This is a genomic window from Pseudomonas sp. W4I3, assembly GCF_030816195.1.
In the GTDB taxonomy this organism is placed as follows: Bacteria; Pseudomonadota; Gammaproteobacteria; order Pseudomonadales; family Pseudomonadaceae; genus Aquipseudomonas.
Genome location: NZ_JAUSXS010000001.1, coordinates 5,117,525 through 5,173,123 on the forward strand (window position 1 = coordinate 5,117,525; position 55,599 = coordinate 5,173,123).

General features: G+C 59.8%; 57 protein-coding genes, 1 tRNA gene and 3 pseudogenes (2 of these 61 only partly in view). 19 read left to right on the top strand and 42 right to left on the bottom strand.

The features are described 5' to 3' along the window. The 3 genes in view from gpM to QF045_RS23200 are tightly spaced (at most 1 nt apart) and all read right to left on the bottom strand, a layout consistent with a single transcriptional unit that may run on beyond the window. Positions 1–637: the 5' portion of a phage terminase small subunit gene (gpM, locus tag QF045_RS23190; RefSeq protein WP_306494206.1), read on the bottom strand. The gene continues 92 nt to the left of window position 1, outside the view; 637 of the gene's 729 nt are visible here — the first part of the coding sequence; its start codon is at positions 635–637; the stop codon falls past the left edge of the window. After that, positions 634–1,656 carry a phage major capsid protein, P2 family gene (locus QF045_RS23195; RefSeq protein ID WP_306494207.1) on the bottom strand — a complete coding sequence of 341 codons (1,023 nt, stop codon included), beginning with the start codon at positions 1,654–1,656 and terminating at the stop codon, positions 634–636. Before QF045_RS23195 ends, gpM begins: the two co-directional genes overlap by 4 nt. 1 nt (position 1,657) lies before the next feature. Further along, complete coding sequence (locus QF045_RS23200; protein WP_306494208.1) at positions 1,658–2,572, bottom strand: GPO family capsid scaffolding protein; 915 nt, start codon at positions 2,570–2,572, stop codon at positions 1,658–1,660. 163 nt (positions 2,573–2,735) lie between these two features. On the opposite strand from QF045_RS23200, the gene QF045_RS23205 reads away from it, so the two are divergent. The 3 genes from QF045_RS23205 (at position 2,736) to QF045_RS23215 (ending at position 5,906) form a co-directional block, all read left to right on the top strand. After that, positions 2,736–4,808, top strand: a complete 2,073-nt coding sequence (locus QF045_RS23205) for a terminase large subunit domain-containing protein (protein WP_306494209.1) — start codon at positions 2,736–2,738, stop codon at positions 4,806–4,808. Then, on the top strand, positions 4,705–5,574 hold the full coding sequence (locus QF045_RS23210; RefSeq protein WP_306494949.1) for a phage portal protein: 870 nt from the start codon (positions 4,705–4,707) through the stop codon (positions 5,572–5,574). Before QF045_RS23205 ends, QF045_RS23210 begins: the two co-directional genes overlap by 104 nt. Positions 5,575–5,648: 74 nt before the next feature. After that, on the top strand, positions 5,649–5,906 hold the full coding sequence (locus QF045_RS23215) for an ogr/Delta-like zinc finger family protein (protein ID WP_306494210.1): 258 nt from the start codon (positions 5,649–5,651) through the stop codon (positions 5,904–5,906). Between the two features lie 38 nt (positions 5,907–5,944). Here the strand turns inward: QF045_RS23215 and QF045_RS23220 are convergent, their stop codons facing one another. Together QF045_RS23220 and QF045_RS23225 are read right to left on the bottom strand one after the other, a co-directional pair. Next, entirely contained in the window at positions 5,945–6,130 is a 186-nt protein-coding gene (locus QF045_RS23220) for a hypothetical protein (protein ID WP_306494211.1), read from the bottom strand. A 75-nt stretch (positions 6,131–6,205) separates the two neighbouring features. Further along, positions 6,206–6,598: a helix-turn-helix domain-containing protein gene (locus tag QF045_RS23225; protein WP_306494212.1), complete on the bottom strand. Its 393-nt coding sequence runs from the start codon at positions 6,596–6,598 to the stop codon at positions 6,206–6,208. Between the two features lie 42 nt (positions 6,599–6,640). On the opposite strand from QF045_RS23225, the gene QF045_RS23230 reads away from it, so the two are divergent. From QF045_RS23230 to QF045_RS23265, 8 genes and pseudogenes are all read left to right on the top strand, one after another. Next, entirely contained in the window at positions 6,641–6,853 is a 213-nt protein-coding gene (locus QF045_RS23230) for a DNA-binding protein (RefSeq protein WP_306494213.1), read from the top strand. A gap of 29 nt (positions 6,854–6,882) precedes the next feature. After that, positions 6,883–7,362: a YmfL family putative regulatory protein gene (locus QF045_RS23235; protein WP_306494950.1), complete on the top strand. Its 480-nt coding sequence runs from the start codon at positions 6,883–6,885 to the stop codon at positions 7,360–7,362. Continuing rightward, positions 7,359–7,721, top strand: a complete 363-nt coding sequence (locus QF045_RS23240) for a hypothetical protein (protein ID WP_306494214.1) — start codon at positions 7,359–7,361, stop codon at positions 7,719–7,721. Before QF045_RS23235 ends, QF045_RS23240 begins: the two co-directional genes overlap by 4 nt. A gap of 72 nt (positions 7,722–7,793) precedes the next feature. Continuing rightward, positions 7,794–8,027: a hypothetical protein gene (locus tag QF045_RS23245; RefSeq protein WP_306494215.1), complete on the top strand. Its 234-nt coding sequence runs from the start codon at positions 7,794–7,796 to the stop codon at positions 8,025–8,027. Between the two features lie 4 nt (positions 8,028–8,031). Further along, a pseudogene (locus QF045_RS23250) lies at positions 8,032–10,829 on the top strand (toprim domain-containing protein). 15 nt (positions 10,830–10,844) lie between these two features. Beyond that, positions 10,845–11,138, top strand: a complete 294-nt coding sequence (locus QF045_RS23255) for a hypothetical protein (protein ID WP_306494216.1) — start codon at positions 10,845–10,847, stop codon at positions 11,136–11,138. Positions 11,139–11,204: 66 nt separating this feature from the next. Next, positions 11,205–11,453 carry a hypothetical protein gene (locus tag QF045_RS23260; protein ID WP_306494217.1) on the top strand — a complete coding sequence of 83 codons (249 nt, stop codon included), beginning with the start codon at positions 11,205–11,207 and terminating at the stop codon, positions 11,451–11,453. A gap of 269 nt (positions 11,454–11,722) precedes the next feature. Next, positions 11,723–12,907 carry an Arm DNA-binding domain-containing protein gene (locus QF045_RS23265; protein WP_306494218.1) on the top strand — a complete coding sequence of 395 codons (1,185 nt, stop codon included), beginning with the start codon at positions 11,723–11,725 and terminating at the stop codon, positions 12,905–12,907. Here QF045_RS23265 and QF045_RS23270 read toward each other — a convergent pair. The 3 genes from QF045_RS23270 to QF045_RS23280 all read right to left on the bottom strand — a co-directional run bounded on the left by QF045_RS23270 (position 12,891) and on the right by QF045_RS23280 (position 14,467). Next, positions 12,891–13,130: a hypothetical protein gene (locus tag QF045_RS23270; protein ID WP_306494219.1), complete on the bottom strand. Its 240-nt coding sequence runs from the start codon at positions 13,128–13,130 to the stop codon at positions 12,891–12,893. The genes QF045_RS23265 and QF045_RS23270 overlap by 17 nt on opposite strands. Positions 13,131–13,132: 2 nt before the next feature. After that, on the bottom strand, positions 13,133–13,423 hold the full coding sequence (locus tag QF045_RS23275) for a hypothetical protein (protein ID WP_306494220.1): 291 nt from the start codon (positions 13,421–13,423) through the stop codon (positions 13,133–13,135). Positions 13,424–14,377: 954 nt separating this feature from the next. Then, positions 14,378–14,467: transfer RNA gene (locus QF045_RS23280), tRNA-Ser, on the bottom strand. 319 nt (positions 14,468–14,786) lie between these two features. Between QF045_RS23280 and QF045_RS23285 the strand changes: the two genes are divergently transcribed. From QF045_RS23285 to QF045_RS23295, 3 genes are all read left to right on the top strand, one after another. Further along, positions 14,787–15,479: a crotonase/enoyl-CoA hydratase family protein gene (locus QF045_RS23285; protein ID WP_306494221.1), complete on the top strand. Its 693-nt coding sequence runs from the start codon at positions 14,787–14,789 to the stop codon at positions 15,477–15,479. A 212-nt stretch (positions 15,480–15,691) separates the two neighbouring features. Next, the gene (locus tag QF045_RS23290) at positions 15,692–16,414 is read left to right on the top strand and encodes a 1-acyl-sn-glycerol-3-phosphate acyltransferase (RefSeq protein ID WP_306494222.1); all 723 of its coding nucleotides are present in this window, start codon (positions 15,692–15,694) and stop codon (positions 16,412–16,414) included. Between the two features lie 197 nt (positions 16,415–16,611). Then, entirely contained in the window at positions 16,612–17,583 is a 972-nt protein-coding gene (locus QF045_RS23295) for a magnesium and cobalt transport protein CorA (RefSeq protein WP_306494223.1), read from the top strand. Here the strand turns inward: QF045_RS23295 and QF045_RS23300 are convergent. The 3 genes from QF045_RS23300 to QF045_RS23310 form a co-directional block, all read right to left on the bottom strand. Further along, entirely contained in the window at positions 17,561–18,292 is a 732-nt protein-coding gene (locus QF045_RS23300) for an amidotransferase (RefSeq protein ID WP_306494224.1), read from the bottom strand. The genes QF045_RS23295 and QF045_RS23300 overlap by 23 nt on opposite strands. 90 nt (positions 18,293–18,382) lie before the next feature. Then, a complete protein-coding gene (locus QF045_RS23305; protein WP_306494225.1) occupies positions 18,383–20,530 on the bottom strand; it encodes a 3-hydroxyacyl-CoA dehydrogenase NAD-binding domain-containing protein in 2,148 nt (715 codons plus the stop codon). Between the two features lie 16 nt (positions 20,531–20,546). Beyond that, on the bottom strand, positions 20,547–21,752 hold the full coding sequence (locus tag QF045_RS23310; RefSeq protein ID WP_306494226.1) for an acetyl-CoA C-acetyltransferase: 1,206 nt from the start codon (positions 21,750–21,752) through the stop codon (positions 20,547–20,549). A gap of 644 nt (positions 21,753–22,396) precedes the next feature. Between QF045_RS23310 and QF045_RS23315 the strand changes: the two genes are divergently transcribed. Beyond that, positions 22,397–23,206 (top strand): cytochrome c, encoded by an 810-nt coding sequence (locus tag QF045_RS23315; RefSeq protein ID WP_306494227.1) that lies wholly within the window; start codon positions 22,397–22,399, stop codon positions 23,204–23,206. A gap of 13 nt (positions 23,207–23,219) precedes the next feature. Here QF045_RS23315 and QF045_RS23320 read toward each other — a convergent pair whose 3' ends face one another. From QF045_RS23320 to QF045_RS23385, 14 genes are all read right to left on the bottom strand, one after another. Beyond that, positions 23,220–24,023, bottom strand: coding sequence for a transglutaminase family protein (locus QF045_RS23320; RefSeq protein ID WP_306494228.1), 804 nt, complete (start codon positions 24,021–24,023; stop codon positions 23,220–23,222). After that, positions 24,020–24,970, bottom strand: coding sequence for an alpha-E domain-containing protein (locus QF045_RS23325; protein WP_306494229.1), 951 nt, complete (start codon positions 24,968–24,970; stop codon positions 24,020–24,022). Before QF045_RS23325 ends, QF045_RS23320 begins: the two co-directional genes overlap by 4 nt. Positions 24,971–24,973: 3 nt before the next feature. Then, the gene (locus tag QF045_RS23330; protein ID WP_306494230.1) at positions 24,974–26,383 is read right to left on the bottom strand and encodes a circularly permuted type 2 ATP-grasp protein; all 1,410 of its coding nucleotides are present in this window, start codon (positions 26,381–26,383) and stop codon (positions 24,974–24,976) included. Between the two features lie 453 nt (positions 26,384–26,836). Continuing rightward, complete coding sequence (locus QF045_RS23335) at positions 26,837–27,178, bottom strand: ribonuclease E inhibitor RraB (protein ID WP_057721151.1); 342 nt, start codon at positions 27,176–27,178, stop codon at positions 26,837–26,839. Positions 27,179–27,391: 213 nt separating this feature from the next. Further along, positions 27,392–27,628 carry a hypothetical protein gene (locus QF045_RS23340; RefSeq protein ID WP_306494231.1) on the bottom strand — a complete coding sequence of 79 codons (237 nt, stop codon included), beginning with the start codon at positions 27,626–27,628 and terminating at the stop codon, positions 27,392–27,394. Positions 27,629–27,731: 103 nt separating this feature from the next. Further along, positions 27,732–28,337 (bottom strand): START domain-containing protein, encoded by a 606-nt coding sequence (locus QF045_RS23345; protein ID WP_306494232.1) that lies wholly within the window; start codon positions 28,335–28,337, stop codon positions 27,732–27,734. Positions 28,338–28,378: 41 nt separating this feature from the next. Then, positions 28,379–28,633: a YkgJ family cysteine cluster protein gene (locus tag QF045_RS23350; RefSeq protein WP_306494233.1), complete on the bottom strand. Its 255-nt coding sequence runs from the start codon at positions 28,631–28,633 to the stop codon at positions 28,379–28,381. A gap of 161 nt (positions 28,634–28,794) precedes the next feature. After that, positions 28,795–29,286 carry a translation initiation factor 2 gene (locus tag QF045_RS23355; protein WP_306494234.1) on the bottom strand — a complete coding sequence of 164 codons (492 nt, stop codon included), beginning with the start codon at positions 29,284–29,286 and terminating at the stop codon, positions 28,795–28,797. A 94-nt stretch (positions 29,287–29,380) separates the two neighbouring features. Then, on the bottom strand, positions 29,381–30,820 hold the full coding sequence (locus QF045_RS23360; protein WP_005790467.1) for a PLP-dependent aminotransferase family protein: 1,440 nt from the start codon (positions 30,818–30,820) through the stop codon (positions 29,381–29,383). Positions 30,821–31,096: 276 nt separating this feature from the next. Then, entirely contained in the window at positions 31,097–31,909 is an 813-nt protein-coding gene (locus tag QF045_RS23365) for an OmpA family protein (protein ID WP_306494235.1), read from the bottom strand. After that, a complete protein-coding gene (locus QF045_RS23370; protein WP_124387782.1) occupies positions 31,906–32,268 on the bottom strand; it encodes a DUF4398 domain-containing protein in 363 nt (120 codons plus the stop codon). The genes QF045_RS23365 and QF045_RS23370 overlap by 4 nt, the downstream gene beginning before the upstream one ends. Before the next feature lie 9 nt (positions 32,269–32,277). After that, complete coding sequence (locus QF045_RS23375; protein ID WP_306494951.1) at positions 32,278–33,093, bottom strand: ABC transporter substrate-binding protein; 816 nt, start codon at positions 33,091–33,093, stop codon at positions 32,278–32,280. 72 nt (positions 33,094–33,165) lie between these two features. Continuing rightward, positions 33,166–34,095 (bottom strand): electron transfer flavoprotein subunit alpha/FixB family protein, encoded by a 930-nt coding sequence (locus QF045_RS23380; protein ID WP_306494237.1) that lies wholly within the window; start codon positions 34,093–34,095, stop codon positions 33,166–33,168. Positions 34,096–34,097: 2 nt separating this feature from the next. Next, positions 34,098–34,847: an electron transfer flavoprotein subunit beta/FixA family protein gene (locus QF045_RS23385; RefSeq protein WP_124387784.1), complete on the bottom strand. Its 750-nt coding sequence runs from the start codon at positions 34,845–34,847 to the stop codon at positions 34,098–34,100. Between the two features lie 505 nt (positions 34,848–35,352). On the opposite strand from QF045_RS23385, the pseudogene QF045_RS23390 reads away from it, so the two are divergent. Next, a pseudogene (locus QF045_RS23390) lies at positions 35,353–37,018 on the top strand (electron transfer flavoprotein-ubiquinone oxidoreductase). 169 nt (positions 37,019–37,187) lie between these two features. Here the strand turns inward: QF045_RS23390 and QF045_RS23395 are convergent. After that, positions 37,188–38,081 carry an AraC family transcriptional regulator gene (locus QF045_RS23395; RefSeq protein WP_306494238.1) on the bottom strand — a complete coding sequence of 298 codons (894 nt, stop codon included), beginning with the start codon at positions 38,079–38,081 and terminating at the stop codon, positions 37,188–37,190. A 181-nt stretch (positions 38,082–38,262) separates the two neighbouring features. Here QF045_RS23395 and QF045_RS23400 point away from each other — a divergent pair, with 181 nt between their 5' ends. Then, entirely contained in the window at positions 38,263–39,315 is a 1,053-nt protein-coding gene (locus tag QF045_RS23400; RefSeq protein WP_124387787.1) for an NAD(P)-dependent alcohol dehydrogenase, read from the top strand. On the opposite strand, the gene QF045_RS23405 is transcribed toward QF045_RS23400, so the two are convergent. The 6 genes and pseudogenes from QF045_RS23405 to QF045_RS23430 all read right to left on the bottom strand — a co-directional run bounded on the left by QF045_RS23405 (position 39,316) and on the right by QF045_RS23430 (position 45,247). After that, the gene (locus tag QF045_RS23405) at positions 39,316–40,119 is read right to left on the bottom strand and encodes an IclR family transcriptional regulator (protein WP_306494240.1); all 804 of its coding nucleotides are present in this window, start codon (positions 40,117–40,119) and stop codon (positions 39,316–39,318) included. 182 nt (positions 40,120–40,301) lie between these two features. After that, positions 40,302–41,267, bottom strand: a complete 966-nt coding sequence (gene araH, locus QF045_RS23410; RefSeq protein WP_306494241.1) for an L-arabinose ABC transporter permease AraH — start codon at positions 41,265–41,267, stop codon at positions 40,302–40,304. A gap of 19 nt (positions 41,268–41,286) precedes the next feature. Continuing rightward, positions 41,287–42,786: an L-arabinose ABC transporter ATP-binding protein AraG gene (araG, locus tag QF045_RS23415; RefSeq protein WP_306494243.1), complete on the bottom strand. Its 1,500-nt coding sequence runs from the start codon at positions 42,784–42,786 to the stop codon at positions 41,287–41,289. Next, positions 42,783–43,763, bottom strand: a complete 981-nt coding sequence (locus tag QF045_RS23420; RefSeq protein ID WP_306494245.1) for a substrate-binding domain-containing protein — start codon at positions 43,761–43,763, stop codon at positions 42,783–42,785. Before QF045_RS23420 ends, araG begins: the two co-directional genes overlap by 4 nt. Before the next feature lie 32 nt (positions 43,764–43,795). Further along, positions 43,796–44,617 carry an SDR family oxidoreductase gene (locus QF045_RS23425; protein WP_306494246.1) on the bottom strand — a complete coding sequence of 274 codons (822 nt, stop codon included), beginning with the start codon at positions 44,615–44,617 and terminating at the stop codon, positions 43,796–43,798. Between the two features lie 149 nt (positions 44,618–44,766). After that, positions 44,767–45,247 (bottom strand): annotated as a pseudogene (locus QF045_RS23430) (N-acetyltransferase family protein). 192 nt (positions 45,248–45,439) lie between these two features. On the opposite strand from QF045_RS23430, the gene QF045_RS23435 reads away from it, so the two are divergent. After that, on the top strand, positions 45,440–45,790 hold the full coding sequence (locus QF045_RS23435) for a hypothetical protein (RefSeq protein ID WP_306494247.1): 351 nt from the start codon (positions 45,440–45,442) through the stop codon (positions 45,788–45,790). A gap of 29 nt (positions 45,791–45,819) precedes the next feature. After that, positions 45,820–46,200 (top strand): Rho termination factor N-terminal domain-containing protein, encoded by a 381-nt coding sequence (locus QF045_RS23440; protein ID WP_306494248.1) that lies wholly within the window; start codon positions 45,820–45,822, stop codon positions 46,198–46,200. Between the two features lie 54 nt (positions 46,201–46,254). Here the strand turns inward: QF045_RS23440 and QF045_RS23445 are convergent, their stop codons facing one another. From QF045_RS23445 to QF045_RS23490, 10 genes are all read right to left on the bottom strand, one after another. Further along, positions 46,255–47,172, bottom strand: a complete 918-nt coding sequence (locus tag QF045_RS23445; protein ID WP_306494249.1) for a PfkB family carbohydrate kinase — start codon at positions 47,170–47,172, stop codon at positions 46,255–46,257. Beyond that, positions 47,165–48,631, bottom strand: a complete 1,467-nt coding sequence (locus QF045_RS23450; protein ID WP_306494250.1) for a cytosine permease — start codon at positions 48,629–48,631, stop codon at positions 47,165–47,167. The genes QF045_RS23445 and QF045_RS23450 overlap by 8 nt, the downstream gene beginning before the upstream one ends. Positions 48,632–48,683: 52 nt before the next feature. Beyond that, on the bottom strand, positions 48,684–49,685 hold the full coding sequence (locus QF045_RS23455; RefSeq protein ID WP_306494251.1) for an ADP-ribosylglycohydrolase family protein: 1,002 nt from the start codon (positions 49,683–49,685) through the stop codon (positions 48,684–48,686). Then, positions 49,682–50,395: a GntR family transcriptional regulator gene (locus tag QF045_RS23460; RefSeq protein ID WP_306494252.1), complete on the bottom strand. Its 714-nt coding sequence runs from the start codon at positions 50,393–50,395 to the stop codon at positions 49,682–49,684. The genes QF045_RS23455 and QF045_RS23460 overlap by 4 nt, the downstream gene beginning before the upstream one ends. Positions 50,396–50,465: 70 nt before the next feature. Beyond that, positions 50,466–51,026, bottom strand: a complete 561-nt coding sequence (locus QF045_RS23465) for a DUF1285 domain-containing protein (RefSeq protein WP_306494253.1) — start codon at positions 51,024–51,026, stop codon at positions 50,466–50,468. Between the two features lie 19 nt (positions 51,027–51,045). After that, entirely contained in the window at positions 51,046–51,651 is a 606-nt protein-coding gene (locus tag QF045_RS23470) for a DUF4823 domain-containing protein (protein WP_306494254.1), read from the bottom strand. Between the two features lie 213 nt (positions 51,652–51,864). Beyond that, the gene (locus QF045_RS23475) at positions 51,865–52,833 is read right to left on the bottom strand and encodes a GTP 3',8-cyclase MoaA (RefSeq protein WP_306494255.1); all 969 of its coding nucleotides are present in this window, start codon (positions 52,831–52,833) and stop codon (positions 51,865–51,867) included. A 141-nt stretch (positions 52,834–52,974) separates the two neighbouring features. Further along, a complete protein-coding gene (locus tag QF045_RS23480; protein ID WP_306494256.1) occupies positions 52,975–53,640 on the bottom strand; it encodes a TetR/AcrR family transcriptional regulator in 666 nt (221 codons plus the stop codon). A 445-nt stretch (positions 53,641–54,085) separates the two neighbouring features. Continuing rightward, a complete protein-coding gene (locus tag QF045_RS23485) occupies positions 54,086–54,871 on the bottom strand; it encodes a TatD family hydrolase (protein ID WP_306494257.1) in 786 nt (261 codons plus the stop codon). Positions 54,872–54,934: 63 nt separating this feature from the next. After that, positions 54,935–55,599, bottom strand: the 3' portion of a protein-coding gene (locus tag QF045_RS23490) for a DNA polymerase III subunit delta' (RefSeq protein WP_306494258.1). Its footprint extends 325 nt past the window's final position; only the last 665 of its 990 coding nucleotides appear in the window; its start codon lies beyond the right edge, outside the window — the gene reads right to left on this strand; the stop codon is at positions 54,935–54,937.

Below are 55,599 nucleotides of genomic sequence, written 5' to 3' on the forward strand. Positions count from 1 at the left end.
CGGTGGAGCGTTCCAAATGCTTGAGCGCGGTCTCCCACTGCTCAGCCTCCATAGCGCGCATGCCGATCAACTTGTGGTAGTGGCTCGGGATCTGCTCAGGTAGGTCCCATTCGCCGTCAACGCGGGGCAACAGATCGGATAAGTAGGGCTCAGGGCTGCGACCCGCGTTGTATTCGTCATAGGCCCAGTCGGCGATCGCGTCAGCAACAAAGGTCTGGATGTCGCGGCGCTTGAATCGCTCCGGCATCTTTTGACCCTGCTCCATCAGGAAGTCGGCCAGCTCCAGTGCGTCTTCGAACTGGGCGGTGTCGAACAGCCACACCATCACTTGCACCGCAACGCGATTGGGGAAGTTCAGCCCCGACTCGCAGTAGCGCTGGACGTATTCCTGGTACTTGGGCAGCAGCTCGTCGCGCTTGAGCAACTGCCGTCCTGCCAAAGCTCCTTTCATCGCGCTCAGGCGCTCCAAATCCTGATCCAACGCGGCTTCCTGCAGTAGCAAGTGTTTGCGCGCATTGGCGGGACTGCTCAGGGCATCGCCTGGGGTGTAGGCCAAGCCTGCAGAAGCGGCGAGCGCCGCCACTGCAGAGCTACCAATGGCCAGGGTGCGGCGCTTGTGCGCCAGGGCCAGACTCACGCGACCACCAGCTCTACGTTTTCAGTGAACGCGATCTTTTCCAGCTGCTCGATCACGTAGCCTTCGTTGCGGCTGTTGTAGTCCTCAACGCGGGAGCGTTTCGGGTTCTCGATCGTCTGCTTACGCCAGCTGGTGTCCTGGAAGTAGATCGAGAGGTTGTCCCAACTGGTGACCAAGACGGCGTTGACCGGGAAGTTCGGCACGCTGTACGCCGGCAGACCGCCATAGGTCGCAATGACCTGCGCATTTTCAATGCGCTCTTTTTCCGTAGGTGTGTCGCCCTGCTTGGTGTACAGCTTGGCCTTGTCAGCGGCGAGCAGGTCGGTGCCGATGATCGCGACCAGGTCGCCGTCTTCGCGCAAGATCTCGTCCACCATCTGCTTGGTGTCATGCACCAGGGCATCAAGGTTGGCGTAGTCGCCACCGGCGCCCAGCGTGACCTTACCGGCAGCCTTGCCCTCTTTGAGCACCTGCTGCGGGGCCTGCTCGCGAAGTTGCTGCAGCCAGCCTTTGTTCACATCCTGCAGCTTGGGAAACTTTTCCAGGTCGGTTTGCGGTGCAGCGTGGGTGCCGTGAAAACCGATCACGATCCGGTCCTGGGCAATACGCTTTTGCACTGCTGCCGAATAGCGCTCTTTGAAGTCGGGAAACTTCGCCCAGGCGTCGATCTTGGCGTATGGAAGGCCCACGTCCGACTGGGTATCAGCCAGCTCGTATTGGGTGTTATCCAGTGCCGAAGCATCTTTGGCTTCACGATCGGTGGTCTTGGTGTTGGTGCGGCCAGTGACCGGACCGTTAACGCCAATGAAGACCTTCTCACCCTTGATCTCGCTGACCGGGGTGACGTTGATGCGTTCCAGGAAGTCGGCTTTTGCGGTGATCGCGTCGTTCAGTTCCTGGGCAATCGTCGGGTCCACGCTGAACATCCGGGCCGAACTTTCGACACCGTACGCTTCGGCGAGCGCTTCCTGCAGCTCGGCATATTGTTTGGCGCCACGGGCGCTTAATGGCTGGGCCATGTCAGAGCACCCGCTTTTTGGTGGTGGTCACTGGGCCGGGATTGCGTGGCAACTGGCGACCGGTTGAGGTGTTCTGCAGAGCGGAAAACTGCTTTTGGAGTTTCTCCAGCTGCACTAGGACGGCCTTGTTCGACCCACCGCTACGGCGGAACTCACGTTCTTCTTCGGCTGTAGTAACGATCTCGTCTACGGCCGTACTCACGTCGTCGATGGGTGCCTGGTCGGGTTCTGGTGCATCTGCGGCGGCGGGTTCGATCACAGCCTGAATGCCGGCGGCGACGACAAGCAGCTGCTCCAGCAGGGCTTTAAGGGCCGTTGCGGTAGCTTCATCCATTGGGGGTTTGCTCTCAGTTGGGGTGGTGGGTTCGGCGGGCTCGGCGTCCGTGGCAAAGCGCTTAAACAGGCCAGTGAGCAAGCCGATCAGCTTGCCGACCTCGCTTTGCGGTTCGGCTTCAAAGGAGCCCAGTTCGACGGAGGCGGCGTAGAAGGAATTTTTGTGGGTCTGCTTCGAAAAATAGAGTTCCTGGGTACCCAGGCTGGCCGGTTCATCGGTGACGCCCAGACCGGTCAGGTAGGCTTTTCCGCTGCCGGCGAAGTTCGGGGTGATCTCGATGCTGGAAAAGAGTTTTTGGCCCTTATCATTCAGCTGCAGTAAGCGATCGTTCGGCTTGAGCTGTGCCTCCAACGCGATTTGCCCTGGCTCCAAGTCTTCGCCCTCTTCCACCAGACGCACCGCGAAGACGGTGCCGTGGGAACCGCTCCAGCGTTCGTGATCGCACCAGATCACTGCCGTATATTTGGACGGCTTGTAGGTTTCAGCGATATCGCGCAGTTCCTGGGGAAGGATCTCGCGACCATCGGCGGTGGTGCCGCTGGTGGCGACACGTTTCCAGTACGAAACAAGGGAACGGGGCATGGACGTTAACTGCGCTCAGTCGGTTGAATGAGCCGCCAAGATAGGGAGCCGTCAGCCCTCAAACAAACGGTTCAAATGCGCGTTTCTCCTATATTTGAGATATAGGCGGATCACGGAATTTAACCCCGCGTTTCCAGCGTTTTCGCCGCATAGACTGCAGCCCATGTACTACTCGACCGAAGTTAAAGAAGCCGCCAAACGCCTGTTTCTGCGCCGCTGTAAGGCCAAGGAAATTCAGGCGCAGCTCAACCTGCCCAACATCCGGATCGTTTACTACTGGATCCGCCAGGGCGGTTGGGAGGACATGCTGTCGGACGAAGAACCGCTGACGGCCGTCGGCCGACGGATCACCCTCCTCCTGGACAAGGTTGGCAGCCTATCCAAAGACGACCTAAACGAACTGGACCGACTGACGATCGTTCGCGAACGCCTGCTGAAACAAGCGGCCAAGCCCGCACCGGTGGCGGCATCGAACGGCGACGACATGGGCGAGCCGCAGGAACCGCGCAGGCGGTCGCGTGGCGAACGCTCCAGCCGTGGCGAGGGTGGTGACAGGAAAAAGGAAAAGAAGTCCAAGAACGATATCAGCGGTCTGACCGAAGTCGACTTCCTGGATAAGTTCATCAGCAAGATGTACCGATATCAGCAGGAGTTGTTCGCGGCCAAGCAAAATCCGCTGACGAGCCGGATCCGCAACATCCTCAAAAGCCGCCAGGTGGGCCTGACCTATTACTTCGCCGGCGAAGCGTTCATGGATGCGGTGCTGACTGGCGACAACCAGGTGTTCCTGTCGGCCAGCCGCTCACAGTCGGAGATTTTCCGCAGCTACATCATCCAGTTCGCCAAACAGTGGTTCGACATCGAGCTGACCGGCAACCCGATCACGCTCAGCAACGGCGCCGAACTGCGCTTCCTGTCGACCAACAGCAGCACCGCCCAGGGCTACCATGGCCACGTCTATGTCGATGAGTATTTCTGGATCCGCGACTTCGAAAAGCTCAGCACCGTGGCAAGCGCCATGGGCACCCACAAAAAGTGGCGCAAAACCTACTTCTCGACGCCCAGCGCGGTGTCGCACCAGGCGTACCCGTTCTGGTCGGGAGAGGAGTTCCGCAACAGCAAACGCGGCAAGAAAGCCGGCGGCACCTGGCCCACCGAGGCGTCCTACACCCAGGGTGCTCTGTGCCCTGATGGTCAATGGCGCAAGACCATCACCATCCAGGATGCGATCGATGGCGGGTGCGATCTGTTCGACCTGGAGCAGCTGCAGCTGGAGTACGACGAAGACAAATTCCAGCAGCTGTTCTACTGCAAGTTCATCGACAGCAGCCAGAGCGCGTTCGGTCTCAAGGATCTGGAGCGCTGCTACTCCGACCTATCGTTGTGGGAGGACTACGACCCGGAACTGGATAGACCTTTCGGCAACAGTCCGGTGTGGCTTGGCTACGACCCAAGCCGCACCCGCGACGACGCCACGTGCGTGGTGGTCGCGCCACCGCTGGAACCCGGGGCGAAATTCCGCATCCTGGAAAAACACAGTTGGCGTGGGCAGTCATTCAAATACCAGGCCGACCAAGTCAAGAAGCTCACCGAGCGTTTCAACGTGCAGCACATCGGCATCGACACGACGGGTATCGGTTACGGCGTGTTTGACCTAGTGCGCGACTTCTACCCGCGTGCGACCGCTATCCATTACAGCCTTGAAACCAAAAACACGCTGGTACTCAAGGCCCAGGACACGATCCAGGGCAGCCGCATCGAATGGGATGCCGGCTGGACCGACATCGCCCAGGCGTTCTTGACCATCAAACGCGGTACCACCACCAGCGGCCAGGTGACCTACAGCGCATCGCGCACCGACGCCACCGGCCATGCCGATATCGCCTGGTCGATCATGCACGCCCTGTTCAATGAACCCCTCAATACCAACAAGCGGCGACGTAGCCGCTACGTCACGAGCGGAAACAATGCCCAACCCACGACACAGAAAACCCCGAGCCAGCCAGCAGGCGCGACAGCAGCAGCCCATGCGGGCGTTTACCTTCGGGGAACCGGAGCAAGTGCTGTCCGGCAACTTCGGCGAGTACCTGGGGGTGTTTCTAAGCGACGACGGCGAAATCTACAAGCCGCCGGTGTCGCGGGCCGGCCTGGCCAAGCTGCTGCGCGCCAACGCGCACCACGGCGCCATCCCCAAGTTCAAGCGCAACCTGCTGTTGCGAGAATTCATCCCTTCTGAGGGCTGCAGCACGCAAACCATGGGCCGGGCCAGCCTGGATTACATGGTGTTTGGCGAAGCTTATTTCTATCGCGATACCAATGCGTTCGGCGAGGTGCTGGAGATGCAGCACCTGCCGGCGATCAATATGCGCGTGAAGGTCGACGGCGGATTCAGGATGCTGCTGCCAGACAGCAAATACATGGACTTCCACCAAGACGAAATCGAACACGTCCTGGACTACGACGTGGAACAGAACATCTACGGAGTGCCCGACTACCTGGGCGGCTTGCAGGCACTGTTGCTCAACGAAGCCGCGACCCTGTTCCGCCGACGCTACTACAGCAACGGCGCGCACGCGGGTTACATCTTCTACACCAACGACCCGGATCTGACCGAGGAAGACGAAGAGAACCTGCGCGCACAAATCAGCGCCAGCAAGGGCGTGGGCAACTTCCGCTCGATGTTCGTCAACATCCCCAACGGCAAGGAAAACGCAATCCAGATCATCCCTGTAGGGGACTTTCAGGCCAAGGACGAACTGGAGAAGGTCAAGAACATAACTCGCAATGACGTGATTGCGGCATGGCGTATGAACCCCGCGCTGGCTGGGATCATTCCAGAAAATAACGGGGGGTTTGGTGACATCGAGAAGATCGATCGCGTGTACACGAGCAACGAGATCAGGCCGATCTGTCAGTTGTTCAACCAGCTCAATGACACGCTTCGCCATGACAGGCATATCGACTGGAAAAAGATCGATAAAGCAGGCGAAAACACTATCTGAAATTTAAAAGATAGAGAACTATCCTGCGCCGCATGCCAAAATAGTGGCAATTTTCTGCGCCCTGGGGAGGGAACATGAGAGTTACTTGTAAGTGCGGGAACAAAGGTCGGATTGCCTCGCGTGAGGTGCTATCCACCGACTTCGCGAAACTCTATTGCCAATGCCTCGACGCAAAGTGCGGGCATAGCTGGGTGGCAAACCTCACGTTTTCTCACACGCTCAGCCCATCAGCCCAGACATTCGACCGGCTGCTGATTGATCGACTGCGAGACATGCCCAGGGCTCAGCAACGAGAGCTATTTGAAAAGCTAGGATCGCAGGCACTCGCGTGATGATTACCGCCGACAGCAACATGTCGGCGGCTCAAAAATCAATCTTCGTCGGACAGGTCCGGGTTACCAATCAGCGCTTCGGTCAATCGGCGCAACTGCTCCTGGTCACGCTGACTCAACTGGCGATAGAACCCAATCAGGCGACGTTCAATATGCGAAAGCTCATACCGCGCAGATGCCGCCATTTCAACGTAACCGACATCGGCGTTTGTGCGATCCAACATGCTTACCACTCCATAAAATCAATTGCTGATGCACTGATATGGGGGCGAGCTGGTGTGATGGCAGAAACACTTTGTTCAGGTCGATCCTTTGAGAGCGTCGTCGGCCATGGCCTTAACAAAACGCCTGATGGCCCGTTGATCCTCCGGCGGGATGCTGCGGTATTGCTGGACGATGCTGTCCTCAGCCTCGGACAACGTCTCGGCCTTCAAAGTGGTGCGTATCCCACTCACGATGTAAAGCACGTCAAATCCCAAGGCACTTGCAGCGATGCTCAGATAGGAAGCAGGGGGATCGCTAGCACCGGATTCGTAATTCCCCTGAGTTCGTTTCGAGACACCAAGATGTTCCGCAAGTTGATCTTGCGTCAGCCCAGCCTGGGCGCGTTGTTGGCGCAGCCTTGCGCCAATCTCTTCAGAGAGTGTCAATATTTTTCCATCCGCATATTTACATTGGCAGGTTTTTGCCACATCCTGCGGTCGTCATCACACGAAAACGCAAGGAATTGCACTATGCCCAACTCAGCTATCACCGAGCAAGCCCGCCAGCAAGCGCGTGCGTCTCTGGAGAAGCGCGGCCAGACCGCGAAAAATTTTGCATCTCTACACAACCTGAACCCCAGCACTGTTTATGCAGTACTGAATGGCCAAAGCCAGTGTCGTCGTGGAGAGGCACATCGCGCAGCTGTTCTCTTGGGGATCAAAGAAGGTGTGATTGCACAGTAATGGCCAGCGCACGCAGGGAACAGCAGAAGATGAAAACCCAGCTTCTAAGAACACGTCGCGAGGTTGTCAGTGCAATTATTTGCACCTTCGAAGGAGGACGCGAGTGCGCCGCCGCCAGGATCGGCCTGCCCCTTAAGAAGTTTGATAATCACGCCTATGAAAACAACAACTGCCGTCCGTTAACAGACGCGCAGATATTCCAGCTGGAGCGGGCCACCGGCACCCAGCACCTACCAAACTACGTTGCTGCAATGTACGGCGGCATGTTCGTACCGGTAATTCATCCAGAAAATCTGGACAACGTAGAGATGTACTCACGGTCCATCCAGAGTTCAATCAAGCGCGGAACGGTCGACCAAGCCATTGCCCAGGCGCTTGAAGACGGTGTGATCACCGATGACGAAGCCGAGTTGATACAGAACGCCCATACCTTACACATGGCCGCACGGACTGCCGAAGTCTACGCCGCGATTGATCTTTACCGCGCCAAATCAGGGAAAGCCAAATGAACGACGCCTGCAAAGATCGCGACTATCGCAGCACCATACGGGCCGCTGCGCTCGCATTCCTAGAACGTCATCAAGCCGAGCATTTGGGCGATCAGGGTCAGTTCATTGAGCGGACCGTCAACCACTTGGTGGACAGCTTCCAGGCCGATAAGCATTTGGCGCTTCGGCTAACTTGTGAAGCATTGGGAGACCTTGCCGAAATCAACGTTCGGCAGCGAATCGATCTTAAGGCAAGTGAATCACATGCGGTGGTCATAACCGACCCTGTGCGCGGCTGCGCATGGTCGGTTCCGGTCCATTTGATCTACGAGCACTTGATATCCGCTGGCCGCGCCACGCGCATCACCTCCGCCGACTAACACCCTTCAACCAATTCCCAGTTCCACGTCCCGTGGGTTTGGGTGAGCTGCGCCCGAAATCGAGGTTTAACGATGGCTAACGCCGTAATTGTCACCACTCAACTGCCTCCTGCAGAGGCCGAAGCGTTGTTGGCCAACCTGCGCGAACAGTATCGCTTGAGCCTCAATGAACATTGGTACGACGACCAATTCCGTCTTGTTGCGGCCGGTCTGCGCCACGGCGCGATTCTCGCCCACATCCCGGTCATGGCTGCGCAAAAACGCCTCATGGCAGCCTTGTCCCACAGCCTCAAAGCAGTGAAGTAACCCCATGAAAGAAGATCTACGCCACGACGTGTTGCAACGCCTCCAGTCGGACTTCGGGCTCAAGCACCGCACAGGCACCGATTACATGCGCGGCGGTACTTGCCCGAAGTGCAAAAAGAAAGAGCTGTATTCGCGGTTTGACACGCCATGGATGGTGATCTGCGGCCGACCTGAAAAGTGTGGCCACACCTTGCACGTGAAAGAGCTGTACGACGATCTGTTTGAAGACTGGAGCAAGCGTGCGCCGGCAACAGACCAGCATCCCAACGCCACAGCACGCGCTTACCTGGAGTTCGCCCGGGGCTTCCGGTTCGAGCTGATCCAGGGTTGGTTCACCCAGGAAACGTTCTATTCGGCTGAACACAACGCTGGCAGCGCGACCGTGCGTTTTGCCTTGGAAAAAGGCGGTTGGTGGGAGCGTCTGATTGATCAACCGCACCGCTTCGGCAAGATGAAGGCACGCTTTAAATCCAAGGACAGCTATCGCGGCGTTTGGTGGAGCCCGCCTTGCGTCGACCTGCTGGAAGCCAAAGAAATCTGGATTGTTGAAGGGATCTTCGATGCCATCGCCCTGGTGCACAACGACATCGCGGCCGTATCCGCGATGTCATCCAATGCGTTCCCTGGGGACTCGCTCAAGGCTTTGGTTAAAACTCGTGAAGGCGGCAAGCTGCCCAAGCTAGTGTGGGCTTTGGATAACGAGCCGAGCGCCAACGCTTACACCCGACGCTGGGTTCGCGAAGCACGCGCCCTGGGCTTCGTCTGCGAGTCAGCACAGATCACCCAACGTGACGGCCGCAAGTCGGACTGGAACGACCTTCACCAGCGCTGGAGCTTCATCCAGGACGAAGCCAAGCGTGCCGACCAGATCGCCACGGATCTTAAGCAAGCTCGCCACCAGGGCGCCCTGCTGCTGGCAGAGAGCGCGGCGGAAAAAGCCCTGCTCATGTACGACTGGAACAAACGCGGGGAATTTCACCTGGGCTTCGGGAACCGGTTGTACTGGTTCAAGTTGGACATGGAGAAATTAACCGGGCCATGTCCGACATCGAGGACAGCGAGAACCACGACGACCAACTGTTGAACCAGGCGCAACAGCGAGAAAAAGCGCTGCAGCAGTCCGGCAGTGTCGTGGAAATCGCCAACTGCTATCCCCAAGCGCTGTATTTCCAGCGTAACGAAGTAACAGACGAGTCCTGGTACTACATGCGCGTGGACTTCCCGCACGACTCCGAAAGCGTGAAAAACACCTTCACCAGTGGCCAGTTGTCGGCCGCCAGCGAATTCAAAAAGCGGCTGCTCGGTATGGCGGCGGGTGCCATGTTCACAGGCAGCGGCCAGCAACTCGACAAGCTTATGAAGGATCAATTGTTCGGTATCAAAACCGTTTCAACGATCGACTACGTGGGCTACAGCAAGGAATACGCCTGCTACGTCTACGGCGATATCGCGATCAAGGACGGCACCACCTACAAGGTCAACAGCGAAGACTATTTCGAGTTCGGCAAGCTGCGCCTTAAGACGCTGCAGAAAGGCGTCCCAATCAAGCTGCAGCGCGACGCCAAGGGCTATGACGAGAAGTGGGTGCAGCTGCTGTGGACGTGCTTCGGCGCCCAAGGCCTTGTGGCATTGGTGTTCTTCTTTGGCTCGCTGTACTGCGAACAGATCCGCGCCCGCTACCAGTCATTTCCTTTTTTGGAAGCCACGGGTGAAGCCGGCGCCGGCAAAACCACCCTGCTGAACCTCCTCTGGAAACTACTCGGCCGTGAAGGCTATGAAGGATTTGATCCTATGAAATCTACCAAGGCCGGACGCTCTCGTCTGATGGGCCAAGTCTCTGGCATGCCGGTTGTGTTTCTGGAAGCCGATCGACACGGTGACGATCGCGCGCACGCCAAGACCTTTGAATGGGACGAGCTGAAAGACTTCTACGGCGGCGGCACCTTGGCCACCAAAGGCGTCAAGACCGCGGGTAACGAAACGTACGAGCCGCCGTTCCGGGGCACGATAGCTATCAGCCAGAACGCTGCTGTTGTGGCGCACGAAGCGATCATGACGCGCATTGTGAAGCTGCACTTTGTACGCCCAACCGTAACGCCCGAAAGCCGCGCTGCAGCGGACCAGCTCAACGCTCTAGACGGCGGCACACTCAGCCACTTCCTGTTGCGTGCGGTGGGCAAGGAATCGGCGGTGCTTGAGCTGTTCGCCCAACGTATGCCTGAACACGAGTCGAAGCTGCGCCGTTTGCACACCCATTGCTTCTCCTGCAGCAAGGCCTATCCCAGCGACCAAGGCAACTGCCCCAACTGCGGCTATGACCTGCGCGGCTACATCCGCGTGGAGCGCATCAGCAAAAACCACGCGCAAATGCTCTCGCTCCTGGATGGGCTTCGCTTGGTCCTGAAATTAAGCGACCCCCAAGTCGCTGCCACCCAACGCCAGATCGTACGGATGGCCATCGAGCGCCAGGCCTCGATCAGCTCTGACCACGCGGCCGTGGCCGAGTTTTGGGAGGTTTACGACTACCTCGAATCCTTGAGCGAAGACCCCGTGGTCGACCACAGCACGGACCCTACTGTGATCGCTATCAACCTCAACGAATTCTGCGAGCGCGCCGCCGAACACAAACAGAAATTGGCCGACGTGGCCACGTTGCGCGACCTGCTTAAAGAGTCACGCTCGCATAAGTTTTTGGACAGCAATAAGGCCGTGCACAGCGCCGTGCGCGCTGCATTTAACAGCCGCAACCCGTGTTCACAACCCCGGCCGACCACAGTGAAGTGCTGGACATTTAAGGCGTAAAGGAGAGCAAGACCGATGCAGATCCAAGTATTTATGGGCAATGCCGGCGACGGTAAAACAAGCAAGCTACAAGCCGTGCAGGACCGCCTGGAATTTACCGGTGAGAGCGCGCCGATCATTCAGGCCGGTGCATATGGGGAGGATGGCTTGTTGGAGATCCTGGAAGTTCGGGCAGCCGGTGGCCAGCGCGAAATCCTGGTGGACGACTGCAGCCGGCAACAAATTCTGAGGGTACTGGAGTGGCAATCATGCGTTGAGCATGAGCGCGATTTTGACGGCCTGGTGATCCACCTAGCCCGTAAAGACTGAGCATTTGAAAAGCAGTGTCGAGGAGTTGCAGCTCCCCGACACCCAACCACCACCGAGGACTAAACCATGCAAGCACAGACCCACAGCAGCAGCGGCACGAAGGCTACCACACCGGCACGGCACCTGGTGGCCACCGCGATTATCGGCGCGGCCGTCATTGGCTACCTGGTGCACAAAACCCCTGAATCACGAACCCGTCTCGAAAGCCTCAGCCGGATGGCCGACACCTTGGGCGAACTGAGCAAAACGGATGCGGCCGTAGTCGCACAACTGCTCGCCAAGCCAGCAAACCGGGGCGTATCGCGTAATGTCTAACCGTCCTGCCGCAGCATCTGCACGCCGCTTTCCCTGGAACATTGACTACACCAGCCTATGCGATCAATGCGGCTATTGGCGTGTACAGGGCAGTCACCTGAAATGCAGCCAGCTGCGCCAGCTGCAGAACGCCCACTTACGCAACCAGAAGCCGAAACGGTAAGGCGCGTCCACCAGAAGATGCGCTACCAGATACTTGGCCCGGAAACGGGCCTTTTTGTTTCCGATCGTCAGACTGTCGTTACACGAGTACAGCGTTAGGGGTTTACATGAGTGGGGTCGAAGCTCGCGGTAATTCCGTGAGAATCTATTTTCAATACGACGGCGAAAAATGCCGCGAATCCATACCAGGAGGAAACAAGCCGGCCACAGTGGCGCAGGCAAAACGCTTACTTGCCATCATTGAATACGAAATCGAATCCGGGACGTTTGATTACGCCCGACACTTCCCCAACTCGTCCAGACTGGTGGAAAACACCTTTGGTCATTACCTCGACCTGTGGTTGCGGATTAAGGCCAACAGCGTGGCGGCATCGAGTTACCGAGGTTACGCCAACAAGGCCGAGGTGCATGTGCGGCCGCGCTGGGGCAAGGTTCAGATCAATGCGATCGACCACCTGGAGCTGCAGGAGTGGATTCAGGGCACGCTGTCTAAAACCCTTAAAAATAAGACTATCCGGGACATTATCAGCAACGTGCGCCAGGTGTTTCGGCTGTACCGCACCCGTATGAAGGTCGCCCATGACCCCACTGAGGGGCTGATGGTCCGGCTACCCGATCCAGAAGCACCGGACCCGTTTACCCGGGCGGAAATCAAGCAGATCATGGAGACGCCTACCACCCGCACGCATGAGTTATTGATGGTGCAATTCATGATGTGGGCCGGCCCCCGGGTGTCTGAAACTATTGCCCTGGCCTGGGAGGACGTCGACCTGGAACAAGGCACGGTGACGTTCCGTCGGTCAAAGGTCCGCGGTGCTTACCGCGTGACCAAAACCCGGCGATCAATGCGTAAAGTTCGCCTGCTGGCCCCCGCCTGGGATGCCTTGCGTAAGATCGATGCGCTGACCCGCAGGAAAAAAGCGGAAACGGTGGAAATCGTGGAGCGGGACAACAAGACCGTCCGCCGGCATACGCTGCACTTCGTATTCTTGAACACCAAAAGCGGTCTGCCGCATGCCAACGACTTTGTGGTGCGTGACCGGTTTTTTAAGGCTCACCTGCTCGCAGCCGGTGTTCGCTATCGCGGGCCTGGCCAGTGCCGGCACACGTACGCCAGTCAGTTACTGACGACGGGCATTGCCTCAATCGATTGGATCGCCGAACAGATGGGACATACCAACGGGAATATGATCCGTCAGCACTACGGGACGTGGATCAATGAGGACGGCCCGGACGTGGTGGGGATGTTGCAGCTGGCATTAAAGCTAACCCCGCTCACAGCTCCACACTAAATCCGCGCACCCCCACCGCATCGGCAAATCGTCCTACGGCCGTCAGGCTGGCCCAGGTGCGCAGCGCCTCACGGCGCGAGCGCACCGGTAACCAGCGACTGCCAGCGCCCCCGAGGCGTATGGCCAACGTCCATTTATCTTTCTGGCGGCTGACCAGTACATCGCGCACCGCGCCACCCTCGATCATGGCGCGCAGCGTTTCTTCCTGGATTCCTTGTGGCATAGCTAAGCGAGCTTCCTTACCCGTTCGGTAAATTCACTGACCTGTGCGGGCGTTAGGCAGTTCAAGTTACCGAAGGTTTTTAGGTGATCGACCATGGCTTCATGACTGCCGGGTTGGCCAGCGACGATCCGACGGCAGGTCTTCTCTAGAATCAACCTCGCCATTTGCGGGTTCTCGATGGTCGACGCATCGAAGGCCAGCGCGATCGCCGTGGCCAACTCGCCCAAGTCTGGATCTTTAAGCTGCAGAGCCCTGAGCGCGTTCATCTGCCGTGCTGTGATGGGTAACGACACGTCTCTCTTCCTTAGCAAGCACGCTCAGACCAAGCGCAGCGGTAATGGTAGACCAGCCTGCCGGAGTCTGGTTTCCACCGGGCGTAAAAAAACCCGCCGGAGCGGGCCTTGGTGTGGGGGATCATTGAACATAAATGGTGTTATTAGTAAGCGCCAACTCAGCAGGCATCCGTGCGAACTGAGACACGCCTCCTGGGAGCATTACAGAATCCGACCTTGAACCTTACTTGCGCTCAATCGTTATGCGCAAAATCGAAGGGCTCAAAGGAGTAGAGCCAAGATTCATTTTCTTCGCGCCGCCGCCAATGAACTCAATTTATACACATTTCGGCGCAAGGCTTCGTTAATGAACGCAATCGAAAAGCTCCGTCTGCATTTTGGGCAGACCGATTGAAAACTCCTGTTAGGCAAGAGTTCAGCGTTGTCTACCTGGGATTCTAGCGGGTAGCTGCACTTAGAGCACAAGCGGTACAGTTCTCTGATATTCATACTGATTTACACGAACGGATATACGTATAAAAACTGATAAAGAAACGTTCGACTTGTATCAAAAAATATTTAGATATTTCGAACGAACGGTATCTGTTGACCCGATTCCCTCAATGAGATGGACGCCTACAGAGCTGCAATCGCACGCTCTCGGCAAGCTGCAGAGTTATCCCGCGTATGAAGGCGATAGGAGGGAGGTCGTCACACTGATGCCTACAGCAGGCACCTTGACAGTAGCGTAGCCAGACTGGCGCGTTCCAGCCATTTGCTATGACGGTTTTAGCACCCTATGAGGTGCCAATCGGCCTGTTTTGGCGCTGGGCAAAAAAGGGATTTTTCGCACCAAATAGGGGCGCCAGTCCCATGGCAGTCCCATGGCAGTCCCATGGCGCTATTTTTGGGACGCCGGAAACCGAAAACCCCCGACTTTCTCTAGGAAAATCAGGGGTTTACGTTTTCTCAATTTGGCGGTGAAGGAGAGATTCGAACTCTCGATACAATTTCTTGTATACACACTTTCCAGGCGTGCTCCTTAAGCCACTCGGACACTTCACCGTATCTCGTCAAACAGTTCAGTCTGTCGAGGCGCGCTAATGTAGTCGAAAGCCTTTCTGATGGCAAAGGTTTTTTTCAGAATTTTCATGCGGTTAGACGGGGATGTTGGACCCGGACCTTTGCGCGATGGTGATTGTGCCAATCTCGGGCATGGATGGCGATGGTCTACGCTGGCTGTTGCGCCCTGCCCCGGGCGCTCTGCTGCTGGGTGTGGGCCGAAAGCCTGACTGGGCAGTCAGTCACGGCGCTTTACCCGCGCGGGCGTGGTGGGTAACGTCTGCTGCATTCTTCTATAACAAGTCATATAAGGAACCGCGTCATGAGTGAGTTGATTGCCTACCACCTCGAAGACGGCATTGCGACCCTGACCCTGAGCAACGGCAAGGTAAATGCCATTTCTCCCGCAGTGGTCAGTGCGTTCAATGCGGCGCTGGATCAGGCGGAGAAGGATCGGGCGGTGGTGGTTATCACGGGCACGCCGGGCATTCTGTCGGGTGGTTATGATTTGAAGGTGATGACGGCCGGCCCTAAAGAGGCCATCGGCCTGGTGACGTCGGGTTCGACGCTGGCGCGTCGCCTGTTGTCGCATCCGTTCCCGGTGATCGTCGCGTGCCCTGGGCATGCGGTGGCCAAAGGGGCGTTCCTGCTGCTGTCGGCGGATTATCGGATTGGCGTGGAAGGCCCGTTCAGCATTGGCCTCAATGAAGTGGCGATCGGCATGACCATGCACCACGCCGGTATCGAGTTGGCGCGCGATCGCCTGCGTAAGTCAGCGTTTCATCGGTCGGTGATTAATGCCGAGATGTTTGACCCGCAAGGCGCCTTGCAGGCGGGCTTTCTCGACAAGGTAGTAGCGCCGGAAGAATTGCACGCAGCAGCCCTGGAGGCAGCTCGGCAGTTGAAAAAGATCAACATGAATGCGCACAAGCAAACCAAATTGAAGGTGCGCAAGGCACTGCTGGAGGCCCTGGACGACGCAATCATCCAGGACCAGGGCCACGTCCTGATGTAACGCCTGCGTACGCCATGCAAAAGCCCGACCCTGAGTCGGGCTTTTTCTTACAGCTCAAACCGAAACAACCTGCGCCGCTCTAGACAGCCTCTCTCGGTAGATGTTGAAACATGCGCTTAAACATCGCCTATCTCCTACCTATGTAGGCGCAATTGCCGAATACAGTGCACATCCGTACACTGCGCCACCTTTTGTCCCGGTGGGCCGTGTCGATGCTTTTTCTGTTACGTATGTTATTGATGAGCTTGCACTTTATCGTCGCTGGTGTGCTGGGCGTGCTGGTGGGAATCTGCCGCCCGTTCAATCCGGACAACAGCCGTATATGTGCCCGCCTGTATGCGCTGCCAGCGATGTGGATCCTGCGCCTGAACGTGAAAGCCGATGTCGACTCCCTGCGCAACAAGCCCGGCGCCTGCGTGGTGATCGCCAACCACCAGTCCAATTATGATCTGTTCGTGCTCGGCACCGTGGTGCCCTACCGCACGGTATGCATCGCCAAGAAAAGCCTGAAATGGGTGCCGTTGTTCGGCCAGTTGTTCTGGCTGGCCGGCAATGTGTTGATCGACCGCGGCAATGCGCACAAGGCGCGCCGTGCCATGCTCACCACCACCCGCACCTTGCAGCATGAAGACACCTCCATCTGGGTATTTCCCGAAGGCACGCGCAACCTGGGCAAAGGTTTGCTGCCGTTCAAAAAGGGCGCGTTCCATATGGCGATTGCCGCCGGTGTGCCGATCGTGCAGGTGTGTGTCAGTAACTACGTCACCCATATGCGCCTGAATCGCTGGAACAGTGGGGATGTGCTCATACGCTCGTTGGCGCCGATTCCTACTGTGGGGATGACGGCGGATGACGTTCCGGCCTTGATGCAAGCGTGTCAGAGACAGATGGACGAATGCATTGCGCAAATGGATCGCCAGCTGCAAAGCGCTTGAACGCTTGAACGCCTGCGCCATGAAGGCGCTTGGTCTGGGGAGCGTGCAGGGCGACGCGGAGCGTCACGGGAGGCATTCCCAGGCGGAGCGTGGGAGCGATCAACCTAAGTAGGCCCAGCACCACCTTCATCACAACGGAACGCCATTCAGGCTAAGCTGCCCAACATCTGTCCTCTTGATAAGAAGTGATCAGCACCATGGGTAGAGTCGTTGCGGCCGCCGTCTACAGCGCCGGGAAAAAAGTCACGGATATTACCCTCGATGAAGGCGCGGCCTGGGCCGCCAAACCCAATCACTTTGTGTGGATCGGCCTGGAAGAACCCAGCGCCCTGGAGCTGAACAATCTGCAGCGCCAATTCAACCTGCACGAACTGGCGATCGAAGACGCCATGGAAAAACACAGCCGCCCGAAGCTGGAAACCTTCGGCGATGCGCTGTTTATCGTCACCTATTCACCCGTGCGCGAGAACGGCAAGCTGGAGTTTATCGAGACCCATATCTTTGCCGGCAATGGCTACATCATCACCGCACGTAACGGGCATTCGGCCTCCTACGGCTTTGTGCGCCAGCGCTGTGAGGCGCGGCCGTTGTTGCTGGAGCATGGGGAAGATTTCGTACTCTATGCCTTGCTGGATTTCGTCACCGAAAACTACCAACCGGTCAGCGAAGCGATCCACGCCGAGATTGATGAATTGGAGCGCAACGTGCTGTGCAGTTCGCTGAACGAGCGTGATATTCAGAACCTTCACGGCCTGCGCCGCGACGTGCTGCGGCTCAAGCGCCATGTGGCGCCGATGGTGGAAATCAGCCAGGAATTGCAGAAGCTGAGCTTCCCGTTTATCGACAAGAACATGCGCCCGTATTTCCGTGACGTGCAGATCCACGTGACGCGACAGATGGAAGACCTGACGACCCTGCGCGATATCGCCAGCCAGACCATCGAGATCGGGGTGTTGCTGGAGGCCTCGCGCCAGAGCGTGGTGCAGCGCAAGTTTGCCGCCTGGGCGGCGATCCTCGCGTTCCCCACGGCGGTAGCGGGGATTTACGGGATGAATTTCCAGAACATGCCCGAGCTGCAATGGCACTACGGCTACTTTGCGGTGCTCGGGTTGATTGCGGTGGGCTGCACCAGCCTGTGGGCGAGCTTCAAGCGTTCGGGATGGCTTTAGGCGGGTGCGCCACAAAGCGCATCATCCATTCCGCCACGGTCGCACCGTGGTGGTCCCGTTCAAGACTGGCCACGCCGTTGGTGTAGACCTTTTCGCCCAGGGTTGTCTGAAGAATCTCCAGCAGTTCGCGGGAATAGTCGTGAACAAATTCCGGATGGCCCTGGAAGCACAACACCTGGTCGCCGATGTGGTACGCCGCGATAGGGCAGAACTCACTCGAGGCGATGACCGTGGCATTTTCCGGCAAGCTCGTGACTTGGTCCTGATGGCTGATCAACAGCGTCAGTTCCGGTACTTGCGGACTCATCCAGGGTGCCGAGGCATCGAGGGTGTAATCATGAATGCCCATGCCCCAGCCTTGGCTCGCGCGCTCGGTCTTGCCACCGAGCAGCAGCGCCAGCAACTGGTGGCCGAAGCAGATACCCAATAACTTGTCGCCACGCTCGTAGCGCTGCAACACGTAGGTCTTGAGGGTTTGGATCCAGGGGTCGGTGCCGAACGAGTCGGCCTTGCTGCCGGTGATCAGGTACGCATCAAAGGCTTCGTCATCCGGCGGATACTCGCCCTCAACCACGTTGTAAACAACGAACTCGGCGGCAATCGGCTGCTTGGCGAACAGGCGCTTGAACATCTGCCCGTAACCTTGGTACTGATCGATCAAGCCTGGACGCAGGATATCGGTTTCCAGGATGCAGACGCGTAGCGACATAAAAAATACCTGACACGGCGATGGGAATATTGAACACCCCAGAGCGTGCCTTGAAACACCTGTTCAAAGCAAGCCCCTCCCACGCTCCGATCAGCGGAACGTCTCACCCTGGGCGGCCTTCTCCAGCAACAGCGCCGGTGGCGTGAACCGCTCGCCATATTCGTCGGCCAGGTAGCGCGCCCGAGCGATAAAGTCGTTCAAGCCGTACTGGTTGATAAACTGCAACGCACCGCCGCTCCACGCGGCAAAGCCAATGCCGAAGATCGAACCGATATTCGCGTCGGCTGTAGACATCAACACGCCCTCCTCTACGCAACGCACGGTTTCGATCGCCTGGATAAACAGCAAGCGGTCGCGCACGTCCTGGGGCGCAATCTGTTTACCGGGCTGCTCGAATCGCGTCTTGAGTTCTGGCCACAGGTGCTTCTGGGCGCCTGCTGGATAGTCATAAAACCCGCCACCTGCGGCCTTGCCCATACGCTTGTATTCGTTGACCAACAGATCGATCACCGCCGTCGCCGGATGGGTCGGTGCCACCTTGCCTTGCGCCTGCAGGTCCTTGGCGGTTTGCTGGCGGATATGGCTCATAAGGCTCAGGGATACTTCATCGGACACCGCCAGGGGCCCTACCGGCATACCGGCCTTGCGCGCTTCGGTCTCGATCATCGGCGCAGCCACGCCTTCGCCAAGCATGGCGATGCCTTCGCTGGTAAAGGTACCGAATACCCGCGAGGTGAAGAAACCGCGGCTGTCGTTGACCACGATCGGGGTTTTCTTGATCTGCAGTACGAAGTCGAAACCTCGCGCCAGGGTTTCGTCGCGGGTGTGAGCGCCCTTGATGATTTCCACCAGCGGCATCTTGTCCACCGGGCTGAAGAAATGCAGGCCAATAAATGCGCCAGGGTCGGGCACTGCCGTCGCCAATCCGCTGATGGGCAAGGTCGAGGTGTTGGAGGCGATCACCGCGTCAGCCCCGACCACGCGGTGCGCGGCGGCGGTGACGCGGGCCTTGAGTTCACGGTCTTCGAACACCGCTTCGATCACCAAATCACAGCCAGCCAAATCGGCGTCATCCTGTGTGGGATGGATGCGCGCCAAGGTGGTTTCGCGCTGTTCGGCGGTCAATTGCCCACGGCTGACCTTCTTGTCCAGCAACGCGGCCGAATGAGCCTTGCCCTTCTCGGCCGCCGCCAGGCTGATGTCCTTGAGCACCACGTCGATACCCGCACAGGCGCTGACATAGGCAATGCCCGCGCCCATCATGCCGGCACCCAGTACGCCGACCTTGCGCGTCACATAAGGTGCAAAACCCTGTGGTCGCGAACGGCCGGCATTGATTTCGTTGAGCTGAAACCAGAACGTGCCGATCATGTTTTTCGCCACCTGCCCGGTCACCAGCTCGGTGAAATAGCGGGTTTCGATCAGGTGCGCGGTGTCGAAATCCACTTGGGCGCCTTCCACGGCAGCGCAGAGGATTTTCTCCGGCGCCGGGAAACAGCCATGGGTCTTGCTGCGCAGTATCGAGGGCGCGATGGCGAGCATCTGCGCAACCCTGGGGTTTGACGGCGTGCCGCCAGGAATCTGGTAACCCTTGTTGTCCCACGGCTGCGTGGCCAGCGGATGGGCGAGAATCCAGGCACGCGACTTGGCCAGCAGCTCATCACGATCTGCCGCCACTTCATCGATCAAGCCCGCCTGCAGTGCCTGCGCAGGTCGTAGCTTCTTGCCTTCGAGCAAGTACGGCAGGGCCTTTTCCAGGCCCAGCAGGCGCACCATGCGCACCACGCCGCCGCCGCCCGGCAACAGGCCCAGGGTGACTTCCGGCAAACCGAGCTGCACGGACTTGTCGTCCAGTGCGACCCGGTGATGACAGGCCAGGCAAATCTCCCAGCCACCACCCAGGGCCGCGCCATTGATCGCAGCCACCACAGGCTTGCCGAGGGTTTCCAAACGGCGCAACTGGGCTTTCAGCACGCCTACACCGTCGTAGAAATCCCGGGCGTGAGCTTTGTCGACCTGGATCAACTCATTGAGGTCACCACCGGCAAAAAACGTCTTCTTTGCCGAGGTGATGATCACCCCGGCCAGGGTTTCCTTTTCCGCCTCCAGACGCGCGATCGTGGCTGCCATTGCCTCGCGGTACGCAGCGTTCATGGTGTTGGCGCTTTGGCCGGGCATGTCCAGGGTCAGCACCACGATCTGGTCCTGGCCCTTTTCGTAACGAATGGCGTCAGTCATGACAGTTTCCTTGGGCTCAGAGGCGTTCGATGATGGTGGCGATGCCCATGCCACCGCCCACACATAGGGTGGCCAGGCCGTAGCGCTGCTGGCGCACCTCCAACTCATCAAGCAAGGTGCCGAGGATCGCGCAGCCGGTGGCGCCCAACGGGTGGCCCATGGCAATCGAGCCACCATTGACATTGACGCGGGCGGCGTCGATGCCCATGTCCTTGATGAATTTGAGAACCACCGACGCGAAGGCTTCATTGACCTCGAACAGGTCGATGTCCTCGACGCGCCGACCGGCCTTGGCCAGTGCCTTGCGCGTGGCGGGGGCAGGGCCGGTGAGCATGATGGTGGGATCGGTGCTGGTCACCGCCGTGGCAACAATGCGCGCTCGCGGCTGCAAGCCAAGTTCGCGTCCTTTGGCCTCGGAGCCGATAAGCATCAAGGCAGCGCCGTCGACAATGCCGGAACTGTTGCCCGGTGTGTGCACATGCTGGATGCGTTCCACCTGGCTGTAGACCCGCAACGCGGTGGCGTCGAAACCCATCTGCCCGATCATTTCGAAACTCGGCTTGAGCTTGCCAAGACCTTCGAGGGTGGAATCGCCACGGATAAATTCGTCATGGTCCAGCAGCACAATGCCGTTCTGGTCCTGCACCGAAATCAGCGATTTGTTGAAGGAACCGTCTGCGCGTGCCCTAGCGGCTTTCTGCTGGGACTGTAGGGCAAAGGTATCCACGTCCTGGCGCGTGAAGCCTTCCAGCGTGGCGATCAAGTCGGCACCAATGCCCTGAGGTGTGAAGTGGCTGTGCAGATTGGTTTGCGGGTCGAGCACCCAGGCACCCCCGTCACTGCCCATCGGCACGCGGGACATGGATTCGACACCGCCGACCACCACCAGGTCTTCGAAACCGGAACGCACTTTCATCGCCCCAAGATTGACGGCCTCCAGGCCCGAAGCGCAGAAACGGTTGATCTGCACGCCGGCAACGCTGGTGTCCCAATCCGCTACCAGCGCGGCGGTCTTGGCGATATCGGCGCCCTGGTCGCCCACCGGGGTGACGCAGCCGAGGACAATGTCATCCACTTGGCGTGTATCGAGGTCGTTGCGTCGCGCCAGCGCTGTGAGCAAGCCGGCGACCAGGTTCACCGGCTTGACGCTGTACAGCGCGCCGTCGGCCTTGCCCTTGCCCCGGGGCGTACGTATCGCGTCAAAGATCAAAGCTTGGGTCATGATGTCCTCGAGCCACAGTCGGTGTATGCCCCTACCTTAAGCCCGATTGACACGGTTTCAATGACGGATGCGCTCATTGCTTTTGACCCCCTCGCTCAGACGAACGGTAGGTAGCTATGGGAAACCCCAGGTTAATCGTTTTAGCTGTCTAGCTCTTGGGTTGGCGCCAAGATGGCACTAGGCCTCATGCCGTTTTAAGCGGAAAAAGTGATTAGCTGATATGAAATGGATCTATGCCGCGAAGAACGAGGGCTCTAAGGTTGAATCAGTAAGAAGTTGCTGCCGGGTTTTGCTGGAGCAGCTGTAGGAAAAGTGTCACGTCGGATTGCGATACTGGATTAACCGGCACGCATTTGACGCTCAGGAATAACAACAAAAGGCAGTCAGCCATGTTCAAACATTCGAAAGTACGTCAGGCGGGACTTATTCTGTTCGCCACCACACTGATTCTGATCTTGCCCAATTTAACCAAGGTTATTGGGTGACGACTCGAGCCACCTACCCTGTGCACACACAGCATCGGGACTGCAGCTTTTGGCAGCACCTGCCGGGACATTGCGTATAGCGGTCTTGTTGCAGGGGCTGTCTTTTTGCCTGCCGATCTGCGCTATGGTGACTTCCCGTCAACTTGAAACGGCCCGCCCTTGAAACCGATCCTCGCCTTGTTTGCCCTGCTCCTGGCCCTTCCCGTCTCTGCGGCGCAACTGACCATCGAGCTGGACCATACCAGCAAAACCTGGCAGACCGCCGACTTGCTCAAGCACCCGGAGGCGCAGACGGTGCAAATCGTCGATGACGTTTCCTACAAGCGCAACATGACCTATCGCGCGGTGCCCTTGGCGATTCTCCTATCGGGCCTAAAACCCGCAAGCCACCTGCAAGCAGTCGCCCTTGACGGCTTTGCCGCTGAACTCGCCGCTGCGCCGTTGCTGGAGAAAACCGGGGCGCGCGCCTGGCTGGCGGTGGAAGACCCAGTCCATCCATGGCCGCCGTTGGGTGATGGCAAACCGAGTGCGGGGCCGTTCTATCTGGTATGGACCGACCCGCAAGCCGGGCATATCAGTCCGGAACAGTGGCCCTTCCAGATCTCCGGTATCAAGCAACTGCAGACGGTGGCGGAGCGTTTTCCGGCGTTGCTGCCCGACCCGCAGTTAGCGGCAAACGATCCGATCAACCAGGGCTTTGCGTTGTTTCAGAAAAACTGCCTGGCCTGCCACCGCCTCAATGGTGCAGGCGATGCGCAGTTCGGACCGGACTTGAATATTCCCTACAGCCCCACCGAATATTTCGGCGGTGATTTCCTCAAGCGTTACATCCGTGACCCGCAAAGCCTGAGGCATTGGCCGCAGGCGAAGATGCCGGCGTTTGCGGCCAGTGTGTTGCCGGATAATGAGCTGGAATTGCTGGTGGGGTATCTGAAGCACATGGCGGGGCGCAAGCAACCACAACCGTGAACTCAGTTTCGGATTACTGCTGTTGGACAGAAATCACCGGCGTCGGCGCCACGAACACCTTGGCATGCATCTGCTCATGCCCACCCCCACGGCGCATGCCCCGCACCGGGCAGGCATCCAGGTAGTCCAGGCCCACGGCCAGCTTCAAGTGCCGCTCCGGCCGGGCCAATTGGTTGGTCACGTCAAAACTGTACCAGGCGTCATCCAGCCAGGCTTCCGCCCAGGCATGGCTGGCCAGGTGCGCGCTGTCTTCGGTGTACAAATACCCTGATACGTATCGCGCCGGAATCCCCAGGCTGCGCGCGCAAGCCAGGAACGCATGGGTGTGGTCCTGGCATACCCCCGCGCGGCCGGCGAAGGCTTCGGCAGCGCAGGTATCGACCTGAGTGACACCCGGCGCGTAGACCATCGACTGGTTCAGCGCATGCATCAGGTCGATCAAGGCCGTGCGGTCACGGCGCTGATGGCAGTGCTGCTGGGCAAAACCACGCAGGGCTTCGTCAGGCTCGGTCAGGCGCGTGCAGCGCAGGAACGGAAAGGCGGATTGGCTCTCATGCTCAGCCTCACGCAACTCGTCGATATCCACCTGGCCACGGGCGCCGATGATGATGGCGTCGTGCGGTTCATCCAGCGTCAGCACGTGCAGGATGTTGCCAAACGGGTCCACTTGCGCACGCACCGGGCGCGGCAGGTCGAGCTGCCAGCTCAGCACATGCTGGCGCTCACTCTCCTGGGGCGTGAGGCGCAGGTATTGGATGCTGGCGCGCACCTGGTCTTCGTAGCGGTAGGTGGTTTCGTGGCTGATGGAAAGTCTCATGCCGCCTCCAGGTAGGAACTGTAGATGGCGTCGCCCAACTGGCGGACCAAGGGGATAAAGTCGGTCAGCCAGGCGTGCAGGCCTTCCTCAAGAATTTCATCGATGGCGGTAAAGCGCAGGCGGGCGTCCATCTCGGCGGCCAGGCGCTGGGCCGGACGACCGTTGAGGCCGGACAGGCTAGCGAGGATCTGGTCGATCTCTTCGCTGCAAGCCCGTAGCGAGCGCGGAACATCCGCGCGTAGCAGCAGCAGTTCGGCGACTTGCCGGGCGCCCGGAGCGTCGCGATAAATTTCGGTGTAGGCCTCGAACGACGACAATGCCCGCAGCAACGCACTCCATTGGTAGTACGCATGCGCCGTGCCATCGCTGACCGTCGCAGCCTGGTCGCCGGCCATTTCGTAACGCGCGTCGAGCAGACGCAGGGTGTTATCGGCGCGCTCGATGAAGGTACCCAGCCGGATGAAGCGGAACGCATCATTGCGCATGATCGTGCCGTAGGTGGCGCCACGAAACAGGTGCGAGCGCTCTTTGACCCACTCGCAAAACCGGCTCATGCCGTAGCGGCTCAAGCCTTGCTGGGCAATTTCGCGAATATCCAGCCAGGTGGCATTGATGTTTTCCCACATGTCGGCGGTAATTCGCCCACGCACCGCATGGGCGCTGGCCCGCGCAGAGCCCAGGCAACTGTAGATGCTGGCTGGGTTGGCGGCGTCGAGAGCGAAAAAGTGCAGCAGGCGTTCGGCGTGCAGTTCACCGTGACGCTCGTGGTAGTCGTCCAGGGTGCCGGTGATCAATAGCGGCATGGCCAATTCGTGCAGGCCGTCGCCGCGTCCGTCCTGGGGCATCAGCGACAGCGAATAGCTGACATCGAGCATGCGCGCCAGGTTTTCGGCGCGCTCCAGGTAGCGCGACATCCAGTACAAATCCGAGGCAGTTCTACTCAACATAAGTCAGTCCTCGACCACCCAGGTATCTTTGGTGCCGCCGCCCTGGGACGAGTTCACCACCAAAGAACCTTCGCGCAACGCCACACGGGTCAGGCCTCCGGGCACAACACGGGTTTCCTTGCCGGACAGTACGAACGGGCGCAAGTCGATGTGCCGTGGGGCGATGCCGTCTTCGACAAACGTCGGGCAGGTGGACAAACACAGGGTGGGTTGGGCGATATAAGCGTGAGGCTTGGCCTTGATACGTGCGCGGAAGGCTTCGATTTCGGCTGCTGTCGACGCCGGGCCCACCAGCATGCCGTAGCCGCCGGAGCCTTGGGTTTCCTTGACCACCAGTTCGGGCAGGTTGGCCAGTACGTAGGACAGTTCGTTGGGCTTACGGCATTGAAAGGTCGGAACGTTCTGCAGGATCGGTTCTTCATCCAGGTAAAACCGGATCATCTCGGGCACGAACGGGTACACCGATTTGTCGTCCGCCACCCCGGTGCCGATGGCGTTGGCCAGCACGACGTTGCCCGAACGGTAGGCGGCAAGCAGGCCTGGCAAGCCGAGCATCGAGTCTGGGTTAAAGGCCAGCGGATCGAGAAAGGCGTCGTCGAGACGGCGGTAAATCACGTCCACCGCTTCAGGGCCGTGGGTGGTGCGCATGAAGACGCGGTCGTCACGCACGAACAAATCGGCGCCTTCTACCAGCTCCACGCCCATTTCCCGGGCGAGGAAGGCATGTTCAAAGAACGCACTGTTGAAGCGCCCCGGGGTGAGCACCACGACGTTGGGGTTATCCAGGGGGCTGGCGCTTTTCAGGGTGTCGAGCAACAGGTTGGGGTAGTGGTCAATCGGCGCGATACGCTGGGCGGCGAACAGCTCGGGGAACAGGCGCATCATCATCTTGCGGTCTTCGAGCATGTAGCTGACGCCGCTCGGCGTACGCAGGTTGTCCTCAAGCACGTAGTAAGTGCCGTCGCCATCACGCACCAGATCGACCCCAGAGATGTGCGAATACAGATCACGGTGCAGGTTCAGGCCTTGCATCGCCAACTGGTATTGCTCATTGGCCAAGACCTGTTCGGCGGGGATGATCCCCGCCTTGATGATGCGCTGCTCGTGGTACAGGTCGGTAAGGAACATGTTCAGCGCTTTGACCCGCTGGATGCAGCCGCGCTCGACCATTCGCCATTCGCTCGCCGGAATGCTGCGAGGGATGGTGTCGAACGGAATCAAGCGCTCAGTTCCTTGCTCGTCTCCATACAGCGTGAAGGTGATGCCGGCGCGGTGGAACAGCAAGTCGGCTTCGCGTCGACGCTGAGCCAGCAGTTCAGCAGGGGTGTCAGCCAACCAACGGGCGAACTCGCGGTAGTGGGGACGGACCTGCCCTGCCCCATCGTACATTTCGTTGTAATACGTGCGGATCATGCCGTACTCCTTGTCACCCGGGACGCAGGGACCATCGCAAGGCCCGTGCCAGCGGCATAAACACTTAAGAATCAAAAAGTTAGATAACCCGAAAAAACTCACCGCACCGTCCTGGTGCGCAGAATGACCGGAGCCCTGTCGCACGCCTCATTGCAATGCGGCCTACGACTATCAACAGCATAGTCAGAGTCGATTTCACCGCCCGCCTACCTCTGCGGATAATCGTGTGCATCGGCTGAACAGGACATGTCCTACAGCGAAACCCTTTGCCCAGCCCGTAATGTGTCAGCTCGTGAACTGACCGACTCCTAGGTCTTCCCTTTCAGCCACCCTATTCGGGTGGCTTTTTTTTTGGTGCAGAAAAGCGCAATGCAAGTTCCGAAAACTTTTGGGGAGCCCAAACAAAAACGGCCGACCCTAAGGTCAGCCGATACGCTGTGTTGCGCAGAATCACTACATGGGTAACCCACGCACCTCCTGCTTGACGCCCCAGCCTTCGATAATCCCGCCCAGCGGCTCGACCACCGCCTCAAAGTCCTGCTCGAAGTCTCCTATACCGTCGTAGGTTGCGGACATGATTTTGCTCAGTTCCAGGTACCAGGCACCATCATCGCGGGCGCTGACCTGGGCGTTCAGGGATTCACCACGAAATCGACCCGCCGCTCTGCGCGCCCGTTCTTCATCGGGAAAAATGGCGTAGAACTCAATGGGGTGGAAACGTGAAAAATCAAAGCCGCCTTCTTTCATGCGGCGCAGAACATTCGTGCTGATGTCTTCTTGATAGGCTGTGCTCATGAAACGTCCTCCTCAGACTGATGGATAGACTTTCCGTGCTTCCTGAAGCCCGCGCGCTGCTGGCGCGGGTACCACGGCAATAACAGCACCGCAGGAAAACAAGCATGTAGCTGACAAGACCAGACCTTAGCGATTCATTCGCTGATCTCGATTGCAGAGTAGCGCGAAGCTATCACCTCTACCAGAGGCGCTTGAATGGCCTTTGGGAAATGTTCAGACGGCAGACGAGATGTCGAGGATTTGAATACTGTTCTGGTCTTTGAGAATCTTGACCGTGGGCTCGGGCTTGCGGCCTTCGAGGTCGTTGAGGTCGAGTTCGGCGGCGACGGGCACCAGCTTGTTGCGAATCATGTGCGCAGCGTCTTCGAGGCTGGGCTTATGTTCGCAGCTGAACTGCTCCACGGACTGCACGCCGTGATCATCAACGAAAGTAATTTGCCACTTTTGCATCAATGCCTCCTCGATAAAGCCCGCGTGTGGGCTCACATCTATCTGGACCTTGAGGGTTCACCAAACGTTCCGCTCAAGGCAGGAGGCACGGGACCAGCCGCACTTATTTTTCGGCGTGTTCCTTCAGGGCTTTCAAGGTGTTGAACGGTGCGTCCACCACGAACTTGTTGGCCAGCCACGACGGCACGCTGCCGCCTGGCTCGGTGTGCACCTGGTAGGTCACTTCGGTCTCGTTGGCACCTTTGGGCACCAGCTTCCAGAAACCTTCCACCTGGGCGACCCGGACATAGCCTTTCTCTTCAGGCTTGTACGTAGGCACGCCTTCCAGTTTGCGGGTAACGGTACCGTCAGCTGCTTTGGTGGTGGTGACATGGATATACGAGTCGCGGTCCGTCACGGGGAACGGCGCCTTGAACTGGGTGTAGGTCCAGGCCTCATCGCCTTTCTTGTCGACGAGCTTCTGGGATTTGCATTCATGGATCCATGAGCAGGCGCCGGCGACATCTTCCTGCAGGGCCTGGACTTTTGCCAATGGCGCCTTGATCACGGTCACACCGCGATACGCCTTGTACTTGGAGCCGGCGACCTCACTCAGGGACACCTTGATGCCGTCCTCGTTCTTGGCATCTTGCCAATCCTCAGCCTGGGCAGCGCCAGCAAACATCATCGTAAAACCGCATACCACAGCCATTCGTTTCAGCGAACCCATCGTTGTATTCCTTGTTGTTGAAGTTCCGATAGTAAAGCCCATCAAGCCGCCGTCATTTGTTCCCACCAGCCGATCAAGCGGATCGCATCGGCCTGGTCGTTGCCGCAGACGTCGATATCGGCCTTGAAATCACTGCACACCGCAGGCCGCTCAGCTTGGCCGAACAGCTGGCACAGAAGTTCGACCGACAAGTGCAGGCAGCGTTCGCCCGCAGGTTTGCCGTGGGGCATTCCCGGCAGCGGTGAACTGATGGAGGGGGCGATGCAGCAAGCGCCACAGCCTTCACGGCATTTCATGACCAGCAGGTTCCTCGACGACTCAATGGGATGGCCGGGCTAGAGTACGCCCTTAAACAGCCGTTTTAAAATGGTCCAACAGAGGTTTTTCGCTCAAAACAAAAGTGACCGACCAGTCTGCGACAGATGGTCGGTGGCGCGGGTCACGGATGATTGAACATTTATTGCTTGAATTCGAAATCCAGCGCGGCGCCTTCCACGTCACGCCGTTCTTCGTTGCGCAACTGCAGCTTCATCTCGTTGCTGAGCAAGCGGCCGTTGATCTGGAACGCACTGTTATCGGAAGGCTTGTCACCAAACAGCGGCGGCAATAACGGCACGCTTTTGGGTTTTGGCATGGTGCCGATGGGTTGCAGCAGCCTGACCATGTCCGAAGGTAAAGACAGGTCCAACTGTGCCGGTGGCAGTTTGGTCTGGGCCACCTCGTGGGCGGACTTGGATTTGTTCGCAATCGGTGCGCGTTTTTTTACCTTGGCGGCTTTTTTCTTCGCCTCCGGCGCTTTCTTTGCCGCTGCCGGTTTTTTCGCCGGGGTCTTCTGCTCGGTGCTTGCAGCAGGCTTGGCGTCTGTCACAGGCGACGCCGCCAGCGCAGTGCCAACGTTGCATAGACTTAACAAGCCAACCATCCAGACAGCGCGAAAAATAGGGGTCATATCGCCAACAGCATTAACGGCAGAAGGCCATATGCTCGCCTGTTGTGCGTGGCATGACAAGCACAGAGATCAATCTTGTCCCCCTTTGCCCTCTTCAAAAGCCCGCCGCCGTCTCCTGGCATAACTGGCTGGCAAGCATGCCCAGGGTCATCAGCGCCCGCTCTGCCTCGCGGTTCCACGGGGTGCCGCAATTGAGTCGGATACAGTGGTTGAACTGTTCGGTGTTACTGAAAATCAACCCCGGCGCAATACTGATGCCCTGCTGCAGGGCACGTACATGCAGTTCCTGGGTGTTGACCCGTCCGGGCAAACTGACCCACAAAATAAAGCCGCCGGTAGGACGGGTCATCTGCGTGCCTTCGGGAAAATATTGCTGCACCGCCAATTGGAAGGCACTGAGGTTCTTGCGGTACTCCTGGCGAATGTAACGCAGGTGCCGGTCGTAACCGCCGTTCTCCAGGTAAGCCGCAACGCCCATCTGTGTAACGCTGCACGCGGAATGGGTGCTGAACATCTGCAGACGCTGGATTTCCTGCTGGTATTTACCGGCGATCATCCAGCCGATGCGCACGCCGGGGGACAGGGTCTTGGAAAAACTTGAGCAATAGATGACCCGGTCCAGACGATCATAGGCTTTCAGGGCCTTGGTGCGGCCCAGTTCGAACATCAGCTCGCCGTAGATGTCATCCTCGACGATTTGGATATCGAAATCCGAGGCCAGCCGCAGCAACTGTTTTTGCCGCTCTTCGGGCATGGTTCCGCCCAGCGGGTTGCTCAGGCGCGTAGTCAGCACCAGCGCCTTGATCGACCACTGATTGGCGGCCAGTTGCAGAGCCTCCAGGCTCATGCCGGTGGCCGGGTCACTGGGGATCTCGATCACCTTGAGGCCCAGCAGGTCAGCCAGTTGCAGCAAGCCGTAATAGGTCGGCGACTCCGCGGCGATCAGGTCGCCGGGGCGCGTCAGCACGCGCAGGGACATCTGCAACGCATCGACGCAGCCGTGGGTAATCACCACTTCGGAGGGGTCGACCACCACGCCTGCATCGCGCATGCGAATCGCCACCTGGCGGCGCAACGGTTCAAAACCTGGGCTGAACATGTAGCTGAATGCGCGTGGGCTCTGGAAGCGCGTGACCTTGGCCAGCTGCTGGTGCAATGCGCGTACCGGCAGGTAATCCACACTCGGCACCGCTGCGCCCAAGGGGAATACGCCTTCACGGCGCGACTCGACCAACACTTGCTGGATGATGCTGCTGCGGGTGACCAACCCTGGACGTTCCACCCGCGCGATGTCCGGCGTTGGCGCCGTGAGTGCTGGAGTCTGGTGCACGTAGTAGCCCGATTGCGGGCGCGCCCGGATCAGCCCCTGGTCTTCCAGGTTGGCATAGGCCTGCAGCACCGTGGCATGGCTCACATTGAGCTGGGAACTCATCTTGCGCACCGAAGGCACGCGCTCCCCCGGCTGATAAACACCACGCCGGATGTCCTCAGCCAGTTGCTGGGCAATACGTTGGTAGAGCAACAGATTGGTCATGACGCAGCACTCGATTTCACGGGTATTTTATTTTTGTGTGAAACATACATACCGGCACAGTTTAGAAGTGTACTGGGACAGTTGCCACAATAGTCGAGCGCGGGCGGGAGTGACAGAAAAAACTGTGCGGGTCGTGAACAGGATTTCAGATGCAGGGCAGGAAAAAATGTGGGAGGGGGCTTGCCCCCGATAGCGGTAGTTCAGTTGGAACATCTTTAACTGATACACCGCCATCGGGGGCAAGCCCCCTCCCACATTTTTGAACAGCGCAAGGCTTTAGCGAGCAGCGCCGAGTTGGCCCTTTTCGTCGGAGAAGACGATTTCCACACGACGATTCTGCGCGCGGCCGCGCTCGGAGGCATTGGCTTCCACGGGGTATCTGTCACCGTACCCCTCGACCTGGATGCGTTTTTCGTCGATGCCCAGGTCAATCAGCAAATCCGCCACCGATTGAGCACGGTCATGGGACAGGTTCAGGTTATCGCGTTCGCCCCCGGTGTTGTCGGTGTAGCCCTCGATGCGCACCTTGCGCTTGGGGTTCAGTTGCAGGAACTGCACGATTTTCAACACGGTGCGATTGGCCGAGTTCTGCAGCTCTGCTTCGCCGGTATCGAACAGGACGTCACCCAGGGTCATCACCAGGCCACGGTCGGTCTGGGTGGTCAGGCTGGCGATTTGCTGCTCGACCCATTTACCCTGCTGCTGCACGCTGGCCAGCTTGCTCTCACGCAATGCCAGTTGCAGGCGCTGGCGCTCCAGCTCGAGTTTGGCCAGGCGCTCGGCGTTAAGCCCTTGCTCGGTGTGTTCGCGGGCGATGGCGCTGTAACGCTGGCTCAGGTAGGCGTAATGCACCACGTCGGCGCCGCTGCCCCAGTAGCTGGACAGTCGATCGGCACGCGCGAGCGACTCACCGGCACGGATCACGTCCTTGGGCGCGAAGCGCAGTACATTGGCGTCTTCCTTGACCAACTGGAAGTCATTGCCGGCCTGTTGCAACGCCTGCTCGCTATTGGGCTGGCTGGCACAACCGCCCAACGCCGCAGCGCTGAGCACTAACACAGCGCTCACACCACGCATCATCGGGCTCATTGGGCTTCTCCCAGCTGCAGCTGCTTGCGCAGACGGGCGATGCGGGTATTGACCACGTTCAATTGTTCCTGGCTCTTGCCGGTCAGCACTTTGGCCTCGGCCAGACGCGCATCCAACTCGGCCTGTTCGGCGCGCATACGCGCGTGTTTGTAGGACTGGTCGGCCATGTTGGCCTTGGCTTTGGCGAATTTGTCTTCGGCCTGCTTCAGCTCGGTCGATTCATCGGTATTGGCGCCGACCGCGTTGGCTTGCTCCAGGGCTTGCTGGGTCAGGCGCATTTGTTCGGTCGGCGCGGGATCGGTGGCGCATCCCGCCAGAGCGACAACGGCGAGGGCCGCGAAAAGAGGTCGAAGAGTCACTGAAAATCCCTACTTTGTTGGGGTGCCGACGGGCTGTAGCAATTGCGCTTTCCAACGCTCAAGATTGCGCTGCAACGCGGCTTGCGTCACACCGGACGCCGGCAATTCTGTCATCTTTTTTGCCAGCTGTCCGCGCAGCCACGGATCGTTGCAGGCGGAATTGTGGGAAATCGCCAGGTACAAGCCTGGCTGATCGATCGGTACTTCGCGTGCGGCCAGGTCGTGGTCCATGCCCAGGGTCTGGGCCATGGCCATCCCGGAGTAGCGGCTGGCGAGCACATAGTCCACCTCCCCCAGCAACAGCTTCTGGAACGCCGGCGTCAGGTTGGGCAGACGCTGCAGGGTCAGCTGCTGGCTGGCAAAGGTTTCGAACTCGGCGCTCAAACGGGCGCGCTCCGACACCGCCCCCTTGTGGCCGCGCAGGTCGTCAGGGGTGGCGTAGACCAGGGGTGAGTCCTTGCGCGTCCAGACCAGGTAATCGATCTGCACCAATGCCGGGTGGATGTAGTCGAGAGCTTCCAGTTCGCCGAGATTCAACGGCGCATCGGCCAGTATGTCCATGCGTCCGCTGCGCACTTCATCCAGGGCCAGGGAGCGTTTGCCGCCGTAAAGCAGGTCGATTTTCAGGCCCAGGTCCGCGGCTACCTGTTGCAGCACATCGGCAGTGGCGCCGATCAGGTGGGTCGGGTCCTGCGGGTCGCGCCACAGCAACGGCGGTGCATCCGGGCTGCCGGTGATCACCAGGCGCTCGCATTTGCCGGCCGCGAGCGACAAGGTCGGCAGCAGCGCTAGGCCCAGCAGCAGGATCAAGGGACGCAGTTGCATGGCGAGGTGCTCCAGCAGGTCAAAAAAAAGCCCGGTCATCAGACCGGGCTCTTTATAAGTGAAGCGACTGGATTAGACCAGCTTCTCCAACTCAGGAACAGCTTCGAACAAGTCAGCGACCAGGCCGTAGTCAGCCACCTGGAAGATCGGTGCTTCTTCGTCCTTGTTGATCGCAACGATCACCTTGGAGTCTTTCATACCGGCCAAGTGCTGGATCGCGCCGGAGATACCGACCGCGATGTACAGCTGTGGTGCAACGATCTTGCCGGTCTGGCCGACCTGCATGTCGTTGGGTACGAAACCTGCGTCGACGGCAGCGCGCGAGGCGCCGACCGCTGCGCCCAGCTTGTCGGCCAGGGCGTACAGGTGCTTGAAGTTGTCACCGTTCTGCATGCCGCGCCCGCCAGAAACGACGATCTTGGCAGCAGTCAGCTCAGGGCGGTCCGACTTGGCCAGCTCTTCGCCGACAAAGCTGGAAGTGCCAGCATCGTGGGCGGCGGCAACAGCTTCCACTGCAGCCGAACCCCCTTCAGCGGCGACCGGGTCGAAACCGGTGGCACGCACGGTGATGACCTTGACCGCGGCGTTGGACTGCACGGTAGCAATGGCGTTACCGGCATAGATCGGGCGCTTGAAGGTATCGGCGCTTTCAACCGAGATGATCTCGGAGATCTGGTCAACGTCCAGCTGCGCGGCAACGCGTGGCAGGATGTTTTTGCCGTTGGAGGTAGCAGCCGCCAGGATGTGGCTGTAGCCCTTGCCGAGCTCGGCAACCAGCGGCGCAACGTTTTCCGGCAGCTGATGCGCGTAGGCGGCGTTGTCAGCGTTCAGGACTTTGCTCACACCGGCGATTTTCGCGGCGGCCTCAGCGACTGGACCCGCGCCTTGGCCGGCTACCAGTACGTGAATATCACCACCGATCTTGGCAGCAGCCGCAACGGTGTTCAGGGTGGCCGGGGCCAGCACCTTGTTATCGTGTTCGGCGATTACGAGGATAGCCATGATTAGATCACCTTCGCTTCGTTTTTCAGTTTCTCGACCAACTCAGCAACAGACTTGACCTTGATGCCAGCGCTGCGTGCTGCCGGCGCTTCGACTTTCACGGTCTTGTTGGTGGAGGCGGTGGAAACGCCCAAAGCGTCCGGAGTCAGCACTTCAAGAGGCTTCTTCTTGGCTTTCATGATGTTTGGCAGGGACGCGTAGCGCGGCTCGTTCAAACGCAGGTCGGTGGTGACGATGGCCGGCAGGCTCAGGGAAACTGTCTGCGCGCCGCCGTCGATTTCACGGGTCACTGCCACCTTGTCGCCGCTCACTTCCACTTTGGAAGCGAAGGTACCCTGGCCGTAACCGGTCAGTGCAGCCAGCATCTGGCCGGTCTGGTTGTTGTCGCTGTCGATGGCCTGTTTGCCAAGGATCACCAACTGAGGCTGTTCCTTGTCGACAACGGCCTTGAGCAGCTTGGCCACGGCCAGGGAGGTCAGCTCTTCAGCGGACTCGACCAGGATGGCACGGTCGGCGCCCAGTGCCAGGGCGGTACGCAGTTGCTCCTGGGCAGTGGTCGGGCCGATGGAAACCACGACGATCTCGGTCGCCACGCCTTTCTCTTTCAGGCGTACGGCTTCTTCCACGGCGATTTCACAGAATGGGTTCATCGACATCTTGACGTTAGCAAGGTCGACGCCGGAATTGTCCGCCTTGACGCGAACTTTCACGTTGTAATCGACAACGCGTTTGACAGCTACAAGAACCTTCATGGATTCCTCGTTACTCTCCGGTGAAAAGAAAGTCGCCTAGGCGAACCTGGCGGTTGATGCTCATCGGCACACAAGGGCACCTCCAAAAACGTCGGCGGATGACCTTGCTCACGGGAAGTAATGACCGTCCGTCAGGGGTGACTGAGAAGTCATTCTTTATCGCAGCGTGTAAACTGCGCGCCATCACGCCGCGCGCGTCACCTGTCTTGCTTTTGGACGTGCTCTTGAAACCTGCAGTCTGCCTACGGTTAGCGCAAAACCGACCGTATATTGACCGGAACGCCTATTCTGGTCAATACGGCAAAATGGTCAGTCATAAGCCGCGTTGCTTTGATTTACCTAGCCTGCGGGCAATTCAAACAAACGTTTGTATTGGACGCTGCCAGTGGTGTAGATATAATGCGCCACCTAGAGAGAAAGGTGGGTCCTGCCGTTGCCGCAAGACATCACCGAACCTCCACCCATTAGAAAAAAAGCCTGTTGAGCCTTGAGTAGGAGATAGCCTGTGGAACGCGAATACATGGAATTCGACGTGGTCATCGTCGGCGCCGGCCCGGCTGGCCTGTCCGCCGCCTGCCGCCTGAAGCAGAAGGCCGCCGAAGCCGGTAAGGAAATCAGCGTCTGCGTGGTCGAGAAAGGCTCCGAAGTCGGCGCACACATCCTCTCCGGCGCCGTCTTCGAACCACGCGCCCTGAACGAACTGTTCCCGGACTGGAAAGCGCTCGGCGCCCCGCTCAACACCCCAGTGGTGCGTGACGACATCTATGTACTGCGCAGCAGCGAGACCTCCACCAAGGTTCCAGACTTCTTTGTGCCCAAGACCATGCACAACGAAGGCAACTACATCATCTCCCTGGGCAATCTGTGCCGCTGGCTCGCCCAGCAGGCCGAGAACCTGGGCGTGGAAATCTACCCAGGCTTCGCCGCCCAGGAAGCGCTGTTCGACGAGAACGGTGTGGTGCGCGGGATCATCACCGGCGACCTCGGCGTCGACCGTGAAGGCAAGCCCAAAGATGGCCTGTACACCCCTGGCATGGAGCTGCGCGGCAAGTACACGCTGTTCGCCGAGGGCTGCCGCGGCCACATCGGCAAGCAGTTGATCGAGCGTTTTCAACCTGGCCAGCGAAGCCGACGCCCAGCACTACGGCATCGGTCTCAAGGAAATCTGGGAAATCGATCCGGCCAAACATCAGCCGGGCCTGGTGGTGCACACCGCCGGCTGGCCGCTGGATATCATGGGCAACGAAAACACCGGTGGCTCGTTCCTCTATCACTTGGAAAACAACCAGGTGGTCGTCGGCCTGATCGTTGACCTGTCCTATAGCAACACCTTCCTGTCGCCGTTCGATGAATTCCAGCGCCTCAAGCATCACCCGGTGCTGGCCCAGTACCTGGAAGGCGGCAAGCGTGTCAGCTACGGCGCCCGCGCCATCGCCAAGGGCGGCCTGAACTCGCTGCCGAAAATGGTCTTCAAGGGCGGCGCGCTGATCGGTTGCGACCTCGGCACCCTGAACTTCGCCAAGATCAAAGGCAGCCACACCGCGATGAAGTCCGGCATGCTCGCCGCCGACGCCGTGGCCGACCGCCTGTTTGCCGACTCCGAAGGCGGTGATGAACTGACCGCCTACGTCGACAGCTTCAAATCGAGCTGGCTGTATGAAGAGCTGTTCGCCAGCCGCAATTTCGGCGCAGCGGTGCACAAATACGGCGCCATCATCGGCGGCGGCTTCAACTGGCTGGATCAGAACATTTTCGGCGGCAAGATTCCGTTCACCCTGCGCGACACCACGCCGGATTACGCCTGCCTGAAGCTGGCCAAGGACAGCAAGAAGATCGACTACCCCAAACCCGACGGCAAGCTGAGCTTCGACAAGCTGAGTTCGGTGTTCATCTCCGGCACCAACCACGAAGAAGAACAGCCGTGCCACCTCAAACTCAAGGACCCAAGCATCCCGATCGGCACCAACCTGCCGCTCTACGATGAACCGGCGCAGCGCTACTGCCCGGCTGGCGTGTATGAAGTGGTGACCAAGGAAGACGGCGAGAAGCGCTTCCAGATCAACGCCCAGAACTGCGTGCACTGCAAGACATGCGACATCAAGGACCCTTCGCAGAACATCACCTGGGTGACGCCGGAAGGCGCGGGTGGGCCGACTTACCCGAATATGTAAGCCAAGCGAGGCCCCCGGATGGGGGCCTTTTTTATGGCCGACATCAATTAAAAATGTGGGAGGGGGCTTGCTCCCGAAAGCGGTGTATCCGTTAAAGATGTTCCAACTGAACCACCGCCATCGGGGGCAAGCCCCCTCCCACATTTGGATTGTGTTTTGCCTGAATTGGCTAGGCAGCGCGCTCTTCGCCGGGGTTGCGCAGGAAGTAGCGTTTGTACTCGCGACTGAACTGCGACGTGCTCTGATACCCCACGCTATGCGCCGCCTGCGCCACGCCCATGCCGTCTACCAGCAATAGCTGCTGCGCCTTGAGCAACCGCAAGCGCTTGAGGTACTGCACCGGCGACAACAGGGTGCAGCGCTTGAAGTGTTCGTGAAAGGTCGAGGCGCTCATATGCGCAAACCCGGCCAGCGTCTCGATGTTCAGCGGTTCGGCGAAATGGGCATGCAGGTGGTTCAACGAGGTGGCAATCCGCGAAAACTGACCCTGCTGTTCCACCAATGCGCGCAGCACATCGGCCTGTGGCCCGCGCAGTGCGGTGAACAATAATTCGCGTACCCGCGCCGGGCCCATGATCCGGCTTTCCAGCGGATCGTGCAGGCACTGCAACAGCCGTTCGACGCACCCGCGCATCGCGTCATCGAGCACCACCGAACTCATCGATTCCAGGGTCTGCGCTGCCGGCGGCGGCCCGGCTTGCATGCCCATCGCCATCACCAACTCACCCAGCACCACCCGATCAATGCCCACGGTCACGCCCAGCAACGGCGCACCGGGCGCCATGGCGAACGTTTCGCACTCGAACGGCACGGGCATCGCCTGGATCAGGTAATGCCCGGCGCCATATTCCAGGGTACGCGGGCCCAGGTAAGCGACCTTGCTGCCCTGGGCCACGAACATCAGGCTCGGCTCGTAGATCTGTGGCCCGCGCGCCACATCGCAACTGGCACGCAGCACCTGCACGCCAGGAAGGTGAGTCGGGGAAAAACCGTCACGGGAGGCGAGCCCCTCGATCAAGGAAACCAGCGTGGCGTTGGCGTCGACATGGCGGGTCAGCAACATGGCAAAAAACTTCGTAAAAAAGGGATGAGAACATCATCGCAGGTCTGACCGCGGATGAATCCAAACGCAGGGCACTCCCGGACGAATAGGCATGAGACTCGGAGCAATCGCCATGGCCGCCCGCTCGGTCGGCACGCAGAATGGCCCGCCTCACTTGCCATTGCTTTTGCGAGGTTTTTCCATGTACACCGCCATCGGTTACGCCGCCCAGTCGGCCACCACTCCCCTCGCCCCCATGTCGTTCGAACGCCGCAGCCCGCGCGCCGATGATGTGGCAATCGACATTCTCTACTGTGGCGTGTGCCACTCCGATATCCACCAGGCGCGCAACGAATGGGGCATCGCCGTTTATCCGCTGATGCCTGGCCACGAGATCGTCGGTAAAGTCACCGCCGTCGGCGCCAGTGTCACCGCCCACAAGGTGGGTGATCTGGTCGGCGTGGGCTGCATGGTCGACTCATGCCGCCAGTGCACAGCCTGCCAGGCGGATCTGGAACAATACTGCCTCGAAGGCCCGACCATGACCTACGCCACCCCGGACCGGGTGGACGGCAGCAACACCATGGGCGGTTACTCCGACAGCATCGTGGTCAGCGAGCACTTTGTGGTCAAGATCCCGGCCAAGCTCGACCTGGCCAGCGCTGCGCCGATTCTGTGCGCGGGCATCACCACCTACTCGCCGCTCAAGCACTACGGCGTGAAGGCCGGCGACAAGGTCGGGATTCTCGGCATGGGCGGCCTGGGCCACATGGGCATCAAGTTCGCCAAGGCCATGGGCGCCGAAGTGACGCTGTTCACGCGTTCGGCGAGCAAAGCCGAAGAAGGCCGTCGCCAGGGCGCCGACCATGTGATCGTGTCCACCGATGCCGAGCAGATGAAAGCCGCCGCCGGGCACTTCGACTTCCTGCTCGACACCATCCCGGTGCAGCACGACCTGAACCCCTACCTGGATGTGCTGCGCTTTGACGGCGTGCATATTCTGGTCGGCCTGATCGAACCGGTGGACCCGCCCGTCAACGCCGCCAAACTGGTGCTGGGCCGTAAAGTGCTGGCCGGCTCGCTGATCGGCGGCATTGCCGAAACCCAGGAAGTCCTGGATTTCTGTGCCGAGCACGGGATCACCTGCGACATCGAGATGCTCGACATCCGCCAGATCAACGAAGCTTACACACGGATGATCGCCGGTGATGTGAAGTACCGCTTCGTCATCGACATGGCGACCCTGAAGGCCTGATCAGGCCTTCGCGCCCAGTTCCGCCGAGAGCCGAGCCGCGACCTGTTTGATCACAGGGATCAGCTCGGCCATTTTCTCCAGCGGCATGTAGGGCACGGTACTGGCGATGCTGATGCCGGCGACGATTCGCCGGCTGGCATCGCGCACCGGTGCCGCGACGCAACGGATCGACGGTTCGTTGTCTTCCAGATCGAACGCATAACCGCCCACCACGTATTCATGCATGCGCTGCTCGAACTGCGCCCAGGACTGTTCAGGGTGCTGCGGCCATTGCAGGTTCTTGCCCCCCGCTGGCAGGCTGACTTCGTACAGGCGCTGCCACTCCTGCACGCCATCATCGAGCATCAACGCCTTGCCGATACCAGTGCGCGCCAGCGGCATGCGATGGCCCACGCGCGAGCGCATTTCCGGTCCGTTGCGGCCAGGGTTCTTGTGCAGGTAGAGCACCTCGTCGTATTCGCGAATCGCGAGGTGGATGGTGTCGCCGGTCAGCGCCGACAGCTCATCCAGATACGGCACCGCGAGGCTCACCAGCGGCAGTTCTTCGCGCGCCTGAAAGCCCAGCTCAATCAACTTCGGCCCCAGCAGATAACCGACTTGCGGCACCACGCGCAGGTAACGCTCCTCCACCAGGCAACTGGCCAGGCGGTGCGTGGTGCTGCGGGTGGTGCCGATGCGCCGGGCGATTTCCTTGAGGTCCCGCGCGCCCGCCGCCACCGCTTGCACCACGCCCAGGCCGCGCAGCAGGGTCTGGGTGCCGGTAGGGGCGGCGTCTTTGACGGGGATGTGGGCGTTTTCCAGCATATCGGGCCTATAGATAAAAAAGCGGGGGCATTATGGCAAATACCGCCCTCCTGAACACAGGAGATCCACTGTGGGAGGGGGCTTGCCCCCGATAGCGGTGGGTCAGCTTGCACATCTGCCTACTGATAGACCGCCATCGGGGGCAAGCCCCCTCCCACATTTAGTCCTCATTTGACTTTTAATCAGCGCTGCTTCATGCGGTCGATGATCACCGCCAGCAACAGGATCGAGCCACGGATCACGTACTGATAAAACGTGTCGATGTTTTTCAGGTTCATCGCATTCTCGATGATCGCCAGGATCAGCACCCCGGCAATCACATGGCGGATCATGCCGATACCGCCGCTCAACGACACACCGCCCAGCACGCACGCGGATATCACCGTGAGCTCGAAACCCTGGCCGATCATCGGCTGGCCCGAGGTCATGCGCGAGGCCAGGATCACCCCGGCCAGTGCGCCGACCAGACCGTGCACGGCAAAGATGATGATCTTGGTGCGATCAACGTTCACCCCGGCCAGCAGCGCTGCTTCCTGGTTGCCGCCAATCGCCATGGTATTGCGTCCATAGGTGGTGTAGTTGAGCAGCCAACCAAAGAATACAAAGCACAACACGGTAATGATGATCGGCACCGGCACGCCCATGAGCTGGCCGTTGCCGAACACGAAGAAGCCTTCGTCCATCACCCCCACCGCCTTGCCGTTGGAGAAAATGTAAGCCAGGCCGCGCACGATCTGCATGGTCGCCAGGGTGGTGATCAACGCATTGATGCGCAGCTTGGCGATGACGATACCGTTGATCAGCCCCACCAGCAGGCCCATGGCCAAGGCGGCCGACACACCGAGCACCACGCTGTCGGTGTCGCGGATCACGATCCCCGCCACCACGCCGGCGCAGGCGATCACCGAACCCACCGACAAGTCAAAATGCCCCGACGCCAGGCAGAACAGCATGGTGCACGCGGCGATACCCACGGTGGAAATCGCCAGGCCCAGCCCGCGCATGTTCAGCGGCGACAGGAAGTTGTCGATAAACAGCGCGCTGAGCACAAAGATGCCCAACGCCGCGAGGAGCATCACCCAGTCATCCAGGAATTTGCGCTGGTTGAAACCTGGCCAGAAGCCTTTTGCAGTTTTTACTTCAGACATACCCGTGCCCTCGAATGCTTCAAGCCCGCGTACGCGGGAGTGCCAGTTGCAACAGCCGTGCTTCGTCCGCCTGTTCGCGGGGTAGCTCGCCGGTGAGAGCGCCTTCGCTCATCACCAGGATGCGGTCGGAGATGCCCATCACTTCCATCAAGTCGCTGGACACCACGATCACGGCAATGCCCTGCGCCGCGAGGTTGTGAATGATCTGATAGATCTCCGACTTGGCGCCGATGTCGATACCCCGCGTGGGCTCGTCCAGCAGCAGCACCTTCATCGGCATCGACAGCCAGCGGCCGAGAATGGCTTTCTGCTGGTTGCCGCCGGACAGGTACATGATTTTCTGTTCGGCGTTCGGCGTTTTCACGCGAAGCGCCTTGATCTGAGTGTCGGCGTTGCCCTTCTCCCAGTGATCGCGCAGCAACCAGCCAAATGCCGCATGGGCGCCACGGGCACTGATGTTGATGTTTTCGGCAACGCTGGCAAGTGGGAGGATGCCCTCCTTCTTGCGGTCCTCGGGGCACAGCAACACACCGCCGGCGATGGCATCACGCGGTGAGCGCAGGTGCAGCGGTTCTCCGCAGAGTTGCAGGTGCCCCGCGGTGTTACGTTCAAGGCCGCTGAGCAAGCGCAGCAACTCGGTACGCCCGGCGCCAACCAGGCCAAACAGGCCGAGAATCTCGCCTTTGCGCACCTCGAAACTCACCGGCTCGCGCAAGCCCGGCCCCAGCAGAGCGTCGACCTTGAGCGCCACACCGCCCTGCTCTCGCGCTCGGTAATCGTAGATGTCCTGGATATCGCGACCGACCATGCAGGTCACCAACTGGTCATGGCTCAGCGCGCTCATGTCGTCGAAGGTGCGCACGAAGCGGCCATCCTTGAACACCGTCACCGCATTGCAGATACGGAACACCTCCTCCATGCGGTGCGACACGTAGAGCACCACTTTGCCCTCGTCGCGCAGGCGCGTGATGATCGCCATCAAGCGGTCGATTTCGCGGGCCGACAAACTGCTGGTCGGCTCATCGAAAGCGATCACATGGGCGCCACGGGACAGCGCCTTGGCGATTTCCACCAATTGGCGCTGGCCCAGGGACAAGCGCCCGAGCTTCTCTTCAGGGTCGATTTCATCGGCCAGCCCCTTGAGACACGCCAGCGCTTGCTGGCGCAGCACGCCGCGGTTGACCACGCCAAAGCGCGACGGCAGATGCCCCAGGAACAGGTTCTCGGCAACGGTCATTTCCGGCACCAGATGCAGCTCCTGGTGAATCACCGCAACGCCGCTGGCGATGCTGTCGGCGGCGCATTTGAAGGCCATGACCTGCTCGCCGATCTGCACCGAGCCGGTGCTGGGAATATAGGCGCCGCCGAGGATCTTCAGCAGCGTCGATTTACCCGCACCGTTCTCACCCATCAACGCATGCACTTGCCCGGGGTGGGCGGTGAAGCTGATGCCATCCAGCGCCTTGACCCCAGGGAAGGTTTTGCCGATTGCGTCAAAACGAAGGGCCGCAGCGGTCATTTCCACAGCCCGATCTTGGTCAGTTCGGCCTGGAAGTTTTCGCGGGTGATCAAGGTCACTTCGTCCATGGCGGTGTACTTGGGCGGTTCGGTGCCCTTGGTGACCCACTCGTACATCATCAGCGCGGTGTTGTAGCCCTCGATGTGCGGGCTAGGCAGCATCGAGCCGAAGAAACCACTGTTGGCTTTCTTCAATTCGCCGATGGCGTCGGTGCCATTGATGCCGATGCCGATCACGTTGGCCGCCGCGAAACCGGCGCTTTCGGTGGCGCGTACGCCGCCGAGCACGGTGTTGTCGTTCATGCCGCCGATGATCAGGTTTTTCGCGCCGCTGGGCAGTTTGACCAGGGCCGAGTTGGTGGCGTCCATGCTGCCTGGCACGTCGAGGGTTTTAAGCGCGGCGGTGAGGATATGGTCTTTGGGAATTCCGGCTTCTTCCAGGGATTTGATCGAGCCGTCGGTGCGTTTCTTGCCGGTGTCCAGTTCATTGAAGGTGTTGATCACCGCGTAAGTGTCCTTCCAGTCCCAGCCGCGTTTTTTCGCTTCGGCGGCCATGGCGGCGCCCTGCTTCTGGCCCACTTCGAAGGCGGCCATGCCCAGGTACGGCACGTCCTCCATGAAGTTGCCCTTGGCATCGACGAAACGGTCGTCCACGGCCATCACTTTCAAGCCGTTGACCTTGGCCTTGGCGACAATCGCCGGGCCCAGCGATACGTCCGGCGGGCAGATCACAAAGCCCTTGGCGCCGTTGGCGGCCAGGCTGTCGATGGCCGAGAGGGTCTTCTCACCGTCCGGCACGGCGATCTTGATCACGGTAAAACCGTGCTCCTTGCCGGCTTTTTCGGCAAAAGCCCATTCGGTTTGAAACCAGGGTTCTTCCGCCTGTTTGACCAGAAAGCCGATCTTCACTTCTTCAGCCGATACGAACCCGCTGAACGCCATTGCCAGCGCCACAGCACCGAGTGTCTTCTTGAACATGGACTACCTCATTCTTGTTATTGGAAAACGATTTAGTCGTGGTACATCACAGACCGCCCGCCATCGATCATCAGGCAGGTGGCATTGATAAAGGGCGCCTCGTCGGTGGCCAGAAACAGCGCCGTCATCGCCACCTCGACGGGCTGGCCGATGCGCTTGGGCGGGTGCAGGTCGAACGCACGCTGGCGCTCGGCATGGGGATCCGGGAAAGCGTTCCAGTAATCGACGTTGAGCTGGGTTTCGATATATCCCGGGGCGATGGCATTCACGCGGATACCCTTGGGCGCGTATTCGATACCCAGGGCGCGGGTGAGCCCGAGCAGGCCGTGTTTGGCGACCGGGTAGGGAAAGCAGCCGGGAATGATGTGGCTGGAATGGGTGGAAGCAATGTTGATGATGTTGCCGATGCCCTGCTCGATCATGTGTGGCAGCACCGCGCGGCAACCGTACCAGGCACCGTCTAGGTCAATGGCGAAGCAACGGCGCCAATCCTCGTCGGTCATTTGCAGCGGGTCGCGAAACACATTGACCCCGGCGCAGTTGACCAGCACGTCCACGCGGCCAAAGCGCTCGATGGCCACATTGACCAGCGCCTGCCATTGCTCCTGGGACGTGATATCGACGGCTTTAGCGACAATGTCGGCGCCGCGTTCGCGCCAATGGGCCGCGACTTTTTCGACTTTATCGCCTTGGATGTCCGCAATCACCAACCGCGCCTGCTGCGCCTGGAAGCAGGCCACAATCGCCTCGCCAATGCCTTGCGCGGCACCGGTGATGATCACCACCTTGTGCTTGAGGCGCTCGCCGTAAGTGGGCTCGGGCACGGCGGGTAAGGACAACGGTTGTGCCTGCATCGCTTCACCTGTTTTATTTTTGATAGTGAGTGCTGATGCAGGCGACTATAAACCCATCATTTGAAATATCTCAATATATAAATTTACGTCCCACAATATGAGCATACCTATAAAAAAACCGGCCTGAATCGGCCGGTTTCGAAGTCCTCTCAGCCTTGGGCAAAATCCCTCAGCGCGTTGCCTTCCATGCGATAGCGCACCCACTCTTCCTGAGGTTGCGCGCCGATGGATTTGTAGAAGGCGATCGCCGGCTCGTTCCAGTCCAGCACGCTCCATTCGAAGCGCCCACAACCGTTATCGCAGGCGATCCTGGCCAGGTGACGCAGCAACTTCTTGCCCCGCCCCGCCGCCGCGCTGCTCCGGGTTGATATAAAGGTCTTCCAGATACAGGCAGTTGCTGCCGAGCCATGTGGAATAGCTGAAAAAAAACACCGCGAAGCCAATCGGCAGGCCGTCGCGCGAACAGATCAGGCCGTGGGCGGTAGCGCCCTCGCTGAACAGGCTGCGTTCGATATCCACCACGCTGGCGACCACTTCGTGGCGGGCTTTTTCATATTCGGCCAGTTCAGTAATGAAAGTCAGGATTTGCGCAGCATCGCTGGGTACGGCGGGGCGAATCTCGATGGTCATGGGCGCGCCTTGAGCAAGTTCAAAGCGCACATACTAAGGCGCTTTGATGACCGATTGCAGCGCAATTTCCGAGGGACCAGCACACAAAATCTTACAAGCGGTGCAATACCGTTCGTCGCCATCAAGGCACGAACCGTAAATATGGGCTGACCAATACAGGGTAAGGACATTAATCCCAATGGAGACACCCTGATGAAGAATTCCAAATTGGCTGCCCTCGCTCTCACCGGTCTGTTGTCTGCCGCGTCGCTGAACGCCTTCGCTGCGACGTCGTCCACTGGCAAGACTGATCCAGTCGGCTCGCCGCCAAGCCCTGCCACTCAAGAATCCCAGGATTCCATGGGCACTGGCCTGGACACCAATGGCGGCGCGATCATCGACAACGGCGCCGACCCGCGCACCAAAGGCAATGACACCCAGCGTCAGGCACCCGCTGCCGTGGGCAACGGCAAGATGGGCCCTGGCGTCGACAAAAATGAGCCGAAGATCAACAAGGGCGACGATTCGAATATCCCAGGTGCACCCAAACAACCTGCGCCTTGATACCTCCATGGCCAGAAGGAGTGTTAGCGATGCCTCGTGGAAGCAAAGCGAAATACACCGAAGAACAGAAACGCAAAGCCGCTCATATCGAAGATAGCTATGAGCACAAGGGACTGTCCAAGGACGAAGCCGAGGCGCGTGCCTGGGCTACCGTCAACAAGCAGTCGGGCGGCGGCGAAAAGTCCGGCGGATCCGGCCAGCGTAAAGCGCCGGCAAAGAAGTCTCAGGATCGGCAGGATTCGGCCAAGCGCGCGGCAGCCAGCCGTGAGGGGCATCCTCGCAGCAGCCGCGACTCACTTGAGACGCAAACCAAGGAAGGCCTGCTGAAGGAAGCGCGGGCCAGGGATATTCCCGGGCGTTCGAGCATGCGCAAGGATGAGTTGATCGAGGCGCTGAAAAGAGCCGGTTAGCCACAGTTCTAACTGTGGGAGGGAGCAAGCCCCCTCCCACATTTGGATGTGTGTTTATTCAGTCAGCAATGCATCCACCTCGGCGGTGCCGGGGCACGTCGCTGGCCCCCAGCGTGTCACCGCCAGTGCCGCCGCTGCGTTTGCTCGGCGTGCGGCCTCAAGCGGTTTCAAGCCGTTCGCAAGCCCGGCAATAAATACCCCGGCATGCGCATCCCCTGCGCCATTGCTGTCCACCGCCTGCACCTTGAAACCCGCCACATGCTCGATTTCGCTCCCGCGTCCTACCCAGCAACCCTTCGGCCCATCGCGCACCACCAGCAACGCTCCGGCAGACAGTTGTCGATTCAGTCCGGGCAACGCGGCGGCGATACTCGTGGCACCGGTGAATGCCAGGGCTTCCGGGCCATTGCTGGTCCAGATATCGATACGCGGCAACAATGCGCGCATCACGGCCGAGTCCGGTGCCTTGACCAGCGGCCCTGGGTCGAATACCACCACGACCTCGCGCGGCAGCGCCAGCAGCCAGTCGATCAGCGGCTGCGCCTTGCCCTCAAGCAGCAAGCTGTAGCCACTGACGTACACAAAGTCATCGGCCTGCGGGACGGTCGACGCCAGATCCACGGCATTCAATTCGCCCTCGGCACCGAGATGGGAAATGAACGTGCGCTCCGTGGTGGCTTCGGTCAGGGCCACGCACAAGCCGGTGTCCTTGCCGCTGCTCGTCGGCAGCGCCATTTCGATGCCTTCGGCGCGCATCGCAGCGCGGGCCAGATCACCGAAGCGACCGGTGCCGTGACGCCCCAAGTACACCACGCACAGGCCATTACGCCGTGCGGCGGCCATCACGTTAAAGCCGCCGCCGGCTTCGAAGCTGGCCGATCTGGCCAGCACGTCGCCACCCGATGCAGGCAGGGTGTCGAGGGCCATGACCAGGTCGACGATGACCTGCCCGCTATGCAGCAATCTAGGCATTGGCACGCTCGACTGACGCGGGGCGTCGATCGGCAGCGCCGCCCAGTACGGCATACACACCGCCCGCCACCAGGAAGGTGACGATCCAGCCAAGGCCGTTATGGCCCAGCCAGGAGTCCGACAATGGCCCGGCGAACCAGACGGTTTCGGCCGTGGTACCAATGGTGGTGAAACAAAAACCCAGCACAATGGCCAGCGCCCAGGCGCCGAAGGCGCGCCACTCCACGCCGCCGCGATACCAATAGGCGCTGCTGGGGCTGACATCCAGCAAATCCTTGGGGCTGTAATAGTGACGGTGCATCAGGTCGACCACGAAAATCCCCACCCAGGCGGTAATCGGCACCGCCAGCAACGAGATGAACGTAATGAACGGACCGTAGAAGCTCTCGGCGATCAGCATGAAATAAATGGAGCCGGCGAAAATCGCCACGATATCGACGATCACCGCATGCACACGCTTGACCTTCAAGCCCAGGGTCAGGGTGGTGAGGCCGGCGGAATACACCGACAGGTTGTTCGATAACAGCAGCCCGCCGAACGCAGTGATCAGGTACGGCACCGCCATCCAGGTCGGCAGCATGTCGCGGATCGCAATGATCGGGTCCGTGGCCGAGGCCAGGTCGCTGTTACCCACCGACAGCAGGCCGCCGAGGGTGATCAGCAACACCAGCGGGATGCCCGCGCCGAACGCGGCAGAAGCCACCAGGCGCACGGCCTTGACGCTGCGATGCTGGTAACGCGACATGTCGGCACCCGCGTTGGCCCAACCGATGCCGGTGCCGGCCGCCATGGTGCCGACGCCGATGATCATGGCGCTCAGCGGCGCCGGGGTGGCGTTGAATACCGCGCTCCAGTCGATGGTGGCGCAGAGGAAGCCGCCCACCAGAATATTCAGGGCGCCGAACACGTAGGTCGCCCATTTCTGGATCACCAGCAAGGTGGCGTGGCCCAGGCCGGAAACGGCCAGGGTCAGCAGCACGAAAAGGCCGATGAAGATCAGGGTGAGCAATGGTGCGCTTTTGGCCTGCACCGGCGAACCGAACAGGATCGAGCACAGCGAAAGCAGCACAAAGGCCGCCGTCGTGGTGTTGACCGTTTCCCAGCCCAGGCGCGACATCAGCGACACCAGGGTCGGCCCGATATTGCCGCGTACGCCGAAGATGGCGCGGGACAAGGTCAGGCTGGGCGCACGACCACGGCGACCGGCGATGGAAATAATGCCCACCACCGCGAAGGAACCGGCGGCGCCCAGGATCGCGACGATAATCGCCTGCCAGATCGCCAGGCCGCGAAACGCAACCAACGTGGCACCGAGCGGCAAGCCGAGAATGCTGATATTGGCCGCGAACCATACCCAGAACAGCTGCAGCGGGTGCCCGTTGCACTCGCCCTCCGGGACCGGTTCGATGCCGCGCGTTTCCAATTGCCCGACGCTTTGGCCGGAAGAGGTGCTGCTCATGGGAGTGCTCCTGGTGCCTGTATTATTGTGGTTGTGGCAACGCTTCAATCATTCAACGCAGTGCGAGCAGGCTTTGAACCAGCGGTTGCAGGTCCAGGCCATTGACGCGCTGGACCTGCTCCACCATCTCCGGCGGCCAGCACCGCAAACCCAGACAGGCACCGAGCATGGCACCAAGGATCGCGGCGATGGTGTCAGTGTCGCCACCCAGGCTCGCGGCCAGGCACAACGCCTCGAAGGCGCTCATGTCGCCCGACGCCACTTGCTGCGCGAGGGCGAACGACACCACTACCGACTCCTGGGAGGCGACGGAGGTCCCAATCAGCTCATAGAGCAAGTCGGTGAACAGGGCCTTGTCGCCACTGCCCACGCTCAGGGTGCGCGCCCAACTGATGCGCGTGGACATGCGTCCGCCCGCAACCCAGTGGCCGTGGTGCTCCGCCTGTTGTGCAACCTGAGTGCCGATGTTCAGCGCTTCGCCCAGGTCCACGCCGTTGATGCCGGCCGAGACCACCGCCGCCACCGCGGCCGCGCTGGCAATGCCCAGGCTGGTGTTATGGGTGACCTGGCAGGCCTGGATCACCGACTGGATAAACCGCGTCGGGTCGCTGACGTCGGCGGCAATGCCCACCGGCGCGATGCGCATGGCCGCGCCATTGGTCGTACCGTAGCGACCGGATTCTTCCGGGGTATGGCCGGCGAGGATCATGTCGATAGCACGCTTGGTGGACGGCCCGAGCAGGTCCTGGGAACCCTTGGCGCGCATGGCCGCTTCCCAGTCGATGAGGCGTTGGGCGAGCACGGTGGGTTCAATCCTGCCGTGGCCTTCCACCAGCAACTCAGCGACCAGAATTGCCTGTTCGGTGTCATCGGTAATGGAACCGGCGGGCATGTTTGGCGCGATGGGCTGGTCGGGGCCAGCGCTTTGCAAGGTGGTGATCGCCCCGAAACGCTGGCGGACTTGCTCACGGCTCAAGGATTGCGTGGGCATGCCCAGCGCGTCGCCCAGGGCCAGGCCATAAAACGCGCCGAGCGCGCGGATCTCAGCAGTCATGTGGACGCCCCGAATTGCAGGTGCAAACGAAAGTGCAGCGGGTCGAGCAAGCTTTCAACATGCTCCATGAAGCGCTCACGCCGGTCATAGGTGGTACGCGAAGCCTTGAGAAACACCGTCCCGGCCGGACGCCCGAGCAACTGGGCATCGTCATCGCTCAGGGCCTCGGCGCCGATCCATTGGTCACCTGCGGCGCCCACATAGCCGTAGGCCGCCAGGGTGATGGTCAGGGAATTGTCGATCAGGCCGGTGCGGGGCAGGCTTTCCAGATCTGCACTGGCAGGCATCAGCGAGCGCTCCAGCGACACCGGGGTACCGTCGGCCGTGCGTCGGCAGCGGTCGAGGGCTATGAACTGTTCGGTGCCGAAACGGCTGAACAGGTCCGGGCGCGTCACCGCTTCAAAGCGCAGCACCTCGGTGCTCACCTGTGCGCCTGTATCCGCCAGGGCCTGGGCCCAACCTTGGCGCTGGTCGAGCACCATGCCATCAAAGGTGACGATGGAGCCGACACCGCTTTGGGTGGCGATGTAGTTGCGCCGCTTGAGCTCAGCCAGCGCTTCGCGCAGCGTGCCACGACTGACCGCAAACTCCTCAGCCAGTTGATGCTCACCAGGCAACAGGAAACCGTCGGCCATCACTCCACCTTCGATACGGCGGATGAGCTCGTCGACGACGCGTTTTTTCTTATCGAATCGAACATGTCTAATCATGTACAAAGTGATAACCGAAAGCCGTGGTTTGCAGCAAGCGAATTATTCCAGGGAATTCAAAAAACCGACCTCAGGGCTCCAGGCCAATCGGGAAAAACTCCCCGTTGCTCCATACGCCAAGCCAGTTCTGACCGTTGATCGGACGGCTCACGGCCAGTTCGACCAATTGGTAGAACACGTTGCGGTGCACCAGGGCTTCGAGGTTGCTGCGCACCCGCAGGTAAGGCGCCGGCTCTTCGGTGAGCGGGTCGATCACCACACGCAGGAGGTGTTCGGGCCCTGCCTCAACCGGTTCGTCGACGTTGGTGGTAAACCGCAGCACTTGGCTTTCGCCCTGCCCTTGCACCTCGAGCGTGACGGCGACAAAGGGCGCGTCATCAACCTTGATGCCGACCTTTTCAACCGGTGTCACCAGGAAATAATCATCGCCATCGCGGCGAATGATGTTGGAGAACAACTTGACCATGGGTTTGCGCCCGATCGGCGTGCCCTGATAGAACCAGGTGCCGTCACGGGCGATGCGCATGTCGATATTGCCGCAGAAATCCGGGTTCCACAGATGCACCGGCGCCGGCCCTTTGCCTTTGGGCAGTTGCGCCAATAGATCATTGGCCTTGGCGGTATCGGTCATGGAGGTCTCCTTTTCAGGCTTACTGATCACTCATGCCCAGCAACCCGCGGGCGTACTGGGCCAGGGGCCGGGCAATCAGATCTTGTGGCGTGTTGTCGTGGAACGTCAGTAAACCGCCACGACTGCGAATGCGTGCAGTATCAATCAAATACTGGGTACTGGTCTCGATCAACATGATCTGGATCACGCCGCTGTCCAGGCCAAGGCGGTCCAGGGCTTGCTGGTCGGTCCACTCATCGGCGTTGCCGATACGGTCATCGGCTGCCGCGAAACGGCAATACAGCAAGTAATGAGCCCCCGCCGCGCGCGCTTCGGCCATGGCCTGTTCGAGTCCTTCGGGCTGACGGGCACGACGCACCATGGGGAAGTATTCGACGAAGCCGTTGAACGCTTCCTCGGCCACCACGTTCGGTCGCGGATAGGCGCTGCCAGGCGGCACGAACGCGCCCTGGGCGATAAACACAAAGGAGTCCGGCTGGATACGGACCGACGCGGTGCGGCGGGTATCACTGTGGTCGAGCAAGCCGGCGTCGCTCATCTGATAGCGGGTGCCTTCGGCCATATCGCTGACGGTCATGCAACCACTCAGCGCCAACGAGACCAGCAACAAAACCAGACTACGCATCCTATTCCTCCAGAAGCCGGTGACGGAAAACCGGCGAATGGGCGTGAGATGCAGAATCTGCGCCAGCTTGAATCAAATGTGGGAGGGGCTTGCTCCCGATAGCGGTGTATCAGCCAGCTTATCTTTAGCTGACACACCGCCATCGGGAGCAAGCCCCCTCCCACAGGGATCTGCGCTGACTGACTGGCATCAGGGCAAGCACATTGGAGCAAATCAGCCTCCGATGATCTTCATCACCGTTGCGCCACCCGAGAAGGCGACTTCCTGCTTGTCGCCCAGCGCCTTCATCAGCAAACCCTGCAAGGCCGGCAGTGCCTGGTGGCGTGGTTTGTCCAGCAGGTCGCCGATGTAGTGACGATTGCTCGAAGACAGGCAACCGTGCAACCAGCCCGTAGAGGACAGACGCAGGCGCGAACAGGTGCGGCAGAACGGCACGCTTTCATTGGCGATCACGCCAAAGAAGCCCTTGCCCGGCACTTCATAGCGCACGGCGGTGGCGTCGACAGGGGCATTGGCCTGCAGGTATTCGTGGTGTTCGCCGATCAGGCTGAGCAGTTGTTGCAGGCTGACAAATTGCTGCAGGAACGCGTTGGAGTCTTTCGCCAGGTGCCCCATGCGCATCAATTCGATAAAGCGCAGCTCGTAGCCCCGCTCCAGGCAGTAATCGAGCAGCGGCATTACCTGGTCCAGGTTCTGGCCGCGCAGGGGCACCATATTGACCTTGATCTTGATTCCGGCAGCGCGGGCCTGGTCCATACCGTCGAGCACAGTGGCCAGGTCGCCACCGCGGGCGATACTGCGGAAGGCGTCGGCATCCAGGGTGTCGAGGGAAACGTTAATGCGCCGGATGCCCGCGTCCACCAGCAGCGGCAGCTTGCGCGCAAGCAACTGGCCATTGGTGGTCAGACTAATATCGCTGAGCCCCATCTGCCCCACGGCGCCCATGAAGGCTTCCAGCTTGGGGCTCACCAACGGCTCACCGCCGGTAATACGCAGGCGGTCGATGCCGGCCGCCTCGATCAGGTAAGCCACGCCTCGCGCCATGGCTTGTGCCGAGAGTTCGTCCTGGGCAGCCACCAGCCGCTTGCCATTGGGCACGCAGTAGGTACACGCGTAATTACAGGCTGAGGTCAGGCTGATCCGCAAATTGCGAAACCGCCTGCCTTGACGATCAACGATCATGAACCACTCCGGCAGAGGATTTTACGAGGGCGCACTAGAAGCTGACTTATTAATCAGCTTTTAGCAAGGTCCTTGCCTGAGTATATTCCTAGGGTACTGCGCCTGGCAGTAAATCATTGAGTCATCAGCGTGGCGAATGACTCAGGCAGCAGGCGCTTCGCCAGCTTTTTCAGGGCCGGGCAACTCTGGGCTGTGCTTGCGCTTGTTGCCCATGCGCACGCCGATGTCCATCAGGAACTGAAAGAACCCTTCCTGATCTTCCAGCACATTGCTCCAGAACGGCGAGTGGTACAGCGCCACGGCGCCATGCACCAGCGCCCAGGCGGCGCAGTAGTGGAAATAGGGAGGCACATCTTCGAGCTTGCCTTCGCTGATGCGGCCCTTGATCAGCAAGGTGAGGCGCTCAAAGTTCGAGGCGCGGATCTTGTGCAGCTCCTCGACCATTTCCGGTACTTGGTGGCCCTTGACCACCTTTTCTTCCAGACGGTCAAACAGGCGGTAGCGCTGCGGATCGCGCATGCGGAACTCGAAATACGCGCGAGACAAGGCCTCCTTGTCCTTGTCGACATCGGCCGAATGCAACAGCTCGTTCAAGTCACGCTCGTAGTCGAGCATCAGGCGCAGGTATATCTCGGCCTTGGACTTGAAGTGTTTGTAGATCGTGCCTTTGCCGATACCCACGGCATCCGCGATCATCTCGACGGTGACGCTGTCTTCGCCTTGTTCGAGGAACAATTTGAGTGCGGTGTCGAGAATTTCCTGCTCACGGCGGCGAAACTCACGGACCTTACGGGGTTCTTTATGCATGAGGAAGAGGTCTGCACAGGTCGGAATAGGGGGGTTGCGCACGCCGTTGATACGTGACGATACGATTTACCCGATGCGAGGGATTATCCCGACTGAACGGTCGTTGGGCAACGCCTATGTGAACCGGTTATGCACTTTACTTTCAGTACGCCAACGATTTCAGCGATATCAGTCAGAAACAGTACGTGACACTTGAGCCTGCGCATCAGGCCCAATGAGAACTCAAGCGAAGAACGCGTATTCCAAATCTGTTTAAAAATCGATCAATCGCGACTGGACTGAATCCGATAGTGATCAATACTTCAACTGTCGGCGCGACATCTCCCCCAAGTGAAGCGTCGACCTGGGTACCGACGGACTGTGTGCCCTTGTTTTACTCCTAATGGTCTTAGCCCGGATTCACCCCCCAGAACCCGGGTTTTTTTTGCCCGCGATTTGGTAACAATCAGCTGGCCACATGGGCCAGTGGAAACAGACGCCTGAAGTTGTCGGTGGTCTGCTCGGCGAAGCGCTCATAGGACTCACCGCGCAGCATCGCCAGATAATCCGCCACATCGCGCACATACTCCGGCAGGTTCGGTTTGCCGCGATGGGGAATCGGCGCCAGGTACGGCGAGTCGGTTTCCACCAGCAGCCGGTCGGCAGGCACCTGGCGGGCGACATCACGCAGGGCGTCGGCATTGCGGAAGGTCACGATGCCCGACAGGGAAATGTAGAACCCCAGGTCCAGGGCGGCCTTGGCCATCTCCCAATCTTCGGTAAAGCAATGCAACACACCCGCCTGCGGCAGCGCGGCTTCACGTAACAGGGCCAGGGTATCGGCACGTGCGCCGCGGGTGTGGACGATCACCGGTTTGCCGGTCTGTTGCGCGGCGTGCAGGTGCAGGCGGAACGAGGCCTGCTGCAGCTCGGCGGCTTCGGGTTCGTAGTGGTAATCCAGTCCGGTTTCGCCAATAGCGACGACGCGCGGGTGATTGAGTTCGCCCAGCAGCCAGTCCAGCGCCGGTGCTTCGCCGGGTTTGAGATCCAGCGGGTGGATACCCACCGAACAATCCACATCGGCGTAGCGATCAGCAAGGACTTTGACGTCGGCGGCGTTTTCAGCGCTGACGCCGATGCACAGGAAGTGCCCTACCCCGCGCAGGCGCGCAGCTTCAAGGGCGGCGTCAAGGGAGCCGCCGTGCTGAGCGAGGTCGAGGCGATCAAGGTGACAGTGGGAATCTACGAGCATGGGCCTCTACAACTTGAGTGACGGAACGTGTCTGGCCAACGATACACCCGCCGGCCATGGAAATTAACGCCGGCCGAGCAGGCCGACCCACTGCACCAGCAGCGCTTCGAGCAACAGCACGCGGTTGAGGTTGGCCTTGCCAAGCACCTTCTGGCGCTGGGCGAGAATCCAGTCCTGGAGGGTCAGTACCTTGTCCTGAGCGCTTTTCTGCGCCAGGTACTGCACCACTTTGCGCATGTCCGGCAGGCCCAGGCCGTGTTCGTCCTGGGTCAGTTGGTAGCGCAGGATCAGGCTGGACCAGTCGCAGAACCAGTCGAACAGCAGCAGCAGGGGAATGTCTTTCCAGGCGGTTTCAGCCAGCTGGGTGGCGGACATTTCCTGTTTGATGAGCTTTTTTACGCCCTCGACCACCAGCGCGCGCTGCTCACGCACGCCTTGGGCCTGCAGCTTCACCGCCGCCAGGGGAGAGCCGGCTGCCAGGGTCAACAGTTCAACCCGTTCATCCTGACTGCACTCCGGCAGCGCCTGCGCCAACCACTCAAGGCTCATGGCCTCGCTCGGCAGCGGACACGCCTGCTGCACGCAACGGCTGCGGATGGTCGGCAGCAAGCGGCTGGATTGATGGCTCACCAGCAACAGCACGGTGTCGCCGGACGGCTCTTCAAGACTTTTGAGCAAGGCGTTGGCCGCGTTGATGTTCATCGCCTCCACCGGCTCGATCAGCACCA

Excerpts from the sequence above, each read along its gene's own strand:
- QF045_RS23395 (WP_306494238.1), bottom strand. The coding sequence starts at position 38,081 with ATGTTGCTGACCCGCCATGTCGACGCCAACGCCACGCTGGTTTCCTTG.
- QF045_RS23305 (WP_306494225.1), bottom strand. The coding sequence starts at position 20,530 with ATGACTGACGCCATTCGTTACGAAAAGGGCCAGGACCAGATCGTGGTG.
- QF045_RS23455 (WP_306494251.1), bottom strand. The coding sequence starts at position 49,685 with ATGACTGCTGAGATCCGCGCGCTCGGCGCGTTTTATGGCCTGGCCCTG.
- QF045_RS23245 (WP_306494215.1), top strand. The coding sequence starts at position 7,794 with ATGGCTAACGCCGTAATTGTCACCACTCAACTGCCTCCTGCAGAGGCC.
- QF045_RS23445 (WP_306494249.1), bottom strand. The coding sequence starts at position 47,172 with ATGCCTAGATTGCTGCATAGCGGGCAGGTCATCGTCGACCTGGTCATG.
- QF045_RS23255 (WP_306494216.1), top strand. The coding sequence starts at position 10,845 with ATGCAGATCCAAGTATTTATGGGCAATGCCGGCGACGGTAAAACAAGC.
- QF045_RS23470 (WP_306494254.1), bottom strand. The coding sequence starts at position 51,651 with ATGCGTAGTCTGGTTTTGTTGCTGGTCTCGTTGGCGCTGAGTGGTTGC.
- QF045_RS23325 (WP_306494229.1), bottom strand. The coding sequence starts at position 24,970 with ATGTTGAGTAGAACTGCCTCGGATTTGTACTGGATGTCGCGCTACCTG.
- QF045_RS23465 (WP_306494253.1), bottom strand. The coding sequence starts at position 51,026 with ATGACCGATACCGCCAAGGCCAATGATCTATTGGCGCAACTGCCCAAA.
- QF045_RS23295 (WP_306494223.1), top strand. The coding sequence starts at position 16,612 with ATGGGTAGAGTCGTTGCGGCCGCCGTCTACAGCGCCGGGAAAAAAGTC.
- QF045_RS23235 (WP_306494950.1), top strand. The coding sequence starts at position 6,883 with ATGAAAACCCAGCTTCTAAGAACACGTCGCGAGGTTGTCAGTGCAATT.
- QF045_RS23240 (WP_306494214.1), top strand. The coding sequence starts at position 7,359 with ATGAACGACGCCTGCAAAGATCGCGACTATCGCAGCACCATACGGGCC.
- QF045_RS23310 (WP_306494226.1), bottom strand. The coding sequence starts at position 21,752 with ATGACCCAAGCTTTGATCTTTGACGCGATACGTACGCCCCGGGGCAAG.
- QF045_RS23330 (WP_306494230.1), bottom strand. The coding sequence starts at position 26,383 with ATGATCCGCACGTATTACAACGAAATGTACGATGGGGCAGGGCAGGTC.
- QF045_RS23265 (WP_306494218.1), top strand. The coding sequence starts at position 11,723 with ATGAGTGGGGTCGAAGCTCGCGGTAATTCCGTGAGAATCTATTTTCAA.
- QF045_RS23460 (WP_306494252.1), bottom strand. The coding sequence starts at position 50,395 with ATGATTAGACATGTTCGATTCGATAAGAAAAAACGCGTCGTCGACGAG.
- QF045_RS23285 (WP_306494221.1), top strand. The coding sequence starts at position 14,787 with ATGAGTGAGTTGATTGCCTACCACCTCGAAGACGGCATTGCGACCCTG.
- QF045_RS23365 (WP_306494235.1), bottom strand. The coding sequence starts at position 31,909 with ATGAGCCCGATGATGCGTGGTGTGAGCGCTGTGTTAGTGCTCAGCGCT.
- QF045_RS23220 (WP_306494211.1), bottom strand. The coding sequence starts at position 6,130 with ATGTTGGATCGCACAAACGCCGATGTCGGTTACGTTGAAATGGCGGCA.
- QF045_RS23360 (WP_005790467.1), bottom strand. The coding sequence starts at position 30,820 with ATGACCAATCTGTTGCTCTACCAACGTATTGCCCAGCAACTGGCTGAG.
- QF045_RS23420 (WP_306494245.1), bottom strand. The coding sequence starts at position 43,763 with ATGTTCAAGAAGACACTCGGTGCTGTGGCGCTGGCAATGGCGTTCAGC.
- QF045_RS23260 (WP_306494217.1), top strand. The coding sequence starts at position 11,205 with ATGCAAGCACAGACCCACAGCAGCAGCGGCACGAAGGCTACCACACCG.
- QF045_RS23355 (WP_306494234.1), bottom strand. The coding sequence starts at position 29,286 with ATGACCCCTATTTTTCGCGCTGTCTGGATGGTTGGCTTGTTAAGTCTA.
- QF045_RS23300 (WP_306494224.1), bottom strand. The coding sequence starts at position 18,292 with ATGTCGCTACGCGTCTGCATCCTGGAAACCGATATCCTGCGTCCAGGC.
- QF045_RS23340 (WP_306494231.1), bottom strand. The coding sequence starts at position 27,628 with ATGCAAAAGTGGCAAATTACTTTCGTTGATGATCACGGCGTGCAGTCC.
- araH (WP_306494241.1), bottom strand. The coding sequence starts at position 41,267 with ATGTCTGAAGTAAAAACTGCAAAAGGCTTCTGGCCAGGTTTCAACCAG.
- QF045_RS23205 (WP_306494209.1), top strand. The coding sequence starts at position 2,736 with ATGTACTACTCGACCGAAGTTAAAGAAGCCGCCAAACGCCTGTTTCTG.
- QF045_RS23485 (WP_306494257.1), bottom strand. The coding sequence starts at position 54,871 with ATGCTCGTAGATTCCCACTGTCACCTTGATCGCCTCGACCTCGCTCAG.
- QF045_RS23350 (WP_306494233.1), bottom strand. The coding sequence starts at position 28,633 with ATGAAATGCCGTGAAGGCTGTGGCGCTTGCTGCATCGCCCCCTCCATC.
- QF045_RS23480 (WP_306494256.1), bottom strand. The coding sequence starts at position 53,640 with ATGCATAAAGAACCCCGTAAGGTCCGTGAGTTTCGCCGCCGTGAGCAG.
- QF045_RS23290 (WP_306494222.1), top strand. The coding sequence starts at position 15,692 with ATGCTTTTTCTGTTACGTATGTTATTGATGAGCTTGCACTTTATCGTC.
- QF045_RS23440 (WP_306494248.1), top strand. The coding sequence starts at position 45,820 with ATGCCTCGTGGAAGCAAAGCGAAATACACCGAAGAACAGAAACGCAAA.
- QF045_RS23345 (WP_306494232.1), bottom strand. The coding sequence starts at position 28,337 with ATGGGTTCGCTGAAACGAATGGCTGTGGTATGCGGTTTTACGATGATG.
- QF045_RS23450 (WP_306494250.1), bottom strand. The coding sequence starts at position 48,631 with ATGAGCAGCACCTCTTCCGGCCAAAGCGTCGGGCAATTGGAAACGCGC.
- araG (WP_306494243.1), bottom strand. The coding sequence starts at position 42,786 with ATGACCGCTGCGGCCCTTCGTTTTGACGCAATCGGCAAAACCTTCCCT.
- QF045_RS23200 (WP_306494208.1), bottom strand. The coding sequence starts at position 2,572 with ATGCCCCGTTCCCTTGTTTCGTACTGGAAACGTGTCGCCACCAGCGGC.
- QF045_RS23215 (WP_306494210.1), top strand. The coding sequence starts at position 5,649 with ATGAGAGTTACTTGTAAGTGCGGGAACAAAGGTCGGATTGCCTCGCGT.
- QF045_RS23230 (WP_306494213.1), top strand. The coding sequence starts at position 6,641 with ATGCCCAACTCAGCTATCACCGAGCAAGCCCGCCAGCAAGCGCGTGCG.
- QF045_RS23400 (WP_124387787.1), top strand. The coding sequence starts at position 38,263 with ATGTACACCGCCATCGGTTACGCCGCCCAGTCGGCCACCACTCCCCTC.
- QF045_RS23195 (WP_306494207.1), bottom strand. The coding sequence starts at position 1,656 with ATGGCCCAGCCATTAAGCGCCCGTGGCGCCAAACAATATGCCGAGCTG.
- QF045_RS23375 (WP_306494951.1), bottom strand. The coding sequence starts at position 33,093 with ATGCAACTGCGTCCCTTGATCCTGCTGCTGGGCCTAGCGCTGCTGCCG.
- QF045_RS23425 (WP_306494246.1), bottom strand. The coding sequence starts at position 44,617 with ATGCAGGCACAACCGTTGTCCTTACCCGCCGTGCCCGAGCCCACTTAC.
- QF045_RS23385 (WP_124387784.1), bottom strand. The coding sequence starts at position 34,847 with ATGAAGGTTCTTGTAGCTGTCAAACGCGTTGTCGATTACAACGTGAAA.
- QF045_RS23320 (WP_306494228.1), bottom strand. The coding sequence starts at position 24,023 with ATGAGACTTTCCATCAGCCACGAAACCACCTACCGCTACGAAGACCAG.
- QF045_RS23380 (WP_306494237.1), bottom strand. The coding sequence starts at position 34,095 with ATGGCTATCCTCGTAATCGCCGAACACGATAACAAGGTGCTGGCCCCG.
- QF045_RS23270 (WP_306494219.1), bottom strand. The coding sequence starts at position 13,130 with ATGCCACAAGGAATCCAGGAAGAAACGCTGCGCGCCATGATCGAGGGT.
- QF045_RS23405 (WP_306494240.1), bottom strand. The coding sequence starts at position 40,119 with ATGCTGGAAAACGCCCACATCCCCGTCAAAGACGCCGCCCCTACCGGC.
- QF045_RS23435 (WP_306494247.1), top strand. The coding sequence starts at position 45,440 with ATGAAGAATTCCAAATTGGCTGCCCTCGCTCTCACCGGTCTGTTGTCT.
- QF045_RS23335 (WP_057721151.1), bottom strand. The coding sequence starts at position 27,178 with ATGAGCACAGCCTATCAAGAAGACATCAGCACGAATGTTCTGCGCCGC.
- QF045_RS23475 (WP_306494255.1), bottom strand. The coding sequence starts at position 52,833 with ATGATCGTTGATCGTCAAGGCAGGCGGTTTCGCAATTTGCGGATCAGC.